We start from the raw sequence: 57,671 nt of genomic DNA on the forward strand, positions 1-57,671 counted from the left end.
CACCGGCAGATCGGCTCCACGTGGGGCAAGATCTTCCGCCTGGCGCTGCCGAACGGGAAGTAGGCGGGCCAGGGCGCCAGGGCCGAGGGGAGGGGCCGGGGCCCCGACCCCTCCCGAGGGTCACGTACACGACGGGCGGTGGCCCGTGCGGCGTGTCGCCCCGCGCGTCGTGTACGTGACGGTGGGGGGTGGGGTCGGTGGACAGGTCACGCGGCGGGCGCCCGTTCGTAGAATGGCGCGCATGCTGCTGCCGCCCGATCCCGTCCTGCCCGACGGCTACGTCCTGCGCCCCATGACGGACGAGGACCTGCCCGCCGTGCACGCCCTCGAGACCCGGTTGTTCCCGCACGACGCCTGGCCGCTGCAGTTCTTCGAGGAGGAGCTGTCCCAGGCCGGGCCGCAGGACCACGGCCGGACGCGGGACTACCGGGTCGTCGCGGCGGCCGGGGCGCCGGGCGCCGGCGGGGACGACGGCGGCCTGGTCGGGTACTGCGGGCTGATGTGCGTCCCGCCGCTGGCCGACGTCCAGACCATCGCCGTGGTGCCCGAGGCGGAGGGGCGCGGGCTGGGCACGGCCATGCTCCAGTGGATGGTGGCCGAGGCCGCCCGGCGCGGGGCGCGCGACGTGCTGCTCGAGGTGCGGGCCGACAACCAGCGGGCCCAGCAGCTCTACCTGCGCCACGGCTTCGAGCACATCCACACGCGCGCCGGCTACTACCCGGGCGGCCACGGCCACCCACCGGTGGACGCGCTCATCATGCGCCGGCGCATCACCGTCTGACACCCTCCCAACGGAGCGAGGACTGGTGGCCGGAGGGGGAATCCGGCCGCCAGTCCTCGCGTCTCGAGACGGTCACACGGGGCAGGCGGTGGGCGAAAGCTTGGTCTCGTGGCTCCTGCGTCCCCGATGTGATCCAGTCAACGCCCGGACCCTCAAGAGGTTCGCCGGTTTCGGCCGATTGTTTGCTCAAGGTTGGCCGAAGGTCGCGGGCGGACATCTTGAGTCAAAGTTGGGCGTATGCACGTCTCCTTCCACGGGCGCCCGGGCGATCATGGAGACATGACCACTGCGCCGGTCCTCGACACCGATGCACTGGACCGATTGGGGGCTCAGCTGGATGACCCGGCGGTCCTGAGTGCCTTCATCCGCCGCTACGCGGCCATGCTCGACCACCGCGTCGAGCGGCTCCGCCACGCCCTGAGCCACCGGGACCGGGACGACTGGCTGGACGCCGTGCTGTCCCTCAAGAGCTCCTCGGCCATGGTGGGGGCCGTGGGCCTGTCCGAGCTGGCCGGGGCCCTGATGTCCAGCGTGGCCCCGGCCTCGGCCGCACCGGCGCGGTGGCCCGAGGCCTCCTGCCTCGAGGAGATCGTCGCCCGGCTGCGGCGGCTCGCCGTGGAGACCGCGCAGCAGCTGCGGCTGTTCCTGGAGCGCCGGTTGGGCCAGGCCTCCGCAGACCGCTGACGCGCCGCCGGCCCGCCGCCTATGCGCCCGGGCGCGCCGAGTCCGTGGCCCTGTAGCCGATGCCGCGGACGGTCTCGATCCAGCGCGGCTCCCGCGGATCGTCCTTGAGCTTGCGCCGCAGGTTGCCCACATGCACCTCCACGGTCCGGGCGTCCGCCTCGGAGACGAAGGTGCCGGCGTCCGCGGACTCGCCGCGCAGGATGCGGGAGAGCTCGGTCTTGGACCGCACCACCCGGCCGCTGCGCAGCAGCGTCTCCAGCAGCGTGAACTCGGTGGGCGTCAGGGCCACCTCCCGGCCCGCGGCCGAGACGTGGTGCACCTGCGGGGAGAGCACCAGCCCGTCCAGGTGCAGCCGCTCCTCGACCGAGGTCCGGACCGTCCCGCCGTGGGCCCCGGCCGGGGACCCGTTCGACCCTGCAGCGGGGGCGCCGAAGCCGCCCGCGCCACCGGCCGATCCGTTCGTGCTCCCGCGCGGTGCGGCGGGAGGCGCGGGCGCCGTGGGCGCGGGGTCGCCGTCCGGGCAGGGGGCGCCGGGCACCGGATCGTGCGGGGCCGGCTCGCCGCCCGGCGCGGAGCGCGGGCGCCGCAGCATGGCCTCGATCCGGGCACGCAGCTCACGGGGCCGGAACGGCTTGGTCAGGTAGTCGTCGGCGCCGGCGTCGAGGCCCATCAGGGTGTCGATCTCCTCGCCGCGGGCGGTCAGCATGACCACGTAGGCGTCGGTGAGCCGGCGGACCCGGCGGGTGACCTCGTAGCCGTCGATGTCCGGCAGGCCCAGGTCGATCGTGACGATCACCGGGTCGGAGTGCTCGACCGCCTCGACGCCCTCGGCGCCGCTGGAGGCCGCATGGACCTCGAAGCCCGACTGGCCCAGCAGGGCCACGAGCAGCTCGCGGATGTCCTCGTCGTCCTCGACGACCACGGCCACGCGCCGATCCTCCACTGTGGAACCCCCCGTGCTGACTGTGATCCAAGGCTATCGTGATGATCGACAGCATAGAGGCCTCCCAGCGCCAGAACGGAGCGGTGACATGCCCGGACGTTCGCAGGTCCCCCTCCCGGACGGCGCGGGGCCCGTGGCCCCCGGCCCCGAGTCCATCCTGGACCGGCTCCCGGACCCCCCGCAGGGCCCGACGGCGGCCCCCGGCGACTCGGTGCCGGGCGGGGGCGAGGTCTACTTCGGGGCGCTGTCCCTGCGGCTGCGCGTCGTGCTCTCCCAGTTGCCGCTGACGCTGTCCGTCATGGTCGTGGCACTCTTCCTGCTCGTCCTCCCCACGGAGGTGGGACGGATCGACTCCCATGCACTGTCCCTCGGCCTCGGCGGGGTGCTGGGGCTGACCGCGCTGGCAGCCGCCGTGCCCTGGGACCGGCTGCCCACCGTGGCCTACTGGTCGATCCCGCTGCTGGACTTCGTGGCGATCGCCCCGATCTGGTCCTCGGCCCGGCACGACCTGGACGGGATGTCCATGCTCTGCGCCTTCCCGGTCTTCTGGCTGGCCTGGAGCGGCGTCTACCCCTGTGCCGGGATCGGCCTCGGCGTGCTCGGCAGCGCCGCGGTCACGTGGTGGCCCTACCTGACGAATCTCGACCAGCTCACCACGGGCGAGGTCTTCCGCCCCACCCTGGTCCCCCTGTTCATGCTCGCGCTCGGCGTCGCCGCGAGCATCCTGTCCCGCAGCATGGACCGGCAGCGCGACGAGCTCGAGGAGTCGCTGGCGGAGATCCGGCAGCAGAACCGGCGCCTCGCCGCGGTCCTGGACGCCACCGACGTCGGGATCCTCGTCACGGACCGGCGGGGCCGGGGGCTGCTGATGAACGCCGCCCAGCGGCGCCAGCACCTCATCGGCCAGCCGCCGGGACGGCACGACGCCCCCGAGCGGGACCTGCTGGCCTTCGAGGCGGACGGGCGGACGCCCATCCCCGTCACGGAGCGGCCGGTCTACCGTGCGGTGCACGGGGAGAGCTTCTCCGGCCGGCTCGTGGCCCTGGGCCCCGTGGGCAACCAGCAGTTCCTGTCCATCTCCGCGCAGGCCATGCGGGACGAGCGCGGCGCGTTCGACGGCACCGTGGTCGTGTTCCACAACGTCACCGACCTGCTCGACGCCGTCCGCTCGCGCGAGCGGTTCATGGCCAACGTGACCCACGAGTTCCGCACGCCGCTGACCTCGATCATCGGCTTCCTGGACCTGGCGATCGAGGACGAGCAGGACGCCCGGCTGGCCGGCTACCTCGCCACCTGCCTGCGCAACGCCGAGCGGCTGCTGGACCTCGTGAACACCCTGCTGGAGAGCGCCTCGGGGGACACGTCGATCACGCCGGAGGACACCGACCTCGTGCCGCTCGTGGCGCACAGCGTGGACTCCGCGCAGGTGCGCGCCGCACACGCCGGCGTCGCCCTCGAGGCGCGGCTGCCCGAGTCGCTGCACGCACGGGCCGACCGGGCGCGGATGAGCCAGGTGGCGGACAACCTCGTCTCCAACGCGCTGAAGTACACCGAGGCCGGGGGCTCCGTGACGGTCACGCTGCGCGAGGTGGGGGACCGGGCCGAGCTCGAGGTCGCGGACACCGGGATCGGGATGACCCCGGAGGAGCTGGAGCAGGTGTTCCGGGACTTCTACCGCAGCGAGTACGTCCGGCGCGCGGCCATCCCCGGGACCGGGCTGGGGCTGGCGCTCACCCGCAGCTTCGTGCGCGGCCACGAGGGCGAGATCACCGTCCGGTCGGAGGCGGGCGTCGGCTCCGTGTTCACGGCGTGGATCCCGCTGGCCGGTCCGGGCGGCGGGGCCCGGGAGGACGGCGGCGCCGAGGGGCGGCCCCGCCCCGCCGACGAGGGCCGGCGCGGCGCCTGACGGGGGCGGTCGCTCGCCCCGGATGCCGGTCCCGCTCGGTCGCCGGTCCCGCTCGGGAGCGCCGGCTCAGGCCAGCAGCCGCCAGCTGCCGGGCTCCACGCGGGACCCCGCGCGCAGCCGGGCCGCGCCGGACTCGTCCCAGGCCTCGGCCCGGGCGATGTGCTCGGCCCGGGCCGCCCACGCGATGCACGCCTGCGGGATGTACGCGTCCTCCTGCCCCATGAACAGCCGACGCCGGAACATGGCCCACTCGATCGCCGGCACGGCCACCGGGTAGGCGCCGCCGACGTCGATCGCCGCGAGCTCGGCCACCACCGCCTCCCGGCCGGACCGGGCGGCCAGCCACGCCCGGGTGGAGGCCAGTCCCAGCGGTTCGGCCAGGGCGGCCAGCCCGACGTCGAGGGCCGGGTCGGCCTCGACCGGCACCGGGAGCAGGTCCGTGGCGTTGCGCCACGTGCCGAAGGGCGAGCCGTCGGGGAGCACCACCACGCCGTCGGCCTCGGACGTGTTGCGCCAGGGGTCCTCGGGATCCAGCGACTCCACGAGGTCCGTCAGCACGCCGGCCGCCCACAGCCCGAACCACTGGGGCTCCGTGGCGGACAGGCGCCGCAGCTCATCGCTCGCGGCACTCCGGTAGGCATCGGACACCAGGGGTTCACACCGGCTGATGGTCCACCGGGAGACGGCCTCACGAACGGTCACGGTAACCCCACCTCTGCAGTCGTCGGGGGAACGCGGCCGGGGGATCGCCGCGGGCCCCAGTCTAGTGAGCGGCCCCCGGGCGGACAGGGGTGCGGCGCCAGGCGCGTGGAAGACGAGTGGAGGCGGTGACCGCCGGGGCCGGAGCACGTGGTGCGCCCCCCACGCAGCCGCGGGCGGCCACCGGCGCCCGGCGTCCCGGACGCTTCCTAGAATGGAGGGCATGCCAGCGCCCGAGACCTCCCCGTCCGCCGCCCCGTCCGCCCCCGCGACCGAACGCCGCGCCCCGCTCGTGCTGGGGATCGAGTCCTCGTGCGACGAGACCGGCTTCGGCATCGTCCGCGGCACGGAGCTGCTGGCCAACGCGGTGGCCTCCTCGATGGAGGAGCACGTGCGCTTCGGCGGGGTCATCCCCGAGATCGCCGCCCGCGCCCACCTCGAGGAGTTCATCCCCACCCTGCAGCAGGCCCTCGACACCGCCGGGGTCACGCTGGCGGACCTGGACGCGATCGCCGTGACCTCCGGGCCCGGGCTCGCCGGGGCGCTCATGGTCGGCGTCGCCGGCGCCAAGGCCCTCGCCCTGGCCACCGGCACGCCGCTCTACGGCATCAACCACCTGGTGGCCCACGTGGGCGTCGGCGTCCTGGACGAGGTGACCGGGGCGCGAGCCGCGGCCGACCCGGCGACCGGGGCGGGCGCCGTCGGGACCCCGGCGGGTACCGGGAGGGGGCCGGCCGCCGTGCTGGGCGAGCGGGACGGCGGAGCGCTGCCCGGGCACCTGGGCGCGCTGCTCGTCTCCGGCGGGCACACCGAGATCCTGCGGGTCAACCGGCTCACCTCGGACGTGGAGCTGCTCGGCTCCACGATCGACGACGCCGCGGGCGAGGCCTACGACAAGGTGGCGCGGCTGCTCGGGGCCGGATACCCCGGCGGGCCCGTGATCGACCGGCTCGCGCAGCAGGGCGACCCCACGGCGTTCCGGTTCCCGCGCGGGCTCAGCGCGCCGAAGTTTGTCGGGACGGCGGAGGAGCCCGGGCGGCACCGCCACGACTGGTCCTTCTCCGGGCTCAAGACCGCCGTGGCCCGCTGCGTGGAGCAGTTCGAGGCGGCCGGGGTGCCGGACGAGCGGATCCCGACGGCGGACATCGCCGCGTCCTTCCAGGAGGCCGTCGCGGACGTGATCACCGCCAAGGCCGTGCGGGCGTGCACCGAGCACGGCCTGGAGCACCTGGTGCTCGGCGGCGGGGTGGCCGCGAACTCCCGCCTGCGCGGGCTGCTCGCCGAGCGGTGCGCGGCCGCCGGGATCGGGCTGACCGTGCCGCCGCCGCGGCTGTGCACGGACAACGGCGCCATGGTGGCGGCCCTGGGCGCGCAGCTCGTGATGGACGGGGTGGCCCCCTCCGGCCTGGGCTTCGCCGCGGACCCGGGCCAGCCGGTCGGCGAGATCTCCCTCGTGGCCTGACCCCGGCCGGCGCCCCGCCGCCGCCCGGGGTCACGTACACGCCCGAGGGGGCGACACGCCGTGGAACCCGCCGTGCATCGTGTACGTAACCTCGACGGCGACGCCGTGTCGCCCGCCATCAGCTGCCGATCGAGGCGCGGGTGCGGCCCACCGCGTCGGCGACGACGGCGCGCAGGGGTGCGACGACGTCGTGCCCGTCCAGCGGGGCCGAGGCGGGCAGCCCGGCCGACTCCGCCTGCTCGACGGAGGCGGCGTGCGCGGCGTGCGCGGCCACGCGGCGCTGGCGGGCGGGCGTGCCGCCGTCGTGCATGAGGTCCTCGACGGAGGCGAGCTCGGCCGCGCAGCCCAGCCGCTCGGCCACGGGGGCCAGCCGCTCGAGCTCGGAGCGCAGGTGCTCGGTCACGAGCATCTCGTCCCCGGCGGCGTCGAGGATGATGATCGCCTCCAGGCCGTAGCGGGCCGCGCGCCACTTGTTCTCCTGCACGTGCCACGGCGGCATGGTGGGGATGGTGCCGCCGGCGTCCAGGGTGTCCGAGAAGTCCTGCACGAGGCACTGCGTCAGGGCGGCGATCGCGGCGATCTCCTCGAGGGTCGCGACGCCGTCGCACACCCGCATCTCCACCGTCCCCAGCCGGGGCACGGCCCGGACGTCCCAGCGGCACTCGGTGACGTCGTCGATCACGCCGGTGTGCACCAGGTCCGCGACGCAGCGCTCGAAGCCATCCCAGTCCGGGAACTGGAACGGCAGGCCCGCGGTCGGCAGCTGCTGGAACATCAGGGTGCGCTGGGACTGGTAGCCGGTGTCCACGCCGGCCCAGAACGGGCTCGAGGCGGACAGGGCCAGGAAGTGCGGGACGTAGTTGACGAGGCCGTCCACCACGGGCATCGCCTTGCGCACGTCGTCCAGGCCGACGTGGACGTGCACGCCGTAGATGAGCATCTGCCGGCCCCACCACTGGGTGCGGTCGATGAGCTTGCCGTAGCGGTCCGCCGGCGTGACGGGCTCCTCCGTGGGCTGGGCGAAGGGGTGCGAGCCCTGGCAGTACAACTCCACGCCCATCGGTCCGGTCACCTCCCGCACCTTCCGGGCGGACTCGCGCAGCTGGCCGATAGCCTCGTCCACCGTGGTGCACACGTCCGTGACGAGTTCCACCGTGTTCAGCAGCAGCTCCGGCTTCACGTGCGGGTGCTCCTGGCCCAGGTGCAGCCCGGCCTGGTCCGCGACGCCGGCCAGCACCCGGTCCGCGACCGGGCGCAGGGTGCCGTCGGCGGCGTCCACGAGGGCGAGCTCCCATTCCACCCCGAGGGTCGACTGCGCGGAGCGGGCGAAGGGCAGGTGCATGCGGGGGTCCTGTCGGTGGGGTTCGGCGGGGATCGGTGCGGGTCCGGTGGATACGCGGCGGGGACGGTCGGCAGTTGCCATCCTAGGGGCGCACGGTGCGCCGGCCCGACGCGTGCCCTCCCTACGATGGGATGGTGACCGACTCCGCCCACCGCTCCTGCCCGCCCACCGCGCGCCCCCCGCACGACCCGTCCGCCGCCGGCCCGACGACGGCCCCCGGGACGGCCCGGGACGGTTCCGCCCGCACGCCGCGCGGCGCCCGCCGGGTCGTCCGGGCCGTCGCCGCCGCGGGCGCGGTCCTGTTGGCCGCGACCGCGTGCACGGCCACCCCGCCCGGCACCGACGGGAGCGGCACGGGGACGGGAGCGCCGTCGTCGGGACCGGCCGGGGCCACGGGGACCGGCGAGGCCACCCCCGAGCCCACGCCGCTCCAGGCCGCCCTCGGGGCGCCCTCGCAGCAGACGGAGCGCGCGGCGCGGGAGGCGGTGGCCGGCATGAGCGTCGAGGAGCAGGCGGGACAGGTCCTCGTGGGCCAGCTCGGCGCGGAGGGGACCGACCCGGCGTCCGTCCGCGAGCTGAACCTCGGCGGGGTGATCGTCATGGGCGACGCCGTCCCGGTCGCCCCGGACGGCACCGACGACGTGGACGCGCTGGCCGCCGAGCTCGACGAGACGCGCACCGCCCTGGAGGCCGGGCGTGACTGGAGCGGGATCGTGGGCGTGGACCAGGAGGGCGGGCTCGTGGCCCGCGTGCAGGAGCCGCTCGTCGAGTGGCCGACGCCGATGAGCTACGGCGCGGCCGCGGCGGGCTCGGAGGGCCCGGCCGAGGACGGGGCGGGCGCGACGGGACTGGCGGCGCGCGGGCACCGGCTCATGGGCGCGCAGCTGGCCGAGCTGGGCTTCACGACGGACTTCGCGCCGAGCATCGACGTCACCGTGGGCGAGGCGGACCCGACCATCGGCGCCCGGGCGTTCTCCTCCGACCCGGCCGTCGTCGGCGAGCTCGGCGCGGCGGCCACGCGGGGCCTGCTGCACGCCGGCCTGCTCCCGGCGCCCAAGCACTTCCCGGGCCACGGCTCCGTCACCGAGGACTCGCACGTGATCGCGCCGGTGCAGGACGCCACCGCCGCACAGCTGCGGGAGCGGGACTGGCGCCCCTTCGCGGCGCTGCTGGGCGGCCCGACGGCGGTCGGGGCCTCCGGCGCCCACACGCCGATGGTGATGATGGGCCACATCGTGGTGCCGGAGCTGGAGGAGGACGTGCCGGCGTCGGTGTCCGCCCCCGCGTACGAGGCCCTGCGCGGCCTCGGCGGGCCGGAGGGTGCCGGCTACGACGGCGTGGTGGTGACCGACGCGCTCAACATGGGCGCGCTCGTGGAGCGCTACGGCCCGGACGAGGCCCCCGTGCGGGCGCTCGCGGCCGGGGCCGACCTGCTGCTGATGCCCTCCTCGGTGCCGGGGGCGCGGGACGCGATCGTCGAGGCCGTGGAGTCCGGCGAGGTGCCCGCGGAACGGCTCGAGGAGGCCGCCCGGCGCGTGGTGACGATGCTGATGTGGCGCGACCGGCTGGCCGGGGAACTCGAGGCCGCCGGACCGGAGGAGGTGGCCGCGTCGCTGGGCGGCGGGACCGGGGAGGCCGGGGACCCTGCCCAGGACGCGGCGGACGTCTCGCGCGAGGTCTCCGCGGCGGCGGTGACGGTCGTCGAGGGCACGTGCGGGGATCCGCTCGTGACCGACTCCCTGCAGGTCACCGGCGGCGACCCGCGGGACCGGCAGCGCCTGGAGCAGGCGGCGCGGGAGGCCGGCCTGGTGGTCGGCAGCGGCCCGGTGGTGAACCTCGTGGGCTCGGCGCGCGGGGCCGGCCGCGGGGACGTGGTGGTGGCCCTGGACGCGCCCTTCGGGCTGGCCCGGTCCTCCGTGTCCCCGGACGGCGCGCTGGTCGCGCTCTACGGGCGCACGCCCGGGGCGTTCGCGGCCCTCGTGGAGGTGCTGCGCGGCGAGGCCGAGGCGACGGGCGCCCTGCCCGTGGACGTGGGGGACTGGCCCGCGGGCACGGGCTGCTGACGCCGGGACGTCCTCCCGGCGACGTCCCGGCGACGTCCCGGCGGCGGCTCAGCCCTGGCGGCGGGCCCGGAAGATCCCGAACGCGGCGACGCACAGCCCCACGAACGAGGCGCCGAGGGCCACGAGCGGCCCCGTCAGCGGCACCCAGACCACGTCCCGGCGCACCGCGCGGGCGGTCTCGGAGTCCGAGAGCAGGTCGCCGCCGCCGAGGGTGAAGGTCCCGGCCACGAACACCTGCGCGACCACCGTGATGATCAGCAGCAGCGCCGCGAGCACGCCCACGGCCATGGACGCGTAGAGCAGCACCTTGCACCACAGCGGGGCGGACTGCGCCTGGCGGGCGGCGTGCGAGCCGCGGCCCACGACGCCGGCCGCGGACCGGGCGGTCCGGTCGCCGGTCGGTGCGCCCTCCCGGGACCGGGCGGAGCCGCCGTCGCCGGCCGACCGGCCCCCCTCGGAGGCGCCGTCGGCGTCCTCGGGGTGCCCCTCCTCGTCCCAGGGGTCCTCCTCGAAGCGCCCGATGAGGTCGAAGCGATGATCGTGCTGGGGGTCGGGCTCGGGGCCACGGTCGGCATCGGCGCCGTGGCGGTCGTCGCGAGCGGAGTCGGGCAGGGACGGGCGGGACTCGGGTCGACGGGACATGTTTCCAGCGTACCGCCGGTACCGTGGACGGGTGCCTTCCTCCACAGCCCCCGTCCCGTCGTCCGCCGCCGAGGGGAGCCCCGGCCGCGACGCCACCGTGCTGGCCCCCGTGCTGACCCCGGAGGGCTGGCGGCTGCTGAACTCGCTGGAGGACTACCGCGAGTCCGAGGCGCTCGCGGTGTCCACCCGGCTGCGCGCCGAGGGCCACGCCCCGGAGCTCGTCTCCGCCGTGCTCACCCAGCTCAAGCTGCGCGCGCAGGCCGCCGCCAAGTTCGGCCCCTTCGCCGCCCACATGGTGTTCACCCGGGCGGGGCTGGAGCAGGCCACGCGCATGAACGTGGCGGCCCTGCACGCCGGCCGGTTCATCGCGGCGGGCGTCCGCTCCGTCGCGGACCTCGGCTGCGGCCTCGGGGCGGACGCGATGGCCCTGGCCGCCCTGGACGTCGAGGTCACCGCGGTGGAGCGGGACGAGACCGTGGCCGCCGCCGCGACGGTCAACCTCATGCCGTTCCCGAACGCCTCCGTCGTCTGCGCCGACGCCCGCGAGTGGCTGGCCGGGACCCGGGCTTCCCGGACGACCGAGGCCGGGGCCGCGGCGGGTGAGGCGGCGGCGCCGGCCGGCGGCGCGGCGGGAGCCACGGCCGCCCCCGAGGGCTACTGGCTGGACCCCGCCCGGCGGGTGGTCTCCACGTCCGGCTCGAGCCGCGTCTTCGACCCCGAGGCGTTCTCCCCGCCCCTGTCCTTCGTCGAGTCGCTCGCGGACGAGGGGGCCGCCGTCGGGGTCAAGCTGGGTCCGGGACTGCCGCACGAGGCGGTGCCGGCCGGCTGCGAGGCGCAGTGGGTGTCCGTGGACGGCGACGTCACCGAGGCCGTGCTCTGGTTCAACGCGCTGGCCCGCGCCGGGGTGCGCCGCAGCGCCCTCGTGCTGTCCGGGGCGGGGCAGGGGCACCACGAGCTCACCGCCGCCACCGGCTTCGGCGGCTCCCCGGAGGTCCCCGTGGGGGGCACCGCGGCGCTCACCGGCTACCTGTACGAGCCCGACGGCGCCGTCATCCGCGCCGGGCTGGTGGCGGACCTCGTCCACCGGGACTTCGCCGCGGCGGGCGGGGCGCTGCTGGACGAGCACATCGCCTACTTCCGCGCCGACGAGCTCGTGGAGTCCCCGTTCGCCCGGGCCTACCGCATCGAGTCGGTCATGCCCTTCAACGTCAAGGGCCTGCGCCGGTGGGTGCGGGAGACGGGGGTCGCCCGGCTGGACATCAAGAAGCGCGGGATGGCCGTGACGCCCGAGGAGCTGCGGCGCCAGCTGATGGCCGGGCAGGGGGCGAAGGGTGTGAAGGGCGGCAAGGGAGCCAAGGGAGCGAAGGGAGCCAAGGGCGCCGCGGCCCGGCACGCCACGCTCGTGCTGACGCGCATCGGCGAGGAGCGGGTCGCCGTCGAGGTCACCCCGGCCTGAGCGGGTCCTCGTCCGGGGCGCCGTGGGGTGGGTCCGGCCCGCCTGAGGCATCCGTCATCACCGAGAGGACACGTCGCCCCCGGGTCCCGCCCGGACATGTCCTCTGGGCACGGACGGAGCACGCGCCGACGTTCGGCGCCCCCGCAGGCGGCCGACCGGGGGGCCGCCACCACCCCACGACCCCTCCCGGCCGCCGCCGGTAGGGTCAGCTGAAGTAGATCCCGATCCGCCGGCCGCGGATCTCCTCCACGGCGATCTCCACGTCGTAGATCTCCCGCAGCACGTCGCTGTCCATGATCTGCTCGGGCGTGCCCTGGTGCACCAGCCGGCCGTCGCGCATGGCGAGCATCTGGTCGGAGTAGCACGAGGCGTAGTTGATGTCGTGGATGACGATGACCACGGTCTTGCCCAGCTCGTCCGCCATGCGCCGGATCAGCCGCATCATCTCCACGGCGTGCTTCATGTCCAGGTTGTTCAGCGGCTCGTCGAGCAGCAGCACGTCCGTGTCCTGGGCGAGCACCATGGCGATGTACGCGCGCTGGCGCTGCCCGCCCGAGAGCTCGTCGAGGTAGCGGCCCGCGTACTGGTGCAGGTTCATGTAGCCCAGCGCCTGGCCGATGAGGCGCTCGTCCTCCGGCCCGGGGCGCCCGCCGTGGTGGGGGAAGCGGCCGAACGAGACGAGGTCCCACACCGTCAGCCGCACCGTGGTGGTGTTCTCCTGCCGCAGCACGGCCAGCCGCCGCGCCAGCTCGCGGGTGTCGGTCCCGAACACGTCCCGGCCCGCGACGGCGATCGTCCCGCCGTCCGCGGACAGCAGCCGGCCGATCATGGACAGCAGCGTCGACTTGCCCGCGCCGTTCGGCCCGATGATCGAGGTGACGCCGCCCGCCGGGACGACCGCCGTGACGTCGTCCACCACGCGCGTGCCCTCGTACGTCTTGTGCACCGCGTGCAGGGCGATGGCGAGCGCCCCGGCCCGAGGATCCCGCTCGTCCACGGGCCCGACGCCGGCCCCGTCACCTCCCGGAGCGAGGCCGGCCGGGGTGACCGGCGCCTCGGCGTCCGGCACCGCGGCACCGCGGCCCGGCCTCATGAAGTCCACCAGACCCATGGTCAGCGCACCTTCCCTCTCAACAGCATGGCGAGGAACACGATCCCGCCGGCGAACTCGATGATGATGCTCAACGCGGTGTCGAACCCGAACACGTGCTGCAGCACGAGCTGGCCGCCGGAGAGCATGACGATGCCCAGGAACACCGCGGCGGGCAGGACGAGCCGGTGCCGGAACGCCCCCACCTGGTAGGCGAGGTTGGCCACGAGCAGCCCGAAGAACGTCACGGGTCCCACGAGGGCGGTGGACACGGCCACCATCACCGCGGCCACCACGAGCACCTGCAGCGTGCGGCCCCGGTGGTCCACGCCGAGGGACACGGCGGTGTCCCGGCCCAGGGCCAGCACGTCCAGCTCGTGCCGCATCCGCCACACGGGGACCGAGGCCAGCGCGAGCAGCACGGCGGCGATGCCGAGCAGTTGCGGGTCCACCATCCCGAAGGAGGCGAAGAACAGGTCCTGCAGCACGATGAACTCGCTCGGGTCCATGAGCCGCTGGAGCAGGGCGGACACCCCGCGGAACAGGGTCGCGAACACGATCCCGATCAGCAGCACGAGGTGCAGCGACTGCCGTGCCCCCGTGAACAGCCACCGGTACAGCGCCACCGCGAAGGCGACCATGACCACCGCCTCCAGCAGGAAGCGCAGCGGCGCGGGGGCGCTGAGGAACGACTGCGCCGAGAAGACCCATACCATCACGGTCTGCACGAGCACGTAGAGCGCGTCGAAGCCCATGATGGACGGGGTGAGGATCCGGTTGCCCGTCACGGTCTGGAACAGCACCGTGGACACGCCCACGGCGTAGGCCACGAGCACCATGGCCGCCACCGTGGTGAGCCGCCGCGGCAGGATGTAGGCCACCGCCCCGGTGAGGTCCACCAGCACGAAGGCGGCCAGGCAGGCGACCGCGAGGGCGCCGAGGGCACCCACCACGAGCCACGCGCGCCGGTCGCCCCGGCGCCGGCCGGCACCGGGGCGGACGTCGAGGCCGCCGCGGGTCTCGACGGTGCGGCGGTGCCCCGCTACGGGGGAGCTGGTGAGGTCGGTGGTCACGCGGACCGCCCGGTGCGGGTGCGCAGCAGCAGGACGAGGAACAGCAGCGCGCCCACCACCGAGATGACGGTGCCCACGGGGATCTCGTAGGGGTAGCGCACGGTGCGGCCGATGATGTCGCAGGCCAGGACGAAGCCGGCGCCGAAGACGGCGGTCCACGGCACGGCCGTGCGGGCGTTGTCCCCGAAGACCATGGAGACCAGGTTCGGCACCACGAGCCCCAGGAACGGCAGGGCGCCCACGGTCACCACCACCACGGCGGAGATCAGCGAGACGAGCCCGAGCCCGAGGGCCATCACGGCCCGGTAGTCCAGCCCCAGGTTGGTGGCCACGTCCTGGCCCATGCCGGCCACGGTGAACCGGTCGGCGGCGAGGTACCCGCCGAGGGTCAGGGCACCCACGAGCCACAGCAGTTCGTAGCGGCCCGCGACGATGCCGGAGAAGTCGCCGATCATCCACGTGTTCAGGGTCTGCAGCAGGTCCGTGCGGTAGGCGAAGAACGTGGTGACGGCCGCGACCACGCCGCCGAGCATGATGCCCACGAGCGGCACGAGCAGGGTGGAGCGGGCGGGCACGCGGCGGATGATGGCCAGGAACAGCGCGGTGCCGGCCAGGGCGAAGACCGCGGCCACGCCCATCTTGCCCATCAGCGGCAGGGCCGGCAGGAAGAGGGTGGCCACGAGCAGCCCGGCCGCGGCGGACTCGACCGTGCCGGCGGTCGAGGGCTCCACGAAGCGGTTGCGCACCATCAGCTGCATGATGAGGCCCGCCACCGCCATGGCCAGCCCGGACAGCAGCACGGCCGCGGTGCGGGGCAGGCGGGAGACCGTGAACACGTGCCAGGCCGCCGGGTCACCGGCGAGCAGCGCGCCGGGGCGGACGTCCGTGACGCCCACGAACATGGACACGACGGCGAGCACCAGGATGCCCACCGCGCCGAGCCGCAGGGCGGCGCGCGAGGTGCGGAAGCTGCGCAGCTCCCGGGAGGTGACGCAGTGCTCCTCGGCGTGCGCCCGCACGGCACGCACCTCCACGGGGTCCGTGGCGCCGGGCACCCGGACGGGGGCCCGGGCCGGGATGCGGGCCAGCCCGCCCCGGTCGGAGACGGGGCGGGCCGGGGCGGCGGGGGAGCGGCGGCGCCGTCCCCGCAGGGACGACGCCGGCCGGCTGGCCTGGGAGGTGGTCATCAGTTGCCGGAGTCGTCGCCCTCGGCGGAGCCGGCGTCCGTGGTCGACTCGGTGACGACGCCGTTGACGACCTCGTCGATCATCCGCGGCAGGGAGTCCAGGCCGTAGCCCACGAGGTACCAGTCGGCCGGGTCCAGCTGGATGACGTTGCCGTTGCGCGCGGCCTTCGTGCCGTTGACCAGGTCGTTGTCCAGGACGGCGGCGGCGGTGTCCCCGCCCTCGCCCGTGGCGGCGTCGCGGTCGATGACGAAGAGGTTCTCCGGGTCGGCCTGGGCGATGAACTCGAAGGACACGGACTGGCCGTGGGGGCCCTCGGCCTTCACGTCCGCAGCGGTCGGGATGCCGAGCACGTCGTGGATCAGCCCGAAGCGGGAGCCCGCGCCGTAGGCGGTGACCTCGCCGGCGGAGGTGAGCACCACCAGGCCGTCGGTGTCGCCGGCCTCCTTGAGCGTGGACTTCGCGTCCTCGACCTTGGCCTCGACGGCCTCGAGCCGGTCCGCGGCCTCCTGCTCCTTGCCGAAGACCGCGCCGAGCGTGGTGACGTTCTCCTCGAAGGAGCCCATCTGGTCGGACTGGTCCACGGACAGGTCGATCGTCGGGGCGATCCTGGACAGCTCCGGGTAGGCCTCGGCGGTGCGCGCGGAGATGATGATCAGGTCCGGGGCCTCGGAGGCGATGGTCTCGAAGTCCGGCTCCTTCATGGCGCCGATCTTCACCTCGGCGGCGTCCGCCACCGGCTGCAGCTGCTCGGGGTAGACGGCCTCGGGCACGCCGGCCGGCTGCTCGCCCAGGGCGTTCATCGAGTCCATGACGCCCAGGTCGAACACGAAGACCTTCTCCGGGTCGACCGGGACCTCGGTGGTTCCCTGCGCGTGCTCCACGGTCACGGTCTCGCCCGAGGCCTCGCCCGAGGCCTCGGCCGAGGCGCTGCCGGAGGCGCCCTCGCCGTTGCCGGTCGCCCCGCCGCCGCACGCGGTGAGGGCCAGCGAGGACACGGCGACGACGGCGAGCAGCGCGGCGCGGCGGCCGCGGCGGGAGACGGGGGCGGCGTCGGAAACGGGCGAGGGGGAGGTGAGGGACACGGTCGTACTCCGGGGGTCGGGGGAGGGGAACCCTCCCGCAGCGCGGGCCCGCCGGAGGGACCGGAGGGGTGCGGCAAATGGTTCGTATTCCAAGCTTCTGGGCTGAGCGTAGAGGTAAGCCTTACCTAAGTGCAAGCGACGGGCGCGATTGCGTCACATGGGGCGCGCGTATTACGCGCCGGGGGCCTTTGGCACTCGCCTTGACCGAGTGCTAAAGCACGTCCTAGAGTCACTTCTGGCACTCCGGGGCACCGGGTGCCAAGCCTGAAGGACCTGCCATCCGGCACCCGCGACGACGGTTGGCCAGCCTACGGCGCACAGCAGAATCCACTGACGCCGGTCGGACCCCCTGGTCTGGCCCACCACAGAAGAAGGAGAGTGCAGACGTGTCTGTCTCCATCAAGCCCCTCGAGGATCGCATTGTTGTCCGTCCGCTGGAAGCCGAGCAGACCACCGCTTCCGGCCTGGTGATCCCGGACACCGCCAAGGAGAAGCCGCAGGAGGGCCAGGTCGTGGCCGTCGGCGCCGGCCGTGTCGACGACAACGGCAAGCGCATCCCGGTGGACGTCTCCGAGGGCGACGTGGTGCTGTTCTCCAAGTACGGCGGCACCGAGGTCAAGGTCGGCGGCGAGGAGTACCTCGTGCTCTCCGCCCGCGACGTGCTGGCCATCGTCACCAAGTGACTTCCGGCCGGGAGGCCCTGCCGGCCCCCGGCTGAGCCGCCCAGGCCCGGCCCGGCACCGAGCCGGCCGGGCCTGGTCGCGTCAGGCGCCGCCGTCGTCCCCTCCCGTCCGGGACCGGACGCCGGCCGCCATCCCAGCATCCCTCCCCGTCTTCCCAGACTTCCGGTACGAAAGGAGCTTCGTTCATGGCGAAGCAGCTTGCCTTCAACGATGAGGCCCGCCGCGCACTGCAGGCCGGCATCGACAAGTTGGCCGACACCGTCAAGGTGACCCTCGGCCCCAAGGGCCGCAACGTGGTCCTCGACAAGTCGTGGGGCGCCCCCACGATCACCAATGACGGCGTGACCATCGCCCGCGACATCGAGCTGGACGACCCGTACGAGAACATGGGTGCCCAGCTGGCCAAGGAGGTCGCGACCAAGACCAACGACGTGGCCGGCGACGGCACCACCACCGCCACCGTGCTGGCCCAGGCCCTCGTCAACGAGGGCATGCGCCAGGTGGCCGCCGGTGCCGCCCGAGCGACGTCAAGCGCGGCATCGAGGCCGCCGTGGCCGCCGTGGACAAGCGCCTGGGCGAGAACGCCGTGGACGTCTCCGGCAACCAGGTCGCCGCCGTGGCCGGCATCTCCGCCCAGTCGGACGAGATCGGCGAGCTGCTCGCGCGCGCCTTCGACACCGTCGGCACCGACGGCGTCATCACCATCGAGGAGTCCTCCACGACCTCCACCGAGCTGGTGATCACCGAGGGCATGCAGTTCGACAAGGGCTACCTGTCCCCGTACATGGTGACCGACGCCGAGCGCCAGGAAGCCGTCCTGGAGAACCCGTACATCCTGCTGAACTCCGGCAAGATCTCCAACGTGGCCGAGTTCCTGCCGCTGCTGGAGAAGGTGCTGCAGGCCTCCAAGCCGCTGTTCATCATCGCCGAGGACGTCGAGGGCGAGGCGCTGTCCACCCTCGTGGTCAACAAGATCCGCGGCACCCTGAACGTCGTGGCCGTCAAGGCCCCGGGCTTCGGCGACCGCCGCAAGGCCATGATGCAGGACATCGCCACCCTGACCGGCGCCCAGGTCGTCTCCCCGGACCTCGGCATGAAGCTGGACCAGGTCGGCCTCGAGGTGCTCGGCACCGCCCGCCGCGTGACCGTCACCAAGGACAACACCACGATCGTGGAGGGTGCCGGCTCCGCCGAGGACGTCAAGGCGCGCGTGGCCCAGATCAAGGCCGAGGTCGAGGCGACCGACTCCGACTGGGACCGCGAGAAGCTGCAGGAGCGCCTGGCCAAGCTGGCCGGCGGCGTGGGCGTCATCAAGGTCGGCGCGGCCACCGAGGTGGAGCTCAAGGAGCGCAAGCACCGCATCGAGGACGCCGTGTCCTCCACGCGTGCCGCGCTCGAGGAGGGCATCGTGGCCGGCGGCGGCACCGCGCTGATCAACGCGCTGTCCGCCCTCGAGGAGGACGAGGCCGTCAAGTCCCTCGACGGCGACGCCGCCGTGGGCGTGAACATCGTCCGCAAGGCCCTCGTCCAGCCGCTGCGCTGGATCGCCCAGAACGCCGGCGAGGACGGCTACGTGGTGGCCGCCAAGGTCGCGGAGCTGGAGCCGAACCACGGCTTCAACGCCAAGACCGGCCAGTACGGCGACCTGCTCGCCGACGGCGTCATCGACCCCGTCAAGGTCACCCGCTCGGCCCTGGCCAACGCCGCCTCGATCGCGGCGCTGGTGCTGACCACCGAGACCCTGGTGGCCGACAAGGTCGCCGAGGACGAGGACTGATCCCCTGACCTGGCGAGTGGCCCGGTCCGCCGGGGCCACTGACGCCCCCGGGCGTCGCTGACAACGACGACGTGGCATCCCCCGCAGAGGCGGGGGATGCCACGTCGTCTTTGGTCCTGTTGAGGGTGTCTCTAAGGTGTCGGCCTGCGGGGTGTCGGGTCCCCTGCGGTCGGCCGGAAGGCCCCGGACATGACGGGATGGACATTTCCCCCGTGAATGCACGGGGGAAATGTCCATCCTGGGATGATGTGCTGCGCGCGGGGCGCGGGGCCCGGACGGGGCGCCCGGGGGAGGGGCCTCAGGCGCGGGACGCCTCGGGGCGGCGCTCCGCGCCGGTGCCGGCGCCGCCGTCGTGCCCGGCGTCGAGGAGGTCCGCCTCGTCGTCGGCCAGCAGGTTCGCGCCGGCGCGGCTGGCATCGTAGCGGTCCTGGTCCAGGATCCCCTCCTGCTTGGACACGAGGGCCGGGACGAGCGCCTGGCCCACCACGTTCACGCCGGTGCGGCCCATGTCCACGATCGGGTCGACGGCGAGCAGCAGGCCCACGCCGGCCAGCGGCAGGCCCAGCGTGGACAGGGTCAGGGTCAGCATGACCACGCCGCCGGTGGTGCCCGCGGTGGCGGCGGAGCCCAGGACGGAGACCACGATGACCAGCAGGTAGTCGCTCCACGCCAGGTCCAGGCCGAAGAACTGGGCCACGAACAGGGCGGCGATGGCCGGGTAGATCGCGGCGCAGCCGTCCATCTTGGTGGTCGCGCCCAGCGGCACGGCGAAGGAGGCGTAGCCGCGCGGGACGCCGAAGTTGCGCTCGGCCACCCGCTGGGTCACCGGCAGGGTGCCGATGGAGGAGCGGGAGACGAAGCCGAGCTGGAAGGCCGGCCACATGCCGGTGAAGTACTGCCGGACGGACAGGCCGTGGGCCTTCACGAGCACGGGGTAGACGACCAGCAGCACCACGGCCAGGCCCACGTAGATGGCGACCACGAACTTGGCCAGGGTCCCCATGGTGTCCCAGCCGTAGCTGGCCACGGCGTTGCCGATGAGCCCGACGGTGCCGATCGGGGCGATGCGGATGATCCACCACAGCACCTTCTGGATGACCTCGAGCGTGGAGGCCGAGAAGTCCAGGAACGGGCGGGCGCGCTCGCCGAGCTTGAGGGCGGCGACGCCCACGGCGATCGAGATCACGAGCACCTGCAGCACGTTGAAGCTGACGGAGGTGGACAGGGTGCCGTCCTCGGCGGCGGCGGTGCTGGCGGACAGGCCCAGGAAGTTCGAGGGGACCAGGCCCTGCAGGAACGCCCACCAGCTGCCGGTCTTGCCCTCGTAGCCCTCGGGGGCCTGCTGCCCGGTGCCCACGCCGGGCTGCATCACGGCGCCGATGACGAGGCCCACGACCACGGCGATCAGCGAGGTGATGCCGAACCACAGCAGGGTCTTGGCGGCCAGCCGGGCGGCGTTGGTCACCTTGGCGAGGTTGGCGATCGAGGCGACGACGGCGAAGAAGACGAGCGGGATGACGGTGGTCTTCAGCAGCGAGACGTAGCTGGAGCCGATCACCTGGAGGGTGACGCCGAGGCCGGTCGGGGTCTCCTCGCTGTGGCCGGTCGAGCGGGCGACCAGGCCCAGGACGAGGCCGACGACGAGGGCCGCGAGGATCTGCGGGCCGAAGCCCGTCATCCAGGCGGGCCACCGGCGCGCGGCGGGGGCGGGGGCGGTGCGGTGGGAATTCTTCACCGCAGAAGGCTAGGCGGCACATACCACGGACGCCGAATGGCATTGCGCCATGTGACGGACGTGTGGCGCGGCTCGCGCGCGGCGGCTCACGCAGGGGTGTGAGCAAACTAAAGCCCTCAACCATGCGGACGGGCCTAGACTGGTCTGAATCCACCGACCGAAAGGCCCTACGCCCGTGAGCGCACAGATTCCCGGTCCCTCTGACGAACCGGTGGCCACCGCCGCCGATCCCTTCGGTTTCGTCGGCCTCACCTACGACGACGTCCTGCTGCTGCCCAACGCGACCGACGTGATCCCGGCGGACGCCGACACGGCCACGCGGCTGACCAAGCGCATCACGCTGAACATCCCGGTGATCTCGGCCGCCATGGACACCGTGACGGAGGCGCCGCTGGCCATCTCCCTGGCGCGCCAGGGCGGGCTCGGGATCATCCACCGCAACCTCTCGATCGAGGACCAGGCGGCCCACGTGGACCGCGTCAAGCGCTCGGAGTCCGGCATGATCACCGACCCGGTGACCGTGGGCCCGGACGCCACGCTGGCCGAGCTGGACGAGCTGTGCGCCCGGTACCGCGTCTCCGGCCTGCCGGTCGTGGACGGCTCCAACACCCTGCTGGGCATCATCACCAACCGCGACACCCGCTTCATCCCCCGCGCCGAGTTCGAGCACCGCACCGTGGAGTCCGCCATGACGCGGATGCCCCTCATCACCGCGCGCGTGGGCATCTCCCGCGAGGAGACCGTGGCCCTGCTCTCCGAGCACCGGATCGAGAAGCTGCCGCTCGTGGACGCGAACGACAAGCTCCAGGGCCTGATCACCGTCAAGGACTTCGACAAGGCCGAGCAGTACCCGGACGCGGCGAAGGACGACGAGGGCCGCCTGCGCGTCGGCGGCGCCGTGGGCTTCTTCGGCGACGGCTACGAGCGTGCCATGGCCCTCGTGGAGGCCGGCGCGGACGTCCTCGTGGTGGACACCGCCAACGGGCACACCCAGGGCGTGCTGGACATGATCGCCCGCCTGAAGAAGGACCCGGCGTCGGCGCACGTGGACGTCATCGGCGGCCAGGCGGCCACCTACGCCGGGGCCAAGGCGATCGTGGACGCCGGCGCGGACGCGGTGAAGGTGGGCGTGGGCCCGGGCTCGATCTGCACCACCCGCGTGGTGGCCGGCGTCGGGGTCCCGCAGATCACCGCGATCTACGAGGCGGCCAAGGCCACCATCCCGGCGGGCGTGCCGCTGATCGCCGACGGCGGCCTGCAGCACTCCGGCGACATCGGCAAGGCGCTGGTCGCCGGGGCCGACTCCGTGATGCTCGGCTCCCTGCTGGCCGGCACCGCCGAGTCCCCGGGTGACCTGGTGTTCTACAACGGCAAGCAGTTCAAGGCCTATCGCGGCATGGGCTCGCTCGGCGCGATGCAGACCCGCACGGGCAAGCGCTCGTACTCCAAGGACCGCTACTTCCAGGCCGACGTGCCCTCGGACGAGAAGCTGATCCCCGAGGGCATCGAGGGCCAGGTGCCCTACCGCGGCCCGCTGTCCGCGGTGGTCCACCAGCTCGTGGGCGGGCTGCGCCAGACGATGTTCTACACGGGGGCCCGCAGCATCGGCGAGCTCAAGCAGAACGGCCGCTTCGTGCGCATCACCCCGGCCGGGCTGAAGGAGTCGCACCCGCACGACATCATGATGACCGTCGAGGCGCCGAACTACCGCTCCCGGTGACCGCGTGCGGGCGTGGGGCGATCCTGTCCCACGCCTGCACTAGGCTGGATGCGTGACCCAACAGATCGAGATCGGACGCGGCAAGCGCGCACGCCAGGCCTACGCATTGGACGACATCGCGGTGGTGCCCACCCGGCGCACCCGGGACCCCGAGGACGTCTCCATCGCGTGGCAGATCGACGCGTTCCGGTTCGACATGCCCGTGATCGGCGCCCCCATGGACTCCGTGATGAGCCCGGACACCGCCATCGCGCTGGGGCAGCTCGGCGGCATGGGCGTGCTCAACCTCGAGGGCCTGTGGACGCGCTACGAGGACCCCACCCCGGTGCTGGAGGAGATCGCGGCGTTCGAGCCGTCGAACTACTCCCCGTCCAACACCCGGCGGCTGCAGGAGATCTACGCCCGGCCCATCCAGCCCGAGCTCATCACCGCCCGGCTGGCCCAGATCCGCGAGGCCGGGGTGGTGGTGGCCGGCTCGCTGACCCCCCAGCACACCCAGGAGTACTACGAGACCGTCCTGGCCGCCGGCGTGGACATGTTCGTCATCCGCGGCACCACGGTGTCCGCCGAGCACGTGTCCCAGAACCGCGAGCCGCTGGACCTGAAGAAGTTCATCTACGAGCTGGACGTGCCCGTCATCGTGGGCGGGGCGGCCGGCTACACCCCGGCCCTGCACCTGATGCGCACCGGTGCGGCCGGCGTGCTCGTCGGCTTCGGCGGCGGCTCCTCCACCACCACCCGCCGCGCGCTGGGCATCCGCGTGCCGATGGCCACCGCCATCTCGGACATCGCCGAGGCCCGGCGGGACTACATGGACGAGTCCGGCGGCCGCTACGTGCACGTGATCGCCGACGGCGGCCTGGGCACCTCGGGCGACATCGTCAAGGCCCTGGCCATGGGCGCCGACGCCGTCATGCTCGGCGCCGCCCTCGCCCGCGCCTCCGAGGCCCCCGGCCGCGGCTGGCACTGGGGCGGGGAGGCCGCGCACGCGGACATGCCGCGCGGCGACCGTACCCAGGTCGGCACCGTCGGCAGCCTGCAGGACGTGTTGTGGGGGCCCAGCCACCACACCAGCGGCACCTCGAACCTCATGGGCGCGCTCAAGCGGGCCATGGCCACCTCCGGGTACTCGGACGTCAAGGAGTTCCAGAAGGTCGAGGTCCTCGTGGCACCCGCCCGCGACCGCTGAGCCCCCGTGTCCACCCCCGGTCCCGCGTCCCCCGGACCCGCCGCCCCTGCCGGCGGGGACGGGCCGGTGCCCCCGATGGCGGCCGGGCCGCTGCCCCCGACGGCGGCCGAGCCGGCCGGGGCGCTGGGCCCGGCCCACCGTGAGCGGACGCTGGCGGCCCTGGCCGCCACCACCGCCGCGGACCCGCTCGACGTGCTCGTCGTCGGCGGCGGCGTGGTCGGGGCGGGCACGGCCCTGGACGCGGCCACCCGCGGGCTGTCCACGGCGCTGGTCGAGGCCACCGACTTCGCGTGGGGCACCTCATCGCGCTCCTCGAAGCTGGTCCACGGGGGGCTGCGCTACCTCGAGATGTTCGACTTCCCGCTCGTCCACGAGGCGTTGCGCGAACGCGGCCGGCTCGTCGAGGACATCGCCCCGCACCTCGTGCGGCCCGTGCCGTTCCTGTACCCGCTCGCCAAGGCGTGGGAGCGGGCGTACGTGGGGGCCGGCGTCGCGCTCTACGACGGGATGGCCGCCGGCCGCACGGGGCACCTGCCGGTGCACCGGCACCTGGGCCACGCGGCCGTGGCGCGCATCGCGCCGGGGCTGCGCCCGGACAGCCACCTGGGCGCCATCCGCTACTACGACGCCCAGGTGGACGACGCCCGGCTGGTGATCGAGCTGGTGCGCACCGCCGCTGCGCACGGGGCGCACTGCGCCTCGCGGCTCGAGGTCACCGCCTACCTCGGCACCGGGATCGCCGGCGCCGTCACCGGTGTCCACGGCGTGGAGGTGCTGGACCGCGAGACGGGGCACCGGTCCACCGTGCACGCCCGCCGGGTCATCACCGCCACCGGCGTGTGGACCGGGGAGATCCCCGTCCGCCTCCCGGACGGCGGCGAGCAGGCGCTCACGGAGGGCATGCCGCGGGTCACGGCCGCCAAGGGCATCCACCTCGTGGTGCCGCGCGACCGCTTCACCTCCAGCGCCGGGCTGATCCTGCGGACGGAGAAGTCCGTGCTGTTCGTCATCCCGTGGGGCCGGCACTGGATCATCGGCACCACGGACACCCCGTGGCACCTCGGCCCGGACCGCCCCGCCGCCACGAGCGCGGACATCGACTACGTCCTGGAGCGGGCGAACACCGTGCTGGCCGAGCCGCTGACGCGCCGGGACGTGGTGGGCGTCTTCGCCGGGCTGCGCCCGCTCGTGGTGCCGCCGGGGGAGGACCGCCCGCTCGGGGAGTCGCCCACGGAGCCGGCCTCGGCGGCCGACCGCTCGACCGCGCGGATCTCCCGCGAGCACGTCGTCGTCTCCCCGGTGCCCGGGCTCACCGTGGTGGCCGGCGGGAAGCTGACCACCTACCGGACGATGGCCGCGGACGCGGTGGACGCCGCCGTCGCCGCGCCGGGCGCCCCCGGCACCGGGGCGCTCACCGGCGAGGACGCGACGGGCGCGGGCGCCGGCGTCCCCGGGTCCTGCACCGCGGACCTGCCGCTGCTCGGCGCGCAGGGCTGGGTCCCGGCCTGGAACCGGCGCACCCTGCTGGCGCGCGAGTCGGGGCTGCCGGCCGCCGTCGTCGAGTCCCTGCTGCACCGCTACGGCTCCGGCGCCCCCGAGGTGATCGGGCTGGCCCTGGCCGACCCGGAGCTCGCCCGCGAGCTGCCGGGACTGCCCGGCAGCCTGGCGGCCGAGGCGGTGCACGCCGTGGCCCGAGAGGGTGCCCGGTCCGTCCAGGACGTGCTGGCGCGCCGGCTGCGCGCCGTGTTCGAGGCCGACGACGCCGGGGCCGCCGCCGCGGGGCCCGTCGCCCGGCTGGTGGCGCCGCTGCTCGGCTGGGACGCCGGCCGCGCCGCCGCGGAGGCCGAGCGGTACCGGCACTGGACCCGCGCCCAGCGGGCCACGCGCCAGGCCGCCACGGACGAGGAGGCGCACGCCCTGCTGGTCGAGGCGGCGCACGGGTCGGTCCGCGATCCGGACCGGGGCGGCCGCCCCACCACCTCGGAGTTCTACGCCGGGTAGAGAAACCGCGTAGTCTTGATGGGTGCTCAAGACCGCCCTGAGACCCGCGTGGATCGCCGGACTGATCCTGGCCCTCGTGGTGTCCGCGGTCTTCGTGCTGCTCGGCAAGTGGCAGATGGACAACGCGGCCTCCGCGCCGCCGCCGCTGACCCAGACCGAGACGCCCGTGCCCCTCACCGAGCACTTCCGGCCCGGCCACGCCATGCTCGGCACGCAGGCCGACCAGGTCGTCACCCTCTCCGGGCGGTTCGTGCCCGGCACCGACGTGCTCGTGCATCCGCGCCTGCAGGGGCAGCGGGAGGGCTACTGGGCCGTGACCGCCCTCGCCGTGGACGGCGCCCCGGACGGGGAACTCATCCCCGTGGTGCGCGGCTGGACCGACGCCCCCGCCGCGACCGACCCCGCGCCCGAGGGCCCCGTGCGGCTGACCGGCCGCCTGCTGCCCAGCGAGGGCCCGCAGCCGCGGGGCCAGGAGCGGACCGAGCACGGCTACGTGCTGGCGAACCTCTCCTCCGCCGAGCTGGTCAACCTGTGGGACGCCCCGGCCTATGCCGGCTTCGTCGTGGCCTTCGACGTGGCGTCCGGCGGCGCGGACGGGCAGGCGGCCACGGACGGCCAGGCCGCGGGCGCGCCGGCCCCCGCGGGGGGCCGGGAGGTCGGGGCGAAGGCGCCCGGCGGCGAGCTGGAGCCCGTCTGGGTGGGACCGCAGCCGCAGGAGACCACCTACAACTGGATGAACATCTTCTACGCGATCGAGTGGGTCGTGTTCGCCGGGTTCGCGCTCTACCTGTGGTGGCGCTTCCTGCGCGACGACGTCAAGCGCGAGCGCGAGGAGCAGGAACTCGACCGCCGGTGGGAGGCCGACTGGCGGGCCCGTGAGCTGGAGCGCCGCCGGGCCGAGGCCCGGGAGGCCAAGCGCCGGGCCGTCGAGGAGTACGAGCGCTTCCACGGCCGGACCCCGGCCACCTCGTCCGCACGCCCGGACGCATCCCGTTCCGGGACGATCACCGCGTCCCGGCCCCCGTCACCCCAGGAGGACCAGTGACCACCCCCCAGCACGGCCCGGACACCGCCGGAGCGCACGCCGCAGGGCCCGCCCCCGAGGACGCCCACCGCGAGGACCGGCCCGCCGGCGATCCCGTCCCCGCCCGCGGGCCCCGGGGCGGCCTCGCGCAGGACCCCGGTGCCGGGGACCGCGGGCCGGTGGACCCGGCCACGCTGCCGGACCCCGAGGACATCACCGAGGCCGACCTGCCGGCCCCGCCGCCGCGGCCCGGGCGCCAGGCGCCGCGCCGCTTCGCGGGCACCCACCAGCAGATCCGTTCCGCCCTGGGCCTGTACAAGGTCTGCGCGTGGATCACCGGCATCATGCTGCTGCTGCTCGTGGGGGAGATGGTCTTCAAGTACGGCTTCGGCACCGAGCTCTACGCCGGCGGCACCCGGATCGACGGCAGCCCCAACACGCTGTCCTTCCAGCCGGAGGACTCCGTGACCGGCGGCGTCAACCTCTCCATCGCCGTCCTGATCGCCCACGGCTGGCTGTACGTGGTCTACCTCGTGTCCGCGTTCCGCCTGTGGTCCCTCATGCGCTGGCACGGCCTGCGCCTGCTGTTGATCGCCGGCGGTGGCGTGGTGCCGTTCCTGTCCTTCATCGTGGAGCGGCGGGTCCACGCCGAGACGGAGCGGGAGATGGCCGAGCACCCGGAGGCCCTGCGCCGGTACTGAGGCCCGGGCGGCCGCTCGACGGGGCGTCAGCGGCGCACGAGGCGCAGCACGCCGGCCAGCGAGACCAGCACCACCACGCCCAGCACGGCGGACAGGCCGGCGTAGCCCAGCCACCCCATGACGAGACCGGCCACCACGGAGCCCACGGCGGCCGCCAGGGACATCAGGGCATCGGAGAACCCCTGGGCCGGCACCCGCTCCTCCGGCCGCAGCGCCTCCACGAGCAGGGTGGACCCGGCCACCGTGGCCGCGGACCAGCCCAGGCCCAGCAGCACGAGCCCGGTCACGACCGCCGCGTGCTCGCCGGGGAGCAGGCCGGTGGACGCGGTGGCGGCCAGCAGGGTGAGCAGTCCGCCGGAGACGACCCGCCCGGGGCCGAAGCGGTCGGCCAGCACGCCCATCACGGGGGACAGCGCGTACATGCCCGCCACGTGCAGCGAGATGGTGAACCCGATCAGCACCACCGTGTCCGGGTGCCGGCCCAGCTCGGCGCTGGCCACGCCGGCCTCGTGCTGCAGGTGCAGGGGCGTCATCGACATGAGTCCCACCATGACGGCGTGCGCGGCCACCACGGACAGCAGGGCGGCGCGGGCCGAGGGGTGCCGGCGGATCGCGTGCCATCCGGCGCTCCAGCGACGACGGCCGGGCGCCGGGGCCGTCACCGTGCCCGTCACCGGGCCCGCCGGCGCCCGGGCCCCGGCCCCCGTCGCGCCCTCGAGCTCGCGGCGCAGCAGCAGGGGGTCGGGCCGCAGGCCGGCCAGGATGATGAGCCAGCCCACGAGCATCCCGGCCCCGGAGATCAGGAAGGGCCCCGCGTGGGCGGGCACCCCGAGGGCGGCGGCGAGGACGGCGCCGGGCCCGACCATGTTCGGGCCGAGGACCGCGCCCACGGTCACCGCCCACACCACGAGGGACAGGTCCCGGCCCCGGTGCCGGGGCTGGGCGAGGTCCGTCACGGCGAAGCGGGCCTGGAGGTTCACGGCAGCGCCGAAGCCCACGAGGAACGCCCCGAGCAGCAGCACGGGGAACCAGCGGGTCACCACGGCGGCGACCATGAGCGCCTGGCCCACGAGGCCGGCGCCCAGGCCCAGGCCCAGCGCCACCCGGCGGCCGCGTTCGAGGGCCAGCTGGGACAGGGGGATGGACACCAGGGCGGAGCCGAGCGTCAGCGCGGTGTTGACCAGCCCGGCGGTGGACTCCGCCCCGGACAGGTGCACGGCCAGGATCGAGCCCAGGGACAGGGTGGCGCCGTTGCCCAGGCCGGAGAAGACCTGGGCGGTGGCCAGGGTGCGCACGGCACGGCGCTGGGCCGCCCGGGCGCGCGGCAAGAGGGGGACGGTGTCGGCACCGGGAATCGCAGTCACCCGGCCACCATACCCGAGGGGGTATGCGGGGGACCGGGAGGGGCGTGCCCTGGACTATCCTTGACGGGTGACTTCCACCCAGGCTGACAATCCGCAGATCGCCGCCGACTTCCCGACCGTCCTCGTGGTCGACAACGGTGCCCAGTACGCCCAGCTGATCGCCCGCCGGGTCCGCGAGGCCAACGTGTACTCCGAGGTCGTCCCGCACACCCTGCCGGCCGAGGAGATCCTCGCCCGCCGGCCCGCCGCGCTGATCCTGTCCGGCGGCCCCTCCTCGGTGTACGCCGAGGGCGCCCCGGCCCTGGACCCGGCGCTGCTCGAGGCCGGCGTGCCCGTGCTGGGCCTGTGCTACGGCTTCCAGTCGATCGCCCAGGCGCTCGGCGGCACGGTGGCGCACACCCACACCCGCGAGTACGGCTCCACCCGCCTCGAGGCGGTCAGCTCCACCTCCGTGCTCTTCGACGGCCAGGACGTGGACCAGGTCGTGTGGATGTCCCACGCCGACGCCGTGTCCGAGGCCCCGGCCGGGTTCTCCGTCACCGCCCGCACCCCGGGCGCCCCGGTGGCGGCGTTCGAGAGCCCGGAGAAGGGCATCTACGGCGTGCAGTGGCACCCCGAGGTCGGCCACACCGAGCGCGGTCAGGAGGTCCTGGAGAACTTCCTGCGCAAGGGCGCCGGCCTGGAGCCGTCGTGGACCACCACCAACGTCATCGAGGAGCAGGTCGAGCTGATCCGCGAGCAGATCGGCGAGCACCGCGCGATCTGCGGGCTCTCCGGCGGCGTCGACTCCGCCGTGGCCGCGGCCCTGGTCCAGCGTGCCGTGGGCGACCAGCTCACCTGCGTCTACGTGAACCACGGGCTGATGCGCCAGGACGAGTCCGAGGAGATCGAGAAGGCCTTCGGCCGGTCCTCGGGCGGGGCCAAGCTCGTCATGGTGGACGCGGAGGACGTGTTCCTCGAGGCGCTGGCCGGCGTCACCGACCCGGAGACCAAGCGCAAGATCATCGGCGAGAAGTTCATCCGCACCTTCGAGAAGGCCCAGGCGGACATCGTCGAGGCCTCGCGGCACGACCCGGAGGCCAAGGACGTGAAGTTCCTCGTCCAGGGCACCCTCTACCCGGACGTCGTCGAGTCCGGCGGCGGGGAGGGCACCGCCAACATCAAGAGCCACCACAACGTGGGCGGGCTGCCGGAGGACATCGAGTTCGAGCTCGTCGAGCCGCTGCGCGCCCTGTTCAAGGACGAGGTCCGCGCCGTCGGCTCCGAGCTGGGCTTGCCGGACGAGATCGTCTGGCGCCAGCCGTTCCCGGGCCCCGGCCTGGGCATCCGCATCATCGGCGAGGTCACGAAGGAGCGGCTGGACCTGCTGCGCCGGGCCGACGCGATCGTGCGCGCCGAGCTGACCGCCGCCGGCCTGGACCGCCACATCTGGCAGTGCCCCGTGGTGCTGCTGGCGGACGTGCGCTCCGTGGGCGTGCAGGGCGACGGCCGCACCTACGGCCACCCGGTCGTGCTGCGCCCCGTCACCTCCGAGGATGCGATGACCGCGGACTGGGCGCAGCTGCCCTACGACCTGCTCTCGCGCATCTCCAACCGGATCACCAACGAGGTGGACGGCGTCAACCGGGTGGTGCTGGACGTGACCAGCAAGCCCCCGGGAACCATCGAGTGGGAGTGAGCCGTCGGGGGAGCGGTGACCGCACCGTTTCCCTCGACGGAATAGCCGGTGCCGTTCGGTACCGTGGAACCAAGCATAGGCGCACCCCGGCGGGCTGACGCCGGTCGTCGTCGTGGGCGACCGGGGCAGGGGCCGGCGGCAGGAAGGACAACTGTGACCGAGCAGGACCCCACGCAGAGCCCTGCCGTTCCGCGGCCGCACCGGGACCGTCCCGACGACGGCGGCGCCGGGACGGACGCCCGTCCCACCTTCCCGGCGTGGCTGGCCTCGCTGGGGTCCGGCACCGAGAACGACACCATGCTGCGGTTCGCCCCCTCGACGGCGAACAGCATCGACATCTCGCACTCGCACCCCTCCGGCCTGTCGCAGTTCCTCTCCGGCCGGCGCACGCGCCTGTCCACCCTGCTGCGGGACCCGGAGCAGTTCGCGGCCGCCCGCGGGGCCGCCCGCCAGCTGCGGGGCAAGATCCAGGAGATGGCCGAGGACCGGGGCATCGACGTCGGGTACCTCGCCACGGGCCTGGCCACCTGGCGCTCGATCGAGGACGGCCGCTCCACGCAGATGTCCGCCCCGGTGCTGCTGGCGCGGCTGAGCCTGACGCTGCGCAGCGAGCAGGACGACTACGAGCTGCAGATCTCCGAGCGCGCCCGGCTCAACCCCGCGCTCGCCCGCTACTTCCGGGACGCCTTCCGGATCACGCTGGACCCCGAGGACTACCTGCGGGCCGCCTACGCCACCGCCAAGCTCGAGCCGCTGCCGGCCATGGACCTGCTGCGCTCCCAGGGGCGCGAGGTGCGCGGCCTGGTGGTGGAGCACCGGCTGCTGGTCTCCACCTTCGCCGACCTCGCGGACACCGCCTCGGTGGACGTCGTGGACTCCACCCATCCCGTGGTCTCCGCCCTCTACGACGCCGGCTCCGGCATGGTCCCGCGCCGCGGCGAACTGCAGGACACCGGCCTGCCGCCGCTGGACGAGCGGGACCCGCAGGACGAGACGCTGATCCTCGACGCGGACCCGTCCCAGCAGCGGGCCCTCGACCACATCGGGGTGGGCCACGACCTCGTGGTGCTCACCCCGCCCGGCACCGGCCAGACCCAGACCGCGGCCAACGCCGTCGCCCAGCTCGCCGCGGACGGCAAGCGGGTGCTCGTGGTCGCCGAGCGCACCGCCACCCTGGACGACTTCCGCCGCCGCCTCGGCTCGGTGGACCTGGACTCCATGGTGCTGGACCTGCCCGCGGGCGCCACGCCGGACGCGGTGCGCCGCCAGCTCATCGCGGCACTGCTGCGGGTGGAGCGGGCCCAGGAGCCCGCCACCAGCCGGCTCAACGCCACGCTCGTGGAGCGCCGGCACCAGCTCAACGACCACCTGGGCAGCCTGCACAACACGCGCGAGCGCTGGGGGTGCTCCCCGTTCCAGGCCATGCAGTCGCTCGCGGCGCTGACCGCCCTGGACCCGGCCCCCTCCACCACGGTGCGGCTCAAGCGCTCCGTGCTGGACGCCACCGTCAACCGCGAGGAGACCGTCGCCAAGCTCATCCGCGCCGGGGAGCTCGGGGCGTTCTCCCGGTCCTCCACGGAGAGCCCTTGGTACGGCGCGCGGCTGCGCAACGTGCAGGAGACGGAGGAGGCCTACGGCCTGGCCGAGGACCTGGCCGCCGCGCTGCCCGTGCTGCGCGACCAGCTCGACCAGGCCACCGAGCAGGCCCAGCTGCGCACGGGGGACACGTTCTCCGAGTGGGTCCGCCAGATCCGCCTGCTGTCCGCGGTGCGCGCCTCGCTGGACCAGTTCACCCCGGACATCTTCGACCGCCCGGTGACGGACCTGATCTCCGCCACGGCCACCGGCCAGTGGCGCAAGCAGCACGGGGTGGAGATGTCCTCCATGACCCGCTCCCGGCTGCGCCGCGTGGCCAAGGAGTACATCCGTCCCGGCGTGCACGTCGCGGACCTGCACGAGGCCCTCGTCCACGTGCAGGCCCAGCGGGCGGAATGGGCGCAGTGGGCCCTGTCCAAGCGGCACCCCGCCGTCCCGACGGGGCTCGAGGCCCTGTCCGCCAAGGGCGCCGAGGTGGCCGGCGAGCTGGCCCGCCTCCAGGGCATGCTGGCCGAGCCGGGCGCGGAGGCGCAGCGGCTGGACCGGATGCCCGTGGACGAGCTCAGCGAGGTGCTGGACCGGCTCGTGGCGGATCAGGAGACGCTGAAGACCCTGCCCGAGCGCACGCTCGTGGGGGACCAGCTGCGCGAGCACGGCCTGCAGGAGCTGCTGGCCGACCTGCAGCAGCGTGAGGTCCCCACCGACCAGCTGCGCGCCGAGCTCGAGCTGGCCTGGTGGCAGTCCGCCCTGGAGGCGATGATCTCCGGGGACGACTACCTCGCCATGATGGACGCCGACTCGCTGCGCCGGATCGAGGCCGAGTACCGGCTGGCGGACACCGCCCACCTCGAGGGCGGGGCCCAGCGCCTGGGCTGGAGGATGTCCCAGCAGTGGAAGCGGGCGAACACCCAGCACCGGGCCTCCGCCCGCGTGCTGCGGTCCCTGCTCAAGGACGGCAGCCCCGGACCGGACTCCCTCGCAGGCCTGGAGCCGGAGCTGCTGCAGGCACTCGTCCCCGTCTGGACGACCTCGCCCCTGGCGCTGGCCGAGTTCCCGCCGGAGATGGGCTTCGACACCGTCATCCTGCTCGACGCCGAGTCGCTGGCGCTGAGCACGGCGCTCGGTGCCATCAGCCGGGGCCGCCAGGTGGTCGCGTTCGGCGACGGCACCTCGGGCTCGCCGAAGCCCTTCAATGTCTCCGTGGACCCGACGGCCTCCGCCGTCCTGCCGCGCGAGGTGGACTCCGCCTTCACCGCGCTGATGCGCGTGCTGCCCTGCGTCGAGCTCGACACCATGCACCGCGGCCTGGAGCGCCGGCTCACGCGACTGCTCAGCGAGCAGCTCTACGAGGGCCGCGTGGACATGCTGCCCGGGGCCGCCGAGCTGACCGGTTCCGACCACCCGGTGCGCGTGGAGTTCCTGCCCGGCGGCACCGGGATGCCCGGCGCCGGCGACGAGGGCGTGGAGTCCACCGTGGCGGAGGTGAACCGCGCCATGGACCTCGTCTTCGAGCACATCCGCCGGCGGCCGGAGGCCTCGCTGGCGGTCATCACCGCCAGCCCGCTGCACGCCCGGCGCGTGGCCGAGGCCATCCGGCTGAACCTGCCGAACAACCCCTGGGCCGCGCCGTTCTTCAACCGGGCCGAGGAGCCGTTCGTCGTGGCCCCCATGGCCCGCGCCCAGGGCGTGGTGCGGGACCACATCGTCTTCACGCTGGGCTACGGCCGCACGCCCCACGGGCGCGTGGTCCACCACTTCGGGCCGTTCTCCGAGGCCGGGGGCCGGGAGCTGTACGCCACGGCGATGACCCGCGCCCGGCGCCACCTGCACGTGCTCACCTGCGTGCACCCGGACGACCTGGACCCCGAGCGCCTGGGCAACGGCGCCGCCGACTTCTACGGGCTGCTCGCCACCTACCTCAAGGACTCCGGCCACACCGCCGCACCCCGGCCGCGGGACCCGCTCGTGGCCGACCTGGCCGACCGGCTGCAGCAGCGGCACGGCACCGTGGTCCCGGACTACGCCGGGAGCATCGACCTGGCCGTGTGGAACCCGCTGGGGCTGCCCTCCTGGGACGGGCAGGCCACCGCCGAGCAGGCCGCTCCCGTGGCCCTGGTCTCCGACGGCTCCGAGGCCTACCGGGCGATGTCCGTGCGCGAGCGCTCGCGCCAGCGGCCGCAGCAGCTCGAGCGCAGCGGCTGGCGCTACCACCCGTTGTGGACGATCGACGTCTTCGCCGACCCGGCCGGCTGCGCGCAGGCCGTGGCCTCGTTCCTGGGCCTGCCCGCGGCGGGCCACGGTCCCGGCGACGTCCTGGCCGAGGAGGGCCTCGCTTCCCGTGCCGGGGCGGCGACGGGTGGTGACTCCGGTACCGGTGCCGACGCCGCCGCGGACGCCCCTGGCGCGGCCGGGGCGGGGGAGGCGGCGGCCCCGGGCGGCGACGCGTCGCCGACCGGCCCGGACGCCTGGCACGACCGCCCGGCACAGCCCGGAGCCGAGCAGGCCGGCCCGGCACAGGCCGGCGACGAGCAGGCCGGCCCGGAGCGCGAGCCCTCCGACCTCGACCACCGGGACGGCGAGGAGGACCACCAGGACCCGTCCGGGACCCGTGAGCACGGCGCCGAGTCCGCTGCCGTCGCCGGTGGCATCTCGGGGGCCGGGTCGACGGCCGCGGACAGCCGGTCCTGAGCGTGGCCCCCTCCGCTCCGGCCGATCGGTCCGCGGCGCCGGGAGGGGATCCCTCCCCGCGTCGCCGCCGCCACCGCCGGGCCGATGCCGCCGGGACCGGCCCGGCCGCCGCGGACGGTCCGGAGCCGCACCTCGCCGATCCGGCCGCGCCCTCCCCCCGGAGGGCCGAGCGGGCCTCCCGGGACGGGGACGCCGCGCTGTCCGAGCGGGACCGGTGGTTGCTGGAGCAGCGACCGCCGCACTGGGGGTAGGCCGCCCGGAGGGGACCGTCACGGTGCCCCCGCCGAGCGGATCACGGTGACCTCGAGCGAGAGGACCGCCCCGGCGAGGGCGGGAGCGTCGGCGTCCGGGACCGCCAGGACCACGGCCTGGCCCGCGCCACCACCGCCCCGCAGGACCTCCAGGCCCTTCCCGAGCACGCTGCCGTCGAGGCCCACCACGTCGACCGCGTCCCCGGTCCCCACGAGGGCCAGGGCGGCCGGGTCGCCGACACGCACCGCCACCGGCCGGTGGCCCCGCGGGGGCGTGGGGATGTCCCCCGTCCGGTCCGGCCTCGCGGTGGCGGCGGCGGACCCCGATGTCGGCCCCGTGGGGTCGGCGTCCCCGAGCGCGCCGCCCGCGAGGGGCGCGGGGACGGCGTCCCCGGCGGTGCCGGGCCGCGGTGGTGCCCCCGGGGCCGACCCGTCGGGGGCGGCGACGACCGCGTCGGGCGAGCCGACAGCCCCGGCGGATTCGCGGGATTCCGCGCGGCCGGGATGGTTCGGGGCCGGGCGGGCGCCGGTGAGCACGGCGAGCACCACGGCCAGCAGGAGGGGCAGGGCGGCGAGGGCCACCCGAAGCGGCGTGCGCCGCGTGCGCCGGATGCGGCCGGCGGCGGGGCGCGGGAAGCCTGCATCCTCCCCGCCGTCGCCGGGCGCCAGGGTGAGCGCAGCGGGCGGCGCGGTCCGGAGCCGTCGCCGGACCACGGCCCGCTGCCGGCGCAGCCAGGACCGGTCGGGTCGGGACGCCGGGCGTCGTGGGGGTGCGCCGCGGGACGGGCCGCGGTGGGCCCGGGGCGGCGGGGCGGTCACGTCCGGTCCCGGGTGGCCGGCCGGCGGTGCGGCGGAGCGGACGGGAGAGACGGCGGGGGAGCGGGGCAGGCGCGGGGCGGGCATGCCCCGATCAGAGCACTTGAGGGGTCCACCTCGAGGCGGGCGAGGGGACGGGAGCGGACGACGCTCCAGGCCGCGTCAGCGGTGCAGGACCGCGCCCACGGCGGGAGGTGCGGGGGAGCGGCGGGCCGCGCCCGGGGGCGCGGCCGGCTCAGGCGGAGGCGGCGGCGGGCGTCTTGGCCGGCGCCGGGGCGGAGGAGCCTGCCGAGGCGTCGGACGAGGACGAGGACGAGCCACTGGTCGAGGACGATCCGGCGGAGGCCGCCGAGTCGCCCGAGGCGGACGCGGCGGCCGTGGAGGAACCGGCGGTGGAGCCCGAGCGGTCGGAGCGGGAGTCGTTGCGGTAGAACCCGGATCCCTTGAACACCACGCCCACGGAGTTGAACTTCTTGCGCAGGGTGCCCTCGCACTGGGGGCAGACGGTCAGGGAGTCGTCGCTGAACGACTGGACGATGTCGAACGCGTGACCGCAGTCCTTGCAGGCGTAGGCGTAGGTGGGCACGGGGTTACTCCTTCCGACCAGCCGTTGCCGGTCCGCGGGACGACGGGTCGCTCCGTCGGCCGGGTGGCTTGGCACTCTCACGTTTCGAGTGCTAAGGATACACCCCCGGCCGGGCGGCCGCCGTCGGGCACGTCACGCCCGGGCGGCCAGCGGGTCCACCCCGTCGCCGAACCAGGTGAGGCCGTCGGCGGTCACCGCGCCGTCCACCGGCTCGTCGAACTCCCCGGCGGGCAGGTATCCCCGGGTCATCAGCTCGTGCCGGAACACGCTCGCCACGGTGACGGGGCCGCCGTCGCCGGCCTCCCGCAGCCGGCGCACCCCGGCCAGGAACCGGTCGTAGTATCCGCCGCCCTGGCCCATCCGGATCCCCAGCAGGTCCACCACCTGGGCCGGCACCAGCACGAGGTCCACGGTCGCCATGGTCTCCACGCCCAGCCGCTCGCCGACGGGCTCGTCGATGGGCGCCACCGCGCTCCGCGCCAGTTCCACGCCGGGGTGCCAAGCGGTCCAGGACAACTGCCGCTCGGGCTCGGTGATCGGCACGAGCACCTCGATCCCGGCCCCGTGCAGGGCCTCGCGCAGGGGCCCGGTCTGCGGTTCGGTCCCGTAGGACATCACGACGGCGGCCCGCCGGTGGCGCGCCCGCGGGAGGTACCACTCCAGCACGTGGCGCGTGATGGCCTCGGACTGGGCCGTCCGCTCGGCCTCGCCGAGCTCGCGGCGCCGGGCCCGCCACAGCGTGCGGGTGTCCTGCTTGCGCCACGCCAGCGTCTCCTGGGGCGTGGAGCCGCGATGGCCGGTCAGGGACGCGGAGTACTCGGCGGTGGGCTGGTCCTGGGGCGTGGGGTCGTTGGGGGACACCCCACCATTGTGCCCCTAGGATCGCCTCATGGCTCCCGTCCCGACGCACTCCTGGCCCGTGACGCTGGAGCACGGCGACCTCGTGCTGCGGCCGTTCCGCCGCTCCGACCAGGAGGAGTGGATGGCGCTGCGGTCCCGGAACCGCGAGTGGCTGCGGCCGTGGGACGCCACCAACCCGGTGCCGGAGACCGGCCTCAAGAGCTTCCACGAGATGGTCCGGGTGCTCAACCGCTCGGGCCGGGACGGGACCGGGCTGCCGTGGCTCATCTGCGTGCGGGGCACCGCGGACGGGCGGGCGGCGATCGCCGGGCAGCTGAGCGTGTCCTCGATCGTGCGCGGCTCGGCCCAGTCGGCCGCGATCGGCTACTGGATCGACCAGGCCCGCGCGGGCCAGGGCCTCGTGCCCACCGCGGTGGCGCTGGCCGTGGACCACTGCTTCTCCGTGCTGGGACTGCACCGGATCGAGGTCAACATCCGCCCCGAGAACCGGCCCAGCCTCCGGGTGGTCGAGAAGCTGGGGTTCCGCCACGAGGGCCTGCGCCGTGCCTTCCTGCACATCGACGGCGACTGGCGTGACCACGAGTCCTTCGCGCTGACCGCCCCGGAGGTCCCCGGCGGGCTGCTCGCGCGGCTGGGCCGGGGGCGTCCGGCCGGCTGAGCGGGCGGCGGACGAGGCGGCGCACGACGCGGCGCACGAGGGAGTGGAGCGGCACGGAAAACCGCTGGTCGGAGCGACACAGCGTGGCGAATGACACTCGTGTGCTTCGGTGCCGGTACCGTTTGGGGCGTGGATACAGGCATCGCTATTCTGGAGGAGTCGCTCAGTCTCGTACTGGGCTACCTTCCGGATGTCCGCCTGCACGCCTCCCTGGTGCTCTGCGCGCTGGTGGCGGCGTGGCTGTTCGCCATCCACCGGAGGGCCAGCCAATCGCCCCCGCCCCGTCGCCACCGGAGGATTCCCATGACGCGCACCGCCCAGTCCACGCCCCGCGGCGTCCGGCCCCGGTCGATGCCCGCCTCCGGGTTCCGCGTCAAGTGGGACCGCACCCTCATCGCCCTCGTCGCCCTGCTGGCCGTGCTGGTCCTCGTCGTCACCGGGGTCGCCGCCCTCTTCGGCGCGGGCACGGGAGGGACCGCCCTCGTCGCGGCCCTCGTGGCCGCGGGCGGGGTCGCCTCCCTGCGCGCCCTCGCGCTGCGGGACCGCAAGGCGCGCCGCGACCAGCGGATCGAGCGGGCGTTCACCGAGGCCATGAACCCCGGCCTGCCGGTCGTCCACGACGCCGTGCCCAGCGGCTCCGGCTCGACCGCCGTCTTCGACGCCGCCTCCGGCCAGGCGCCCGCCCCGCACGCCCGGGACGAGCAGGGTGCCGCGGCCCCCGCCGCGGCCCCGGCCGTCCCCGCCGGCTCCGCGCCGACCCCCGCCCCGGGCGCCGACCTCGACGCCGCGGCCCTGCCCAGCGTGCCGCGGCCCACCTACCTGGACGCCGCGGAGGCCCACCGGCCGGTCCCGGAGCCGCTCGTGCGCCCCGAGGTCCCGGCCGCGCAGCCCGGCACGAAGCTCAAGTCCGGCGTGTCCGGTGAGTACCTGGCCAAGGTCCAGGCCACCGCGAACCGCTCCCTGGACCTGGACAAGGTCCTCCAGCGCCGACGGGCCGTCTGACGACAGGGGAACGGCCGATGCGCCACCGGGCGCAGGGGGAGGACGCGGAGGACCGGCAGGTCCGGTACCTCTCGTCCACCGCGGTGCGGGACACGCTGCAGCACGTCCTGGCCGGACAGGGGTTGCGGCTGCACCACGCCCGCCTGGTCGACCTCCAGCACCGGCCCGGCGCGGGGGCCACGGGGGTGTTCCAGGCGTGGGCGGTGCCCGATGACGCCCCCGACGACGGCGCCCCGGAGGAGGACTCCCCGGCGGAGGGCGACGCCGCGCAGGCCGGCCGCGAGGTCTTCGTCGCGCTGACCGCCGAGGCCGTCCCGGAGGACGCGGTGGTCGACGCCGGCCGCGCCGCCGAGACCGACTGGTCCGCCTGGATCCACCCCCACGACCCGCTCCTGGCCGGGCTCGCGCTGGCCTCCGACCCGGCCTCCGTCGCGGCGGTCTGGGGCGCGGGCCGGGTCCTCACCGACCTGCAGACCGTCAGCTACCGGCCGCTGCGCCGGGCCGTGCTGCGCGCCGAGTTCGCCCCGGCGGGCGAGGACGCCCCGCCCCCGGCGCGCTCGGCCGGCCACGGCCCCGGACAGGACGACGTCGTCCGCGGGGGCGCCCCGGGACAGGACCCCGCCGGGCCGCGCACGGTGTATCTCAAGGTGATGCGCGGCGGCCTGGCCGCGGGACTGCACCACCGCCACGTGCTGCTCGCCGCGGCGGGGGTGCCGGTGCCGCCGGTGCTCGGCCCGCCGGTCGCGGACGTGCTGGCCCTGGGCGAGGGCACCGGGACCGTGCTGGCCGGGGCCATCATGGCCGACGGCGCCCGGCACGTGGACCCGCGCGAGGTCACCGACCTGCTCGACCGGATGCCGGGGGAGATCCTCTCCCTGCCCCGGCGCGAGGCCTGGGCGGACCGGACGCCCTCCTACGGCCACGCCGCGGCCACCGCCCTGCCGGACCAGGCCCGCCGGATCCGCTCGCTCGTGGAGCACCTGCAGCGGCAGCTGGCCACCACGGACCGCGGTCCGGTGGTGCCCACGCACGGCGACCTCTACGAGGCCAACCTGCTCGTGCGGGACGGGCGGATCAGCTGCGTGCTCGACGTGGACGGTGCCGGCCCCGGCCACCGCGTGGACGACCTCGCCTGCTTCCTGGGCCACCTCGCGGTGCTGCCGGCCGTGGACGAGCGCTACGTCTTCACCCACCGGGCGCTGCGCCGGTTCCACTCCCACTTCGTGGGGACCGTGGACCCGGGGGCACTGGCCTGTCGCTCGGCCGCCGTCGCGCTGTCCCTCGTGGCCGGCGCCCGGGACTCGGGCCGCCCGGACTGGCAGGCCGCCGCCCGGCAGCGGCTGGACATCGCGGAGTCGCTGCTGCAGCTGCCTCAGTCGTCCTCGGGCTGGTAGGGGCGGTAGTCCTTCTCCGCCACGAGCCGGTAGCCCACGCCGCGCACGGTCGCGAAGCGGGTGACCCCGAGCTTGGTGCGCAGGTAGCGCACGTAGACGTCCACCACGTTGGAGCCGGGATCGAAGTCGTAGCCCCACACCCGGGACAGCAGCTGCTCCCGGCTGAGGGCCTGCCCCGGGTGGCGCAGGAACGCCTCGGCCAGGGAGAACTCGCGCGCCGAGAGGTCCACCTCGACGCCGTCGATCGTGGCCACGTGCCGCACGGGGTCCAGGGCGAGGTCGGCGTGGCGCAGCACCGGGTCCTCCACGGCCCGGGCGCCGCCGTTGTCGCCGCGCAGCCGCAGCCGGACGCGGGCCACGAGCTCGGCGAACCGGAAGGGCTTGGGCACGTAGTCGTCGGCTCCCGAGGTCAGTCCCGTGACCGTGTCCTCCCCGGAGGTCCGGGCGGTGAGGATGATGACCGGCAGCTGCCGGTCCTGCGCCCGGATCCGCTCGAGCACCTCGAAGCCGTCCAGGTCCGGCAGGCCCAGGTCGAGGATGACCAGGTCGAAGCCGCCCGTGAGGGCGAGGACCAGTCCCTCGCGGCCGGTGGCGGCGACCGTGGTGGTCAGCCCTTCCGCCTTCAGGCCCTTGGCCACGAAGGAACTGATCCGTGGTTCGTCCTCGATCATGAGGATCTGGCTCATGCCGCACCGTCCTTCGCGGGGGTCGTCGTCTCGTCCTGGGGGTCCGCTCCGTCCCGGGGCGGGACCGCGGTGGCATCCCCGGGCGGGGCGCCGCACGGCTCCCGGCCGGGGTCGAGGGGCAGGTCGAGGTGGAACGTGGACCCGGCCCCCGGGGCGGACCGCACGTCCACCGTGCCGCCGTGGGCGGCCGCGATGGCCGTGACGATGTTCAACCCGAGGCCCGAGCCCTCGGCGCGGGTGCTGTTGGAGCCGCGCCCGAACCGCTCGAAGATCACCTCGCGGTCCTCCGGCCGGATGCCGATGCCCTGGTCCCTGACCCACAGCCGCAGGACGCCGTCGAGCCGCTGGGAGCCGAGCCAGACCGTGGTGCCCTCCGCCGAGTACCGCACCGCGTTCGAGGCCAGTTGCAGCCACGCCTGGGTGATGCGGCGCTCGTCGAGGGACACGGTCACCTCGGCGGCCCCGTCCAGGGCCCAGTGGCGGTCCCCGAGGGAGGTCGCCTTGGCCAGGACGTCGCGGGTGAGGGCGCCGACGTCGACCGGCCGGCGGGTGATGAAGTCCGGCCGCCCGGACCGGGCCAGGGTGACGAGGTCGTCCACGAGCAGGCGCATGCGGTCCAGTTCGTCCAGGGCGACCTCCCGGACCTCGCGCACGTCCTGCGGGTCGTGCGGGTCCTGCAGCTCGAGGTGGCCCTGGATGATCGTGATGGGCGTGCGCAGCTCGTGGCCCACGTCGTCCAGCAGCCGGCGCTGGGAGGAGAAGGCCTCCTGCAGGCGGTCCAGCATCTCGTTGAAGGTGGTGGCCAGCTCGGCCACGTCGTCCTGGCCGGAGACCGGCACGCGGCCGTTGAGGTCCGTCCCGGAGATCTCCGCCGCGGTCGACTGCAGGGTGCGCAACGGGTCCAGCAGCCGGCCGACGAGGCCCCACCCGGCGAGCCCGACGACGCCCATCACCACGAGCCCCACCCCCGCGTAGGACACGAACGAGGCGTTGAGCTCGGCCAGCTCCGCGGAGTGGTCGAAGGCCAGCAGCATCATGGACGGGGCGGTGTCGTTGTCGAAGCGGATCGGCACCACGACCGCCCGGTAGGTGGTCCGGTCGGTCGTGACCGTCCCGAGCCGGACGCTGCCGGCGCCGGAGTGCGCGCGCGCCCAGTCCACGAGCCGCGCGTCGTCCTCCAGCCGCAGCTCGACGGCGTCCGAGGCCGTCCAGCTGATCCGCCCGTCCCGCAGGCCCAGCATCCCCTCGTGCTCGGCGGGCAGGGTGCGCTGCATGGCGGTGTAGACGAGCTGGTCCGCGGCGGAGAACGGCTCACCCGTCTCGGGGTCCACGCCCTCCTGCGCGAGGATGCGGAACTCCTGGACCGAGCGGGTCAGCGAGTCGTCGAGCTGGTGGTCCATCGCGCCGCGCTGCAGCAGGTAGGCCGTGGCCCCCGAGAGCAACAGCGCGAGGGCGGTGAGCAGGACGAAGAGGATCACCACGCGGGTGCGCACCGGCAGGGCCCGGCGGCCGCGGGGACGGCGGCCGGGCGGCCGCGTCCGCGGCGCGGCCCCGGGCTCAGTCGTCGTCATCCCCCGCATCGTCCCCCTCGTCGTCCCCGTCCTCGTCGTCCGCCTCGTCATCGTCCCATCCGTCGTCGTCCGTGGGCGCCTGCGGTGCGGGGGCCGGGACCGCGCGCGGCGTCGGGGAGGTCCGCGCCGCCGGGCCGGTGCTCCCGGCGGTCCCGTCGGCCCCGTCCGCGCCGGCGGTCGGGGACGTGGTCGCCGGGGCCGGACGGGAGGAGACCGGGGCGCGCGAGGAGAGGCCCCCGGACGCCGGGGTCTCCCTGTCCGGGGAGGGGGTCGGGGACCCGGTGGGGGAGCCGGTGGCGGCCGAGGCCTCGGGGTGCGGGGACTGGCCCGACGCCGGCGCGCCCCCTGCCGGGTCGTCCCCGCCGGCCGCGAGGGGCGCGTTGTGCGGGGACGGCGCGTCCGTCACGGCGATCAGCGGGCCGAGGTCGACCGTGCTCGGCCGGGCCGAGAGCGCGACGAGGCCCAGCGCGCCCAGCACGGCGACGGCCACCAGGGCCACGGCCGCCTTCAGTCCCCACCCGGTGCTCTTCATGGCGACCATCCTCGCGCGCGCTGATGAGGCGAAGATGAGAGGGCCGGGTCAGCCGGCGCCCGGCGCGCCCCCGGCCGCGGGGCCCTCGTCGGGGTCCGCACCGGGGCCCGTCCCCGGGGCGGGACCCTCGTCGGGGCCGGTCCCGGGCGTCGGGTGGGGGCCGCCGTCGGGCTCCGGGTCGGTGGCCGTGGCCGCGGCGTCGGCCTCGAACCGGGCGCGGGTGGCGCCCTCCTCGTCCCCGGCCAGGTCCAGCGACTGCGCGAGTCCCAGCCAGGCGGCCATCCGCAGGTACCGCGCGGTGCCCTCGTGCTCGGTGATCATCCGGAACAGGGCGGCCGCCTCCTCGGCCCGCTCCTGCTCCAGCAGCACGTAGGCGGCGAACAGCTCCGCGTTGGAGGCCGCCGTGGCGTCCTCGGAGGCGGTGAACAGGTCGGCCGCGGTCAGGGCGGAGGACACCGCCGCGGTGCCCTTGCGCAACGCCCACAGCCCGCGGGCTCGGGTGTCCGTGAAGTCCGCCTCGTACCAGCCGGCCTCCGAGTCCTGGGCCAGGGAGATCGCCTCGTCCAGCAGTTCCACCCCGCGCTCCTGGCCCAGCTCGCACAGCACGTGGCCCAGGGCGTGCAGTGCCTGGGGCAGCACCGCGGGGTCCTCGTCGCCGACGCCGCGCGCCAGGTCCACCGCGCGGCCGAAGTGCTCGGCGGCCTCCTGCGGCCTCTCCTGCCGGTTCAGCAGGGCGCCGGAAGCCAGGTGCATGCGCGCGGCCTCGGCCACGGAGCCGGCCTGCTCGAACAGCGCGCAGGCCCGCTCCCAGTGCTCCAGGGCCTCGCCGGGCCGGCCCTGGTGGCGCGCGGCGTGGCCGAGGTCCACGAGCGCCCGGGCCAGCCCGGGCAGCCGCCGGGCGGCCTCCTCGCGCCGGACGAGGCCGGCCAGCACGCGCTCGGCGAGGGCGTGCTCCTCGGCCTCCAGCAGCTGGTGCCCCAGCGCGAGCGTGAGGTCCGAGGCCTCGGGGACCTCGCCCTGCTCGGCCTGGGCCACCGCCACCTTCCAGGCGAGGATGGAGGACTGCTGGTCGCCGGCGTCGTGGGCCAGCCCCGCCAGCAGCGCGGCCGCGGAGGCCGCGCCCTTGCGCACGCCCGCGGCGGCGTGCAGTTCCACGGCGTGCAGGGCGTCCTCGGCGGCGGTGGCCGCGTCCCCGTGCTCGTGGGCCACGACCGCCTTGAGCATCCACATCGCCGCGCGCACGGCCCGGTTGGCCCGTCCGGCCAGCACCCGGTCGGCCACCGCGGCGGCGTCCTCGGGGTCGTGGGACATCAGGTGCACGTGGGCCAGGAACATGCGGGTGGAGGCCAGGGCCTCGGGGGCCACCGGGACGCCGGCGGACACCCGGGCATCCAGGATGTCCAGGCACTCCTCGAGCAGGTCCACCGCGGGGTGCAGCCGGCCGTCCTCCACGTAGCGCACCGCCAGCGCCACGAGCACGTCCGGCAGCACGGTGTCCACGGAGTGGGCCGAGCGCTCGCGCTCGCCCTCCAGGACGCCCTCCAGGACCGTGGCCTCGAAGGGCTCCGGCTCGCGCAGCAGCATGGCCCCCAGCTCGACCTCCAGCCGGGCCTGGTGCGGGTAGCCCGCCGTGGTGAGCAACCGCGCGCGCTCGGCGATGCGGGAGGCCGCGGTGGCGTGGTCGCCCGTCATCTCGGCCACCGACGCCAGGGCCCGCAGCAGGCCCAGCCGGTTGAGGACGTCGTGCCCGCCGGGGGCGTCCAGGCCGGCCCGGGCGGCGCGGCCGGCGCGGGCCAGGTCCTCGGCGTAGGCGGCCTCGTAGGAGGCGTCGATCCAGCCGCGCGCCGTCTCCGGGGCGTCGCGGCCCACGGTGAGCGAGCGGCGGGACAGCACGGCCCGCAGCCGCCGTTCCAGGTCCTCGGGGAGGCCCGGGACGACGGAGCCCTCGTCCGTCATGCTGGCCCTCCCTCCGGTCGGTGCGCGTGGACAGCGAACCCAGTATTCCAGAGGACCGGCGCGCGGGACCGGTCCCGCGAGCGGCTCCTCCTAGACTGGCCCCCATGGACTTCGACACCAGGGTGGGCGCGTACGGCGTGATCGTCCGGGACGACACCCTGCTGCTGAGCCTGTGGGACGGCCCCGTGGAGGCCCTCTGGACGCTGCCCGGGGGCGGAATGGAGCTCGGCGAGCAGCCCGAGCAGGCGTGCGTGCGCGAGATCGAGGAGGAGACCGGGTACCGGGCCCGGCTGCAGGGCCTCGTGGGCGTCACGAGCCGGACGATCGACGGCGCCCACCGCGCCACCCACCCGGGCCGGCCCCTGCTGGCCGTCCAGGTGATCTACCGCGCCGAGGTGGTCTCCGGCGTGCTGCGCCCGGAGGTGGGCGGGTCCTCCATCGATGCCGCCTGGATCCCGCTGGACGAGCTGCACCGCCACCGCACCTCCCAGAACGTGCACCGTGCCCTCGAGCTCGCCGGGGTGGGCCGGTGAGGGCCCTCGCCGCCGCCCTGGCCGCCGCCGCCCTGGCCGTCACCGCGCTTGCCGGCTGCACCCCGGCCGCGGAGCCGCCCGCCACCGGGGGCGGCCCCGCGGGGCCGGACGCCTCCGCGAACGCCGCCCCGGTGACCGTCGTCGCCGGCACCCGGCCGGTCGAGCGGCTGCTGGCCCACGTCGTCGTGCGGCAGCTGGCCCGGAGCGGGGTCGCGGCCGTCGTGGGCGAGCCCTCGGCGCAGCCGTGGGAGGCCGCGGGGGACCGGCGGGTGGCCGTCGTCGACTCCCTGGCCATGGCCGCCGAGGTGGCCCCGGCGAACCTCGCCGGCCCGGTCCCGACACCGTCCCCGTCCGCGGCGGCGTCCGGGTCCGCCACCGCCTCGCCCAGCCCTGTGGGCGGTCCGTCCCCCTCGGGGACCGCCTCGCCCTCGGACCCGGCCCCGGCCTCCCCGACGGGCCACCCGACCTCGACGGGCAGTCCCACCCCGCTGCCCGAGGGCGTGCCGGCCCCGGACGCCGTGGGCACCACGGCGGTCGTGTCCGGCCACCTGCCGGCCGGCACGGAGGTCCTCGGCCAGTCCGAGGGCACCCTGCGGCTGCAGGCCGTGACCACCTCGGCCACCGCGGGACTGTACGGGCTGCAGGACGTGCGCGACCTCAACGGGTTGTGCGACCGCATGGACGTCACGCCCCGGGACGCCGGGGCGGTCGAGGCCCGGCGCCTCGAGGTGCTCGCCGGGTGCGAACCGGCCCGCTGGGTGGACCCGGGCCGGGACGGGCCGGCGGGGGACCTCGTGCGGGGGCGCGCCGACGTCGCGCTGCTGTACGGCACGGACCCGGCGATCGCCGACGACGCCCTCGTGCCGCTGGCCGATCCGCAGCGGATCCTGCCGGAGGGCCGGATCCTGTTCGCGGGCTCGGCGCCGTCCCTGCCCGGGGAGGCCCGGTCGGCGCTCGAGCAGCTCGCGGGCAGCCTGTCCGGGGAGCAGGTGGCGGAGCTGCAGCGGCTCACCGCCGGCCCGGACGTGCTGCCCGCGGACGAGGCCGCGCAGTACTGGCTGGTGTCCGCGGGCCTGGAGCCGGCCCCGGACGGCTGGTTCTGAGCCGGCCCTGATCCGGCCGGGCGGATCTCCACCGCGGGGTGGGCCGGCAGTGGGATGATGAGAGGCATGGCGAAGACACGGACCGGTCAGATCAAGCAGTCCTCCAAGCTCCACAACGTCCGCTACGACGTGCGCGGGCCCATCCTGGAGGAGGCGCAGCGCATGGAGGCGGCCGGCCATCGGATCATGAAGCTGAACATCGGCAACCCCGCCCCGTTCGGCTTCGAGGCCCCGGACGCCATCCTCAAGGACATGGTCTCGCACCTGCCGCACGCCCAGGGCTACTCGGACTCCCAGGGCATCTACTCGGCCCGCACGGCCGTGAGCCAGTACTACCAGTCCCGCGGGATCATGGGCATCGAGGTGGAGGACGTCTTCATCGGCAACGGGGTCTCCGAGATGATCTCCATGGTCCTGCAGGCCCTCGTGGACGACGGCGACGAGGTCCTCATCCCGGCCCCGGACTACCCGCTGTGGACCGGGGCGACCACCCTGTCCGGCGGCCGCGCCGTGCACTACCGCTGCGTCGAGGAGGAGGGCTGGGAGCCCGACCTCGAGGACATCGAGGCCAAGATCACCGACCGGACCAAGGCGATCGTGATCATCAACCCCAACAACCCGACCGGGGCGGTGTACTCCCGGCAGGTCCTGAACGGGATCGTGGACATCGCCCGGCGGCACAACCTCGTGCTGATGAGCGACGAGATCTACGAGAAGATCGTCTACGACGGCGCGCGCCACCTCAACGCGGCCGGGCTCTCCGACGACGTGCTCACCCTGACGTTCTCCGGGCTCTCCAAGGCCTACCGCGTGGCCGGCTACCGCTCCGGCTGGGTGGCCATCTCCGGGCCCAAGCACCGGGCCACGGACTTCATCGAGGGCCTGACCCTGCTCTCGAACATGCGCATGTGCGCCAACGTGCCCGGCCAGCATGCCATCCAGACCGCCCTGGGCGGCTACCAGTCCATCAACGACCTGATCCTGCCGCACGGGCGGCTGCTGGAGCAGCGCAACACCGCCCAGCGGCTGCTCGCCGAGATCCCGGGGGTCAGCCTGCAGCCGGCCCACGGGGCCCTGTACCTGTTCCCGCGGCTGGACCCGGAGGTCTACCCGATCGAGGACGACGAGAAGTTCGTCATCGCGCTGCTGCGCTCGCAGAAGATCCTCGTCTCCCACGGCCGCGCGTTCAACTGGCCGGACACCGACCACTTCCGGCTGGTCACGCTGCCGAGCGTGCGCGACCTGGAGGTGGCGATCGGGCGCATCGCCGACTTCCTGGAGGAGTACCGTGAACGCTAAGAAGCACGTGATGGACTTCGCCGGGAACCCGCGGGAGCTGTTGCGGGCCCGGACCCACGACGGGGTCCAGCGCGGACCGGCGGACGTGGACCCGGAGTCCAAGCCGGGCTACCTCGGCGCCAAGGCCCAGGGCGAGCAGACCCTGGCCATCCGCTCCCGGCGGCTGTCCCAGCTGCAGGAGCTGCTCTACGCCAACGGCATGTCCGGCAACGGCGACGGCCGCTCCGTGCTGCTCGTCATCCAGGGCATGGACACCTCCGGCAAGGGCGGGATCATGCGCAACGTGGTGGGGGCCATGGACCCGCAGGGCGTGCGCGCCGCGGCGTTCAAGGCCCCCACGGACCAGGAGCGCAAGCACCACTTCCTGTGGCGCGTGCGCAAGCACCTGCCGCCGCGGGGGTTCGTCAGCGTCTTCGACCGCTCGCACTACGAGGACGTGTTGATCCACCGCGTCCGCGAGCTGACCGCGCTGCCGGAGATCGCCCAGCGCTACGGGGAGATCCGGGCCTTCGAGCAGGAGCTCGCGGACCAGGGGACCGTGATCGTCAAGGTCATGCTCCACGTCTCGAGGGACGAGCAGCAGGACCGCCTCGCCGAGCGCCTGGACCGTCCCGACAAGTTCTGGAAGTACCATCCCGGCGACGTGGACGAGCGCGCGTTCTGGGACGAGTACATGGAGGCCTACCGGATCGCGATCGCCGAGACGGACGCCGACCACGCCCCGTGGTTCATCGTCCCGGCCAACCACAAGTGGTACTCGAGGATCGCGGTGCAGGAGCTGCTCATCGGTGCCCTCGAGTCGCTGGACCTGCAGTGGCCCGCGGCGGACTTCGACGTCACCGAGGAGAAGCGCCGGCTGGCCGAGAGCTGATCCGGCGGAGGCGGGTCGCCGCGAGGGCAGCCGGGGGAGCCGGCGGGGGCCTCAGCCCGTGAACAGGGCCGAGGCGCGGATGGCGGTCTGGACCAGTCCGTAGGCGAGGGCCGCCGACACGATGACGGCGAGGGCGAGGGCCAGGGCGCGGTGGCCCCCGCCGGACCGTGCGGTGCCGGACTCGTCGACGGACGTCCCGCGGCGGGTGGGGTCTGCTGCGTTGCTCACTTGGCGTGCTCCTTCTGCCGCATCTTCTCCGGCGAGACGTGGTGGCGGTGGTGGACCGGACGGACCAGCAGGTTGGCGATGAAGCCGATGGCCAGCAGCCCGACCATGATGTACAGGGACATGTTGTAGAGGTCGCCGCCGGTCAGCCCGGAGTCCTCCTGGGCCTCCAGGACGCTGTTGACGATCAGCGGGCCGGCGATGCCCGCCGCCGACCAGGCGGTGAGCAACCGGCCGTGGATCGCCCCGACCTGGTAGACGCCGAACATGTCCTTGAGGTAGGCGGGGATGGTGGAGAAGCCGCCGCCGTAGAAGGACAGGATGATCATGGTCGCCAGGACGAAGACCACCATGTTGGCGCTGCCCATCAGGGCGATCACCAGGTACATGGCCAGGCCGACGCCGAGGTAGACCATGTAGATGTTCTTGCGGCCGATGTAGTCCGAGGTGGTGGACCAGATGAAGCGGCCGCCCATGTTGGCCAGGGAGAGCACCCCGACGAAGCCGGCCGCCGCCGCGGGGGTGATCCAGTCGTAGTAGTCCTGGATCATCGGGGCGGCGTTCTCGAGGATGCCGATGCCGGCCGTGACGTTGCAGAACAGCACGATCCACAGCATCCAGAACTGCCAGGTCTTGATGGCGGTGTCCGCCGAGACGTTGCCCTTGGTCTGGAGGGGCTTGTGCTGGACGGTGGCCGGGTCCCAGCCGGTGGGACGCCACTCCGGATGCGGGACGCGGATCACGATGGCGCCGAGGGAGATGACGATCGCGTAGATGATGCCGAGCGTCAGGAACGTCTGCACGAGCCCGCCCTGGAGCTGCTCGGGCTGGTTGCCGCCGCCGTAGAAGGACATCAGGGCGTTCGAGAGCGGGCTCGCGATGAGGGCGCCGCCGCCGAAGCCCATGATGGCCAGGCCGGTGGCCAGGCCGGGGCGGTCCGGGAACCACTTCATCAGGGTGGAGACGGGGGAGATGTAGCCGATGCCCAGGCCGATGCCGCCGACCCCGCCGTAGCCGAGGTAGACGAGCCACAGCTGGCCCGTGGCGATCCCGACCGTGGCGATGAGGAACCCGGCCACCCAGAAGGAGCCGGCCACCACCATCGACTTGCGCGGTCCGGAGCGCTCCACCCAGGTCCCGCCGAAGGCCGCCGAGAGCCCGAGCATGGCGATGGCCACCGAGAAGATCCAGCCGACCGCCACCTCGCCCACGCCGAAGTGCCCCATCATCGGGTTCTTGAAGACGCTGAACGCGTACACCTGGCCGATGCACAAGTGGATGGCCAGTGCCGCGGCGGGGATGAGCCACCGGTTGAACGTGCGAGGCGCGACGATCGCCTCCCGGTCGAGAATGCTGGCCATGATGGGGATCCCCTCGGTCGGCTGCCCGGACGGCCGCGTGGGTGCGTGCGCGGCCGGCTGCCACGTCAGGTGCGGTGGGCACCCCCCGACGGCAGGCTGTCCCCGAGGGTATCCGTGGCCCCGGTCACGGTCAATCCGCCCCCCGGATACCGGCGTGGCACCGGCGTGGCCCCTCCGGGACGTTGCCGGGACACCCAGGGGATGCCACCGGGACGTCCGCGGGCCCGGACCGTTCCCCGGTACGCGAACATCCTTGCCCTGCCCCCCCCGGGGGTCGGGCCTAGGCTGTGGAGCACACCGACCGGTGGTCCAGACCGATGATCCAGGAGGTACCGACGTGACCGAACAGCAGCTGCAGGGAAAGACCATCGCCTTCCTCGCCACGCGCGGCGTGGAGCAGGTCGAGCTGACCTCCCCCTGGGAGGCCGTCGAGGCCGCGGGCGGCCGGCCCGTGCTGGTGTCCCCGGAGTCCGGGACCATCACCGCCATGCAGGGGGACTGGGAGCACGGTGACACCTTCACCGTGGACCGCGAGGCCGCCGCCGCGAGCTCGGCCGAGTTCGACGGGCTCGTGATGCCCGGCGGCACCCTCAACGCCGACGCCCTGCGCGTCGACGAGGACGTCCGGGCGTTCGTGCGCGGCTTCTTCGACGAGCACAAGCCCGTGGCCGCCATCTGCCACGCCCCGTGGACCCTCATCAACGCCGGCGTCGTCTCCGGCCGGCGGCTGACGAGCTACCACTCGCTGTCCGAGGACCTGCGCAACGCCGGGGCCACGTGGGTGGACGAGGAGGTGGTCGTCGACCAGGGGCTGACCACCAGCCGGAACCCCGGCGACCTGGACGCCTTCAACGCCAAGCTGGTCGAGGAGTTCGCCGAGGGCCGGCACGCCGGCCAGACCGCCTGAGCCCGGGACGGGGTCGGCCGCCGCGGCGCTCAGCCGACGGGGCCGGCCCCGTCCGCCGTGCGCTCGCGGACCTGCTGCAGGCGCTGACGGGCCCCCTCCAGCCACGCCTCGCAGCGGTCGGCCAGCGCCTCGCCGCGCTCCCACAGGGCCAGCGACTCCTCCAGGCCCGCCCCGCCGGTCTCCAAGCGGGAGACGGTCTCGACGAGCTCGGCGCGGGCCTGCTCGTAGCTCATCGCGGCGACGTCAGAGGTGTCGGCCGCGGAGAAGCCCTCCACGGCGGCCTGCCCCCCGGGCCGGTCGGCCGCGTCCCGTCCGGCATCCTCGGTCTGCGCGCTGCTCATCGTGTCTCCTCTGCGCTCGTCGTCTCGCTCGTGGTCTCGCTCGTCGTCTCGGTCGTGGCGGTGATGCGCCCGGCGGCGACCAGGATGTCCAGGGCGTCGCCCGGGGCCACCTCGCCGGCCGCGCGCACCACGCGACCCTCGTGCTGGACCACGGCGTAGCCGCGGTCCAGCGTGTTCTGGGGGGACAGGGACCGCACCCGGGCCCGCAGGTGCCCCACGGCGTCGTGCTCCCGCTCGAGCCGCCCCGCCATGCTGGACCGCGCCCGCTCGCGCCAGCGCGCCAGGTCCTCGGCGCGCTCGGTGACCATCCGCTCCGGGGCGGCCAGCACGGGCCGCGAGCGCAGCGAGGCGAGCTGCTGGGCCTCGTGGCCCACGAGCCGCTCCACCCCGGAGGCCAGGCGCATCCGCGCCGCGGCGATCGCCTCGCGCTCCACGGCGGCGTCCGGGACGATCCTCTTGGCGGCGTCCGTGGGCGTGGAGGCGCGCAGGTCGGCGACGTCGTCCAGCACGGGCCGGTCCGCCTCGTGCCCGATCGCCGAGACCACGGGGGTGGTGGCGGCCGCGACCGCCCGGACGAGGGCCTCGTCCGAGAAGGGCAGGACGACCTCCTCGAGGGCGCCGCCGCCGCGGGCGATGACGATGACGTCCACCTCCGGGTGGGCGTCCAGCTCCGCCAGGGCGGCCATGACCTCGCGGGGGGCGGACGCGCCCTGGACGGCCACCTCGCGCACCTCGAAGCGGGCGGCCGGCCAGCGCAGGTGGGTGTTGCGCATGACGTCCTTCAGGGCGTCCGAGTCCCGGCCGGTGACCAGGCCGATGAGGTTCGGCAGCACCGGCAGCGGTCGCTTGCGCGCGGGGGAGAACAGGCCCTCCGCCTCCAGGGTGCGGCGCAGCAGCTCCACGCGGGCCAGCAGGTCGCCGAGGCCCACGGGGCGCATGGCGGAGGCGATCATGCTCAGCTTGCCGGTCTTGGTGTAGAAGCTCGGCTTGACGCACGCCACCACGCGCGAGCCCTGCTGCACCGTGCCGTCGAGCGTGGCGGCGACGTTGCGCCAGGCGGTGACCGGCAGGGAGTAGTCCCCGTCCAGGTCCCGCAGGGTCATCCAGGCGTTGCCGCGGATGACCTTGAATTCGATCAGCTGCCCCTCGATCCAGGCCTGTGGCGCCCGCTCGAAGTACCGCTTGAGGTTCTCCGAGAGCACCCGCAGGGGCCAGGGCGCCTCGGGGGACGTCCCGGCGGCCGTGGCCGGGAGCGTGCCGGGAGCCTGGGGGTCGTCCATGCGGCGGATCCTCTCGGGTGGGGCGGTTCGTCCCCTCAGTTCTATCAGTAGGCTGGGACGGGACTGGCCCCCACGAACGGAGCGGACATGCGCACGGTCACCGCCCTCGTGCTGGCCGTCCTGGCCGGCGTGCTCGCCGTGCTGGCGATCGCCGGGTCGCGGATCGAGGCCCTCGTGCACACCCCGGGGCCGGCGCAGGAGATCGCCGGGCCGATGGCCCGGGACCCGGAGCTCGGGTCCGGGCTGGCCCGCCGGGTGGAGGACGTGGTGGGGCGCCGGCTCCCGGACGCCGTGCCCTCGTTCCTCGCGGCGCCCCTGCTCGACCTCGTCGGCGGTGCGGTGGACGGCCTCGTGGGGGACGGGCGCTTCGCGCAGGCGTGGTCCCGCGCCGTGGAGCAGACCCGCGTGGACTGGGTGGACCGGCTGGAGCGGATCGAGTCCGCCCCCGGGACCGGCACGCCGCCCGACGACGGCACCGTCCACCTGCAGCTGGCGCCCCTGGCCGAGCTGGGCGTGGACCGCCTCGCCGAGTCCGTGGCGCCGCTGCCGGGGGGCGAGGCGGCCGCGCGGGCGCTGCGCGAGGGTGCGGGGGAGGCCCTGGCGGGGACGGGCGACGGCGGCTCCTCGCCGCTGTCGGTCGACCTCGGCACCCCCGACCCGGCCCGGGTGGACCCCCGGTGGGTGGCCACCGGCGTGTCCCTGCTGCCGCAGTGGCCGTGGCTGGCGGTCGGGGCCGTGGTCGCCGCCGTGCTGGCCCTCGTCCTGGCCCCGCGCGGGCGTCGCTGGCTCGTCCTCGTGGCCGCCGGGGCCACCGTGCTGGCGGCCGGGGCCGCCGGGAGGTGGGGACTGGAGCGGGCGGACGTGGGGGCCGTGGACGGACTGGCGCGCCTGGCGGCCCGCTCCCTCCTGGACGGCGTGCGGGAGTACGCGATCCCGGACACGGTGACGCTCATGGCCGGCGGGGCGCTCGTGGCCGTCCTCGGGCTCGTGGCCGGACTGGTCTCGCGGGCCCGGCGCCGTTGAGCGGCCGCCGGCCCGGCCCCTTCACCCGCGCCTCTCTGCACGCGCCCCGTCGCCCGCGCCCCGTCGCCGGGGGCGAGGCGTCCATCACCTCCGGTGGCCAGCCGGGACGGGCTCGGTAGAATGGAGCATATGCCTGCCACCCCCTCCGTCTCCTCCCTGCCCGACACGCTGCCGTCCGCCGCGGACGCGCACGCGCCGGGTGCCGCCCGGGTCGCCGTCGGGATGCCCCACGTGCCCCGCGCCCGCCGCACCCGCGAGGACGTGGAGGCCGCCGCCGTCGTGGCCGGGGACAAGCGCGTGCTGCTCGCCGCCCCGCGCGGCTACTGCGCCGGGGTGGACCGCGCCGTCGTCGCCGTGGAGAAGGCCCTCGAGCACCACGGCGCGCCGGTGTACGTGCGCAAGGAGATCGTGCACAACCGCCACGTGGTGGAGACCCTCGAGCAGCAGGGCGTCGTCTTCGTGGACGAGCTGGACCAGGTGCCCGAGGGCGCGCTGACCGTGTTCTCCGCGCACGGCGTCTCGCCCGCCGTGGTCACCGAGGCGGCCGAGCGCAACCTGCGGACCATCGACGCCACCTGCCCGCTCGTGACCAAGGTGCACCGCGAGGCGGTGCGCTTCGCCCGGCAGGACCGCCGCATCCTCCTCATCGGCCACGAGGGCCACGAGGAGGTCGAGGGCACCTTCGGCGAGGCCCCCGAGCACACCACCGTCATCAACGACCCGGCCGAGGCCCGGACCGTGGAGGTCGAGGACCCGGACAACCTCATCTGGCTCTCGCAGACCACCCTGTCCGTGGACGAGACCCTGGAGATCGTCTCGATCCTGCGCGAGCGGTTCCCCAACCTGCAGGACCCGCCCTCGGACGACATCTGCTACGCCACCTCGAACCGCCAGGCGGCGATCAAGAAGATCTCGCCGGAGTGCGACCTGGTGATCATCGTCGGCTCGGCCAACTCCTCGAACTCCGTGCGGCTCAAGGAGGTCGCGCTCGAGTACGGCGCGCAGCGCGCCGAGCGGGTGGACTTCGCCCACCAGGTGGACGAGTCCTGGTTCGAGGGCGTGGCCACCGTGGGCCTGTCCTCGGGGGCGTCCGTGCCGGAGGTGCTCGTGCAGGACGTGCTGCGCCTGCTGGCCGACTACGGCTACGGCACCGTGGACGAGGTCGTCACCGCCGAGGAGGACATCATGTTCTCGCTGCCCAAGGAGCTGCGCGCCGAGCTGAAGAAGGTCGGGGACACCGACCGTGCCCTCGGCGGTCGCCACCGCCCCGCCTGATCACCCCCGGGCGGACACCGGGCGGAGGCCGCGTCCGGACGCCCGCCCCCGGAGAGCCGCCAGGCCCGGGACACCGCGATCGGCGTCCCGGGCCTGGCGGCGTCGTGGGCCTCCGGTCCCCGGGGGAGCCGGGGGCCGGAGGCGGGGAGGCTCAGCCGCGGGCCGTGCCCGAGGAGCGGCGGCGCCGGCCGGCACCCTGCCCGCCGCGCGAGCGGCCCGTGCGCTCCCGGCCGCCCTCGGGGGCGCCGTGGCCCTCCCCGTAGTGGCCGGGGCGCCCGGTCTCGGAGGTGTAGACCCGCCCGCCCGACGACGGCGCGCCGGCCGCCGAGCCCGCGCGGCGGTTCCCCGGGCGGCCGGTCCCGCGAGAGGACTGCCCGGCGGTGCCGGAGCGCTCGCCGGAGCGGGACGCGGTGGACGCCGCCCCGCGGGTGCGGCCGCCCTCGGCCCGGTTCGCCTCGCCGCCGGCCGCCGCGCCGCCGCGACCGCCGGAGCGTCCGCCGCGCGAGCCCTGGCCACCGCGGCCGCCGGAGCGCCCGCCGGACCGGCCGCCGCCGCCCTGGCCACCCTGGCTGTTGGAGGCGCTCTGGCCGTTCTGGCCGGTCTGGGGGGCGGGCGTGGAGACGGCCAGCAGCCGCTCCAGCTCCGCCTGCTCCAGGAAGGTGCGGGGGCCGGGGGCCAGCTGGTCCAGCAGGGGCTCGCTGGCGCCGTCGGCGTGGATGGTGGGGGTGATCTTCGCGGCCCGCATCAGCTGGCGGACCTCGCCGCGCTGGTCCTGGCCGGCGAGGGTGACGACGGTGCCCGCCTGGCCCGCGCGCGCCGTGCGGCCCGAGCGGTGCAGGTAGGCCTTGTGCTCAGCCGGCGGATCGGCGTGCACCACGAGGGCCACGTCGTCCACGTGGATGCCGCGCGCGGCGATGTCCGTGGCCACGAGGGTCCCCGCGGTGCCGCTGTGGAAGGCGTCCAGGTTGCGCGTCCGGGCGTTCTGGGACAGGTTCCCGTGCAGCTCCAGGGCGGCCACGCCGCGCTGGCGCAGCTGCTTGGCGGCCTTCTTGGCGCCGTACTTGGTGCGCGTGAACACGATCGTGCGGCCCGGGGCGGCGCAGAGATTGGCCAGGGTGGTCAGCTTGGCGTCGCCGTCCACGGCCACCACGTGGTGGTCCATCCGCGCGACCGGGGACACGGCGGAGTCGGCCTCGTGGACCACGGGGTCCTTGAGGTACTTCTGCACGAGCACGCCCACGCCCTCGTCCAGGGTGGCCGAGAAGAGCATCTTCTGCGCCCGGGCGGGGACCTTGTCGAGGATCCGGCGGACCATCGGCAGGAAGCCCATGTCCGCCATGTGGTCGGCCTCGTCGATGATGAGCACCTCCACGCCGGACAGGTCCGCGTGGCCCTGGCCCATCAGGTCCAGGAGGCGGCCGGGGCAGGCGACCAGGACGTCGACGCCGCGCTGCAGCGCCTTGACCTGGGGGTTCTGCCCGACGCCGCCGAAGATCGTCAGCGAGGACAGCCCGGCCGCCGCGGAGAGCGGGTCCAGGGAGGCCTCGATCTGCACGGCCAGCTCGCGCGTGGGCGCCAGGATGAGCGACCGCGGGCGGCGGGCCGGGGCGGGCCGCCCGCCGGACAGGCGCGCGGCCAGCGGCAGCAGGAAGGCGTAGGTCTTGCCGGAGCCGGTCCGGCCGCGGCCGAGCACGTCCCGGCCGGTGAGCGAGTCCGGCAGCGTGGCGGCCTGGATGGGGGTGGGGGAGGTGATGCCCTGCGGGGCCAGCGCGGCGGCCAGGCCGGCGGGGACGCCCAGGTCGGTGAAGCCGCCGGTGGCGGTCTCCTCGGCGGAGGGCAGGGTGGAGGTGCCGCCAGTGCTGGCGGCATGCTGGGAAGAGGTCACGAAGGAAGATCCGTCCGGGTGGAAGAGAGACCCGGCCCTGGCACGGGCGGCTGTGGCATACGGGAGCCACTCAACGCGGTGCTGGCCGGCACCGGAGGGGAAGGGTCCCGACCGGCTGGCTGCGTCCAGTCTACGGCATCGGGCGCCGGGCGCCGTCTCCGCGCTGGTCAGGTCCCGGTCGGCCTCTCCCGTCCGGGGTGGTGGACCGGGTCGGCGGGGGTGCCCCGGGACGCGACGGACCCCCGGCCGCGTGCTGCGGCCGGGGGTCCGGGATCCCGGGGTGCTGCCCGGGAGGGGTGCGGGGGATCAGGCGGCGACGCGCGCGGCGGCGTCCACGTGGGCCACGAGGGCGTCCACGTAGCCCTGGAGGACGGCCCGAAGGGAGTCGTCCTGGATCTCCCCGGTCGCGGCGATGGCGCCCTCGCGGGCCTGGACGAAGGCCTCCGGCTGGCCCAGGACGCGCATGTCCAGGTGGGCGAGGATGTTGCGCAGGTGCTGCTGGGCCATCGCGGTGCCGGTGCTGCCCGGGGAGGTGCCGATGACGCCGGCGGGCACGCCGCCCCACACGGACTGGCCCCACGGGCGGGAGCCCCACTCGATGGCGTTCTTCAGGGCGGCGGGGATGGAGCGGTTGTACTCCGGGGTCAGGAACAGGACGCCGTCGACGCCGGCGACGGCCTCCTTGAAGT

48 protein-coding genes and 1 pseudogene (2 of these 49 cut by a window edge) are annotated in these 57,671 nt (G+C 74.8%); 26 read left to right on the forward strand and 23 right to left on the reverse strand.

The genetic code is table 11. The annotated features are described in order from the left end of the window. The 3 genes from E7744_RS04690 to E7744_RS04700 all read left to right on the forward strand — a co-directional run. Positions 1-63: the end of an acyl-CoA desaturase gene (locus tag E7744_RS04690; protein WP_137773133.1), read on the forward strand. 1,185 nt of this gene lie to the left of the window's left edge; only the last 63 of its 1,248 coding nucleotides appear in the window; the start codon falls outside the window, past its left edge; the stop codon is at positions 61-63. 178 nt (positions 64-241) lie between these two features. Continuing rightward, positions 242-781, forward strand: a complete 540-nt coding sequence (locus E7744_RS04695; protein ID WP_137773134.1) for a GNAT family N-acetyltransferase — start codon at positions 242-244, stop codon at positions 779-781. Between the two features lie 279 nt (positions 782-1,060). Beyond that, positions 1,061-1,465, forward strand: a complete 405-nt coding sequence (locus E7744_RS04700) for an Hpt domain-containing protein (protein ID WP_246858545.1) — start codon at positions 1,061-1,063, stop codon at positions 1,463-1,465. Positions 1,466-1,484: 19 nt separating this feature from the next. On the opposite strand, the gene E7744_RS04705 is transcribed toward E7744_RS04700, so the two are convergent. Beyond that, positions 1,485-2,408, reverse strand: coding sequence for a response regulator transcription factor (locus E7744_RS04705; protein ID WP_137773136.1), 924 nt, complete (start codon positions 2,406-2,408; stop codon positions 1,485-1,487). A gap of 88 nt (positions 2,409-2,496) precedes the next feature. On the opposite strand from E7744_RS04705, the gene E7744_RS04710 reads away from it, so the two are divergent. After that, a complete protein-coding gene (locus tag E7744_RS04710; RefSeq protein ID WP_137773137.1) occupies positions 2,497-4,314 on the forward strand; it encodes a cell wall metabolism sensor histidine kinase WalK in 1,818 nt (605 codons plus the stop codon). A gap of 66 nt (positions 4,315-4,380) precedes the next feature. On the opposite strand, the gene E7744_RS04715 is transcribed toward E7744_RS04710, so the two are convergent. Further along, the gene (locus E7744_RS04715; protein WP_137773138.1) at positions 4,381-5,016 is read right to left on the reverse strand and encodes a hypothetical protein; all 636 of its coding nucleotides are present in this window, start codon (positions 5,014-5,016) and stop codon (positions 4,381-4,383) included. A 220-nt stretch (positions 5,017-5,236) separates the two neighbouring features. On the opposite strand from E7744_RS04715, the gene E7744_RS04720 reads away from it, so the two are divergent. Next, a complete protein-coding gene (locus tag E7744_RS04720) occupies positions 5,237-6,475 on the forward strand; it encodes a tRNA (adenosine(37)-N6)-threonylcarbamoyltransferase complex transferase subunit TsaD (protein WP_210417158.1) in 1,239 nt (412 codons plus the stop codon). A gap of 118 nt (positions 6,476-6,593) precedes the next feature. Here E7744_RS04720 and E7744_RS04725 read toward each other — a convergent pair whose 3' ends face one another. After that, positions 6,594-7,817, reverse strand: coding sequence for a glutamate--cysteine ligase (locus E7744_RS04725; protein WP_137773139.1), 1,224 nt, complete (start codon positions 7,815-7,817; stop codon positions 6,594-6,596). Between the two features lie 134 nt (positions 7,818-7,951). Here E7744_RS04725 and E7744_RS04730 point away from each other — a divergent pair, with 134 nt between their 5' ends. After that, positions 7,952-9,880 (forward strand): glycoside hydrolase family 3 N-terminal domain-containing protein, encoded by a 1,929-nt coding sequence (locus tag E7744_RS04730; RefSeq protein ID WP_371415378.1) that lies wholly within the window; start codon positions 7,952-7,954, stop codon positions 9,878-9,880. 48 nt (positions 9,881-9,928) lie between these two features. Here the strand turns inward: E7744_RS04730 and E7744_RS04735 are convergent, their stop codons facing one another. Next, positions 9,929-10,522: a hypothetical protein gene (locus E7744_RS04735; RefSeq protein ID WP_137773140.1), complete on the reverse strand. Its 594-nt coding sequence runs from the start codon at positions 10,520-10,522 to the stop codon at positions 9,929-9,931. Between E7744_RS04735 and E7744_RS04740 the strand changes: the two genes are divergently transcribed. Further along, positions 10,521-11,978 (forward strand): class I SAM-dependent methyltransferase, encoded by a 1,458-nt coding sequence (locus E7744_RS04740; RefSeq protein WP_137773141.1) that lies wholly within the window; start codon positions 10,521-10,523, stop codon positions 11,976-11,978. The two genes, E7744_RS04735 and E7744_RS04740, sit on opposite strands and share 2 nt — an antisense overlap. A 205-nt stretch (positions 11,979-12,183) precedes the next feature. On the opposite strand, the gene E7744_RS04745 is transcribed toward E7744_RS04740, so the two are convergent. From E7744_RS04745 to E7744_RS04760, 4 genes are read right to left on the reverse strand one after another with little or no spacing between them, the layout of a single operon-like run. Further along, positions 12,184-13,089, reverse strand: coding sequence for an ABC transporter ATP-binding protein (locus E7744_RS04745; RefSeq protein ID WP_246858546.1), 906 nt, complete (start codon positions 13,087-13,089; stop codon positions 12,184-12,186). Between the two features lie 2 nt (positions 13,090-13,091). Continuing rightward, complete coding sequence (locus E7744_RS04750; protein ID WP_137773142.1) at positions 13,092-14,141, reverse strand: iron chelate uptake ABC transporter family permease subunit; 1,050 nt, start codon at positions 14,139-14,141, stop codon at positions 13,092-13,094. Then, complete coding sequence (locus E7744_RS04755; RefSeq protein ID WP_168199759.1) at positions 14,138-15,328, reverse strand: ABC transporter permease; 1,191 nt, start codon at positions 15,326-15,328, stop codon at positions 14,138-14,140. Before E7744_RS04755 ends, E7744_RS04750 begins: the two co-directional genes overlap by 4 nt. Continuing rightward, positions 15,328-16,410 (reverse strand): siderophore ABC transporter substrate-binding protein, encoded by a 1,083-nt coding sequence (locus E7744_RS04760; RefSeq protein WP_137773143.1) that lies wholly within the window; start codon positions 16,408-16,410, stop codon positions 15,328-15,330. The genes E7744_RS04755 and E7744_RS04760 overlap by 1 nt, the downstream gene beginning before the upstream one ends. Before the next feature lie 386 nt (positions 16,411-16,796). On the opposite strand from E7744_RS04760, the gene groES reads away from it, so the two are divergent. After that, positions 16,797-17,093: a co-chaperone GroES gene (gene groES, locus E7744_RS04765; RefSeq protein WP_137773144.1), complete on the forward strand. Its 297-nt coding sequence runs from the start codon at positions 16,797-16,799 to the stop codon at positions 17,091-17,093. A gap of 185 nt (positions 17,094-17,278) precedes the next feature. Then, positions 17,279-18,870: pseudogene (groL, locus tag E7744_RS04770) on the forward strand (chaperonin GroEL). Positions 18,871-19,168: 298 nt separating this feature from the next. Here the strand turns inward: groL and E7744_RS04775 are convergent. Next, the gene (locus tag E7744_RS04775; RefSeq protein WP_137774843.1) at positions 19,169-20,548 is read right to left on the reverse strand and encodes a dicarboxylate/amino acid:cation symporter; all 1,380 of its coding nucleotides are present in this window, start codon (positions 20,546-20,548) and stop codon (positions 19,169-19,171) included. A 232-nt stretch (positions 20,549-20,780) separates the two neighbouring features. Between E7744_RS04775 and guaB the strand changes: the two genes are divergently transcribed. The 5 genes from guaB (at position 20,781) to E7744_RS04800 (ending at position 27,240) form a co-directional block, all read left to right on the forward strand. Continuing rightward, positions 20,781-22,325 carry an IMP dehydrogenase gene (gene guaB, locus E7744_RS04780; RefSeq protein ID WP_305764212.1) on the forward strand — a complete coding sequence of 515 codons (1,545 nt, stop codon included), beginning with the start codon at positions 20,781-20,783 and terminating at the stop codon, positions 22,323-22,325. 52 nt (positions 22,326-22,377) lie between these two features. Next, entirely contained in the window at positions 22,378-23,514 is a 1,137-nt protein-coding gene (locus E7744_RS04785; RefSeq protein ID WP_137773146.1) for a GuaB3 family IMP dehydrogenase-related protein, read from the forward strand. Positions 23,515-23,589: 75 nt separating this feature from the next. Next, positions 23,590-25,515 carry a glycerol-3-phosphate dehydrogenase/oxidase gene (locus tag E7744_RS04790; RefSeq protein WP_137774845.1) on the forward strand — a complete coding sequence of 642 codons (1,926 nt, stop codon included), beginning with the start codon at positions 23,590-23,592 and terminating at the stop codon, positions 25,513-25,515. A 22-nt stretch (positions 25,516-25,537) separates the two neighbouring features. Next, the gene (locus E7744_RS04795; RefSeq protein WP_137773147.1) at positions 25,538-26,560 is read left to right on the forward strand and encodes an SURF1 family protein; all 1,023 of its coding nucleotides are present in this window, start codon (positions 25,538-25,540) and stop codon (positions 26,558-26,560) included. A gap of 173 nt (positions 26,561-26,733) precedes the next feature. Beyond that, entirely contained in the window at positions 26,734-27,240 is a 507-nt protein-coding gene (locus E7744_RS04800; protein ID WP_371415391.1) for a DUF3817 domain-containing protein, read from the forward strand. Positions 27,241-27,266: 26 nt separating this feature from the next. Here the strand turns inward: E7744_RS04800 and E7744_RS04805 are convergent, their stop codons facing one another. After that, entirely contained in the window at positions 27,267-28,604 is a 1,338-nt protein-coding gene (locus E7744_RS04805; RefSeq protein WP_246858547.1) for an MFS transporter, read from the reverse strand. Between the two features lie 67 nt (positions 28,605-28,671). Here E7744_RS04805 and guaA point away from each other — a divergent pair, with 67 nt between their 5' ends. Beyond that, complete coding sequence (guaA, locus tag E7744_RS04810) at positions 28,672-30,282, forward strand: glutamine-hydrolyzing GMP synthase (RefSeq protein WP_168199760.1); 1,611 nt, start codon at positions 28,672-28,674, stop codon at positions 30,280-30,282. Between the two features lie 153 nt (positions 30,283-30,435). After that, positions 30,436-34,566 carry a DUF4011 domain-containing protein gene (locus E7744_RS04815; RefSeq protein ID WP_246858548.1) on the forward strand — a complete coding sequence of 1,377 codons (4,131 nt, stop codon included), beginning with the start codon at positions 30,436-30,438 and terminating at the stop codon, positions 34,564-34,566. 269 nt (positions 34,567-34,835) lie between these two features. On the opposite strand, the gene E7744_RS04825 is transcribed toward E7744_RS04815, so the two are convergent. From E7744_RS04825 to E7744_RS04835, 3 genes are all read right to left on the reverse strand, one after another. Continuing rightward, positions 34,836-35,399 (reverse strand): hypothetical protein, encoded by a 564-nt coding sequence (locus tag E7744_RS04825; protein ID WP_137773149.1) that lies wholly within the window; start codon positions 35,397-35,399, stop codon positions 34,836-34,838. A gap of 469 nt (positions 35,400-35,868) precedes the next feature. Continuing rightward, a complete protein-coding gene (locus tag E7744_RS04830; RefSeq protein WP_137773150.1) occupies positions 35,869-36,219 on the reverse strand; it encodes an FmdB family zinc ribbon protein in 351 nt (116 codons plus the stop codon). A gap of 132 nt (positions 36,220-36,351) precedes the next feature. Continuing rightward, a complete protein-coding gene (locus tag E7744_RS04835; protein WP_137773151.1) occupies positions 36,352-37,080 on the reverse strand; it encodes a 5-formyltetrahydrofolate cyclo-ligase in 729 nt (242 codons plus the stop codon). A 28-nt stretch (positions 37,081-37,108) separates the two neighbouring features. Here E7744_RS04835 and E7744_RS04840 point away from each other — a divergent pair, with 28 nt between their 5' ends. The 3 genes from E7744_RS04840 to E7744_RS16470 all read left to right on the forward strand — a co-directional run bounded on the left by E7744_RS04840 (position 37,109) and on the right by E7744_RS16470 (position 40,134). Then, on the forward strand, positions 37,109-37,738 hold the full coding sequence (locus E7744_RS04840; protein ID WP_137773152.1) for a GNAT family N-acetyltransferase: 630 nt from the start codon (positions 37,109-37,111) through the stop codon (positions 37,736-37,738). A 303-nt stretch (positions 37,739-38,041) separates the two neighbouring features. Further along, positions 38,042-38,740, forward strand: a complete 699-nt coding sequence (locus E7744_RS04845; protein ID WP_137773153.1) for a hypothetical protein — start codon at positions 38,042-38,044, stop codon at positions 38,738-38,740. A 17-nt stretch (positions 38,741-38,757) separates the two neighbouring features. Beyond that, positions 38,758-40,134, forward strand: a complete 1,377-nt coding sequence (locus tag E7744_RS16470; RefSeq protein ID WP_137773154.1) for a phosphotransferase family protein — start codon at positions 38,758-38,760, stop codon at positions 40,132-40,134. Here E7744_RS16470 and E7744_RS04855 read toward each other — a convergent pair. The 4 genes from E7744_RS04855 to E7744_RS15770 are packed head-to-tail and all read right to left on the reverse strand — an operon-like array spanning position 40,113 to position 44,879. Beyond that, on the reverse strand, positions 40,113-40,820 hold the full coding sequence (locus tag E7744_RS04855; protein ID WP_137773155.1) for a response regulator transcription factor: 708 nt from the start codon (positions 40,818-40,820) through the stop codon (positions 40,113-40,115). The two genes, E7744_RS16470 and E7744_RS04855, sit on opposite strands and share 22 nt — an antisense overlap. Beyond that, positions 40,817-42,391: a cell wall metabolism sensor histidine kinase WalK gene (locus tag E7744_RS04860; RefSeq protein WP_246858549.1), complete on the reverse strand. Its 1,575-nt coding sequence runs from the start codon at positions 42,389-42,391 to the stop codon at positions 40,817-40,819. Before E7744_RS04860 ends, E7744_RS04855 begins: the two co-directional genes overlap by 4 nt. Further along, positions 42,378-42,923 (reverse strand): hypothetical protein, encoded by a 546-nt coding sequence (locus tag E7744_RS04865; protein ID WP_137773157.1) that lies wholly within the window; start codon positions 42,921-42,923, stop codon positions 42,378-42,380. The genes E7744_RS04860 and E7744_RS04865 overlap by 14 nt, the downstream gene beginning before the upstream one ends. Before the next feature lie 48 nt (positions 42,924-42,971). Beyond that, positions 42,972-44,879 (reverse strand): tetratricopeptide repeat protein, encoded by a 1,908-nt coding sequence (locus E7744_RS15770; RefSeq protein ID WP_168199761.1) that lies wholly within the window; start codon positions 44,877-44,879, stop codon positions 42,972-42,974. A gap of 104 nt (positions 44,880-44,983) precedes the next feature. Here E7744_RS15770 and E7744_RS04875 point away from each other — a divergent pair, with 104 nt between their 5' ends. The 4 genes from E7744_RS04875 to E7744_RS04890 all read left to right on the forward strand — a co-directional run bounded on the left by E7744_RS04875 (position 44,984) and on the right by E7744_RS04890 (position 48,685). After that, positions 44,984-45,412 (forward strand): NUDIX hydrolase, encoded by a 429-nt coding sequence (locus tag E7744_RS04875; RefSeq protein WP_137773158.1) that lies wholly within the window; start codon positions 44,984-44,986, stop codon positions 45,410-45,412. Then, positions 45,409-46,515 (forward strand): hypothetical protein, encoded by a 1,107-nt coding sequence (locus tag E7744_RS04880; RefSeq protein WP_137773159.1) that lies wholly within the window; start codon positions 45,409-45,411, stop codon positions 46,513-46,515. Before E7744_RS04875 ends, E7744_RS04880 begins: the two co-directional genes overlap by 4 nt. Positions 46,516-46,581: 66 nt before the next feature. Further along, the gene (locus tag E7744_RS04885) at positions 46,582-47,814 is read left to right on the forward strand and encodes a pyridoxal phosphate-dependent aminotransferase (protein WP_137773160.1); all 1,233 of its coding nucleotides are present in this window, start codon (positions 46,582-46,584) and stop codon (positions 47,812-47,814) included. Positions 47,815-47,824: 10 nt separating this feature from the next. After that, a complete protein-coding gene (locus E7744_RS04890) occupies positions 47,825-48,685 on the forward strand; it encodes a PPK2 family polyphosphate kinase (protein ID WP_137774849.1) in 861 nt (286 codons plus the stop codon). Positions 48,686-48,736: 51 nt separating this feature from the next. On the opposite strand, the gene E7744_RS15775 is transcribed toward E7744_RS04890, so the two are convergent. Together E7744_RS15775 and E7744_RS04895 are read right to left on the reverse strand one after the other, a co-directional pair. Beyond that, on the reverse strand, positions 48,737-48,913 hold the full coding sequence (locus E7744_RS15775) for a hypothetical protein (protein WP_168199762.1): 177 nt from the start codon (positions 48,911-48,913) through the stop codon (positions 48,737-48,739). Further along, positions 48,910-50,271 carry an OFA family MFS transporter gene (locus E7744_RS04895; RefSeq protein WP_137773161.1) on the reverse strand — a complete coding sequence of 454 codons (1,362 nt, stop codon included), beginning with the start codon at positions 50,269-50,271 and terminating at the stop codon, positions 48,910-48,912. Before E7744_RS04895 ends, E7744_RS15775 begins: the two co-directional genes overlap by 4 nt. 337 nt (positions 50,272-50,608) lie before the next feature. On the opposite strand from E7744_RS04895, the gene E7744_RS04900 reads away from it, so the two are divergent. Further along, positions 50,609-51,178 carry a type 1 glutamine amidotransferase domain-containing protein gene (locus E7744_RS04900; RefSeq protein ID WP_137773162.1) on the forward strand — a complete coding sequence of 190 codons (570 nt, stop codon included), beginning with the start codon at positions 50,609-50,611 and terminating at the stop codon, positions 51,176-51,178. A 29-nt stretch (positions 51,179-51,207) separates the two neighbouring features. Here E7744_RS04900 and E7744_RS04905 read toward each other — a convergent pair whose 3' ends face one another. Both E7744_RS04905 and xseA read right to left on the reverse strand, forming a co-directional pair. Continuing rightward, entirely contained in the window at positions 51,208-51,519 is a 312-nt protein-coding gene (locus tag E7744_RS04905) for an exodeoxyribonuclease VII small subunit (protein ID WP_137773163.1), read from the reverse strand. Further along, positions 51,516-52,799, reverse strand: coding sequence for an exodeoxyribonuclease VII large subunit (xseA, locus tag E7744_RS04910; protein ID WP_137773164.1), 1,284 nt, complete (start codon positions 52,797-52,799; stop codon positions 51,516-51,518). Before xseA ends, E7744_RS04905 begins: the two co-directional genes overlap by 4 nt. Before the next feature lie 87 nt (positions 52,800-52,886). Between xseA and E7744_RS04915 the strand changes: the two genes are divergently transcribed. Together E7744_RS04915 and E7744_RS04920 are read left to right on the forward strand one after the other, a co-directional pair. Next, positions 52,887-53,822, forward strand: coding sequence for a hypothetical protein (locus E7744_RS04915; protein WP_137773165.1), 936 nt, complete (start codon positions 52,887-52,889; stop codon positions 53,820-53,822). A gap of 222 nt (positions 53,823-54,044) precedes the next feature. Then, positions 54,045-55,097, forward strand: coding sequence for a 4-hydroxy-3-methylbut-2-enyl diphosphate reductase (locus E7744_RS04920; RefSeq protein ID WP_137774850.1), 1,053 nt, complete (start codon positions 54,045-54,047; stop codon positions 55,095-55,097). A 151-nt stretch (positions 55,098-55,248) separates the two neighbouring features. Here E7744_RS04920 and E7744_RS04925 read toward each other — a convergent pair whose 3' ends face one another. Beyond that, on the reverse strand, positions 55,249-56,937 hold the full coding sequence (locus E7744_RS04925; RefSeq protein WP_137774851.1) for a DEAD/DEAH box helicase: 1,689 nt from the start codon (positions 56,935-56,937) through the stop codon (positions 55,249-55,251). Positions 56,938-57,288: 351 nt separating this feature from the next. Further along, positions 57,289-57,671, reverse strand: the 3' portion of a protein-coding gene (locus E7744_RS04930) for an NADPH-dependent FMN reductase (RefSeq protein WP_137773166.1). It continues 172 nt past the right edge of the window; the window shows 383 of its 555 coding nt (coding positions 173-555); its start codon lies off the right edge, out of view; its stop codon occupies positions 57,289-57,291.

Source organism: Citricoccus sp. SGAir0253, from assembly GCF_005877055.1.
Taxonomy (GTDB): Bacteria; Actinomycetota; Actinomycetes; order Actinomycetales; family Micrococcaceae; genus Citricoccus.

Excerpts from the sequence above, each read along its gene's own strand:
- E7744_RS04695 (WP_137773134.1), top strand. The coding sequence starts at position 242 with ATGCTGCTGCCGCCCGATCCCGTCCTGCCCGACGGCTACGTCCTGCGC.
- E7744_RS04700 (WP_246858545.1), top strand. The coding sequence starts at position 1,061 with ATGACCACTGCGCCGGTCCTCGACACCGATGCACTGGACCGATTGGGG.
- E7744_RS04710 (WP_137773137.1), top strand. The coding sequence starts at position 2,497 with ATGCCCGGACGTTCGCAGGTCCCCCTCCCGGACGGCGCGGGGCCCGTG.
- E7744_RS04720 (WP_210417158.1), top strand. The coding sequence starts at position 5,237 with ATGCCAGCGCCCGAGACCTCCCCGTCCGCCGCCCCGTCCGCCCCCGCG.
- E7744_RS04725 (WP_137773139.1), bottom strand. The coding sequence starts at position 7,817 with ATGCACCTGCCCTTCGCCCGCTCCGCGCAGTCGACCCTCGGGGTGGAA.
- E7744_RS04740 (WP_137773141.1), top strand. The coding sequence starts at position 10,521 with ATGTTTCCAGCGTACCGCCGGTACCGTGGACGGGTGCCTTCCTCCACA.
- E7744_RS04735 (WP_137773140.1), bottom strand. The coding sequence starts at position 10,522 with ATGTCCCGTCGACCCGAGTCCCGCCCGTCCCTGCCCGACTCCGCTCGC.
- E7744_RS04745 (WP_246858546.1), bottom strand. The coding sequence starts at position 13,089 with ATGGGTCTGGTGGACTTCATGAGGCCGGGCCGCGGTGCCGCGGTGCCG.
- E7744_RS04755 (WP_168199759.1), bottom strand. The coding sequence starts at position 15,328 with ATGACCACCTCCCAGGCCAGCCGGCCGGCGTCGTCCCTGCGGGGACGG.
- E7744_RS04775 (WP_137774843.1), bottom strand. The coding sequence starts at position 20,548 with ATGACGGGCTTCGGCCCGCAGATCCTCGCGGCCCTCGTCGTCGGCCTC.
- E7744_RS04790 (WP_137774845.1), top strand. The coding sequence starts at position 23,590 with ATGGCGGCCGGGCCGCTGCCCCCGACGGCGGCCGAGCCGGCCGGGGCG.
- E7744_RS04840 (WP_137773152.1), top strand. The coding sequence starts at position 37,109 with ATGGCTCCCGTCCCGACGCACTCCTGGCCCGTGACGCTGGAGCACGGC.
- E7744_RS04845 (WP_137773153.1), top strand. The coding sequence starts at position 38,042 with ATGACGCGCACCGCCCAGTCCACGCCCCGCGGCGTCCGGCCCCGGTCG.
- E7744_RS16470 (WP_137773154.1), top strand. The coding sequence starts at position 38,758 with ATGCGCCACCGGGCGCAGGGGGAGGACGCGGAGGACCGGCAGGTCCGG.
- E7744_RS04855 (WP_137773155.1), bottom strand. The coding sequence starts at position 40,820 with ATGAGCCAGATCCTCATGATCGAGGACGAACCACGGATCAGTTCCTTC.
- E7744_RS04860 (WP_246858549.1), bottom strand. The coding sequence starts at position 42,391 with ATGACGACGACTGAGCCCGGGGCCGCGCCGCGGACGCGGCCGCCCGGC.
- E7744_RS04865 (WP_137773157.1), bottom strand. The coding sequence starts at position 42,923 with ATGAAGAGCACCGGGTGGGGACTGAAGGCGGCCGTGGCCCTGGTGGCC.
- E7744_RS15770 (WP_168199761.1), bottom strand. The coding sequence starts at position 44,879 with ATGACGGACGAGGGCTCCGTCGTCCCGGGCCTCCCCGAGGACCTGGAA.
- E7744_RS04875 (WP_137773158.1), top strand. The coding sequence starts at position 44,984 with ATGGACTTCGACACCAGGGTGGGCGCGTACGGCGTGATCGTCCGGGAC.
- E7744_RS04885 (WP_137773160.1), top strand. The coding sequence starts at position 46,582 with ATGGCGAAGACACGGACCGGTCAGATCAAGCAGTCCTCCAAGCTCCAC.
- E7744_RS04890 (WP_137774849.1), top strand. The coding sequence starts at position 47,825 with ATGGACTTCGCCGGGAACCCGCGGGAGCTGTTGCGGGCCCGGACCCAC.
- E7744_RS04895 (WP_137773161.1), bottom strand. The coding sequence starts at position 50,271 with ATGGCCAGCATTCTCGACCGGGAGGCGATCGTCGCGCCTCGCACGTTC.
- E7744_RS04905 (WP_137773163.1), bottom strand. The coding sequence starts at position 51,519 with ATGAGCAGCGCGCAGACCGAGGATGCCGGACGGGACGCGGCCGACCGG.
- xseA (WP_137773164.1), bottom strand. The coding sequence starts at position 52,799 with ATGGACGACCCCCAGGCTCCCGGCACGCTCCCGGCCACGGCCGCCGGG.
- E7744_RS04915 (WP_137773165.1), top strand. The coding sequence starts at position 52,887 with ATGCGCACGGTCACCGCCCTCGTGCTGGCCGTCCTGGCCGGCGTGCTC.
- E7744_RS04920 (WP_137774850.1), top strand. The coding sequence starts at position 54,045 with ATGCCCCACGTGCCCCGCGCCCGCCGCACCCGCGAGGACGTGGAGGCC.